General features: G+C 48.4%; 55 protein-coding genes, 1 riboswitch and 1 other annotated feature (2 of these 57 cut by a window edge). Of the genes, 1 reads left to right on the top strand and 54 read right to left on the bottom strand.

What is annotated here, in order from left to right; translation table 11 throughout:
* The 7 genes from priA to M1D59_RS08625 all read right to left on the bottom strand — a co-directional run.
* On the bottom strand, window positions 1-196 hold the beginning of the coding sequence (gene priA, locus M1D59_RS08655) for a primosomal protein N' (protein WP_309539930.1). Its footprint begins 2,222 nt before the window's first position; 196 of the gene's 2,418 nt are visible here — the first part of the coding sequence; the start codon lies at window positions 194-196; its stop codon lies beyond the left edge, outside the window.
* A complete protein-coding gene (gene coaBC, locus M1D59_RS08650) occupies window positions 193-1,410 on the bottom strand; it encodes a bifunctional phosphopantothenoylcysteine decarboxylase/phosphopantothenate--cysteine ligase CoaBC (RefSeq protein ID WP_095290454.1) in 1,218 nt (405 codons plus the stop codon). The genes priA and coaBC overlap by 4 nt, the downstream gene beginning before the upstream one ends.
* 81 nt (window positions 1,411-1,491) lie before the next feature.
* Window positions 1,492-1,692, bottom strand: coding sequence for a DNA-directed RNA polymerase subunit omega (rpoZ, locus tag M1D59_RS08645; RefSeq protein ID WP_020451344.1), 201 nt, complete (start codon window positions 1,690-1,692; stop codon window positions 1,492-1,494).
* 2 nt (window positions 1,693-1,694) lie between these two features.
* Window positions 1,695-2,309, bottom strand: a complete 615-nt coding sequence (gene gmk, locus M1D59_RS08640) for a guanylate kinase (protein ID WP_003181659.1) — start codon at window positions 2,307-2,309, stop codon at window positions 1,695-1,697.
* A 7-nt stretch (window positions 2,310-2,316) separates the two neighbouring features.
* A complete protein-coding gene (gene remA, locus M1D59_RS08635; protein WP_003181657.1) occupies window positions 2,317-2,586 on the bottom strand; it encodes an extracellular matrix/biofilm regulator RemA in 270 nt (89 codons plus the stop codon).
* A gap of 75 nt (window positions 2,587-2,661) precedes the next feature.
* Window positions 2,662-3,537 (bottom strand): YicC/YloC family endoribonuclease, encoded by an 876-nt coding sequence (locus tag M1D59_RS08630; RefSeq protein WP_020451343.1) that lies wholly within the window; start codon window positions 3,535-3,537, stop codon window positions 2,662-2,664.
* A 109-nt stretch (window positions 3,538-3,646) separates the two neighbouring features.
* Complete coding sequence (locus tag M1D59_RS08625) at window positions 3,647-6,319, bottom strand: calcium-translocating P-type ATPase, SERCA-type (protein WP_020451342.1); 2,673 nt, start codon at window positions 6,317-6,319, stop codon at window positions 3,647-3,649.
* A gap of 146 nt (window positions 6,320-6,465) precedes the next feature.
* Here M1D59_RS08625 and M1D59_RS08620 point away from each other — a divergent pair, with 146 nt between their 5' ends.
* Window positions 6,466-8,178 (top strand): Rqc2 family fibronectin-binding protein, encoded by a 1,713-nt coding sequence (locus M1D59_RS08620; RefSeq protein WP_020451341.1) that lies wholly within the window; start codon window positions 6,466-6,468, stop codon window positions 8,176-8,178.
* A gap of 18 nt (window positions 8,179-8,196) precedes the next feature.
* Here the strand turns inward: M1D59_RS08620 and M1D59_RS08615 are convergent, their stop codons facing one another.
* From M1D59_RS08615 to mraY, 47 genes are all read right to left on the bottom strand, one after another.
* Window positions 8,197-8,691, bottom strand: a complete 495-nt coding sequence (locus M1D59_RS08615) for a precorrin-2 dehydrogenase/sirohydrochlorin ferrochelatase family protein (protein ID WP_020451340.1) — start codon at window positions 8,689-8,691, stop codon at window positions 8,197-8,199.
* Window positions 8,672-9,457, bottom strand: coding sequence for a sirohydrochlorin chelatase (locus M1D59_RS08610; RefSeq protein ID WP_020451339.1), 786 nt, complete (start codon window positions 9,455-9,457; stop codon window positions 8,672-8,674). Before M1D59_RS08610 ends, M1D59_RS08615 begins: the two co-directional genes overlap by 20 nt.
* A 1-nt stretch (window position 9,458) precedes the next feature.
* Window positions 9,459-10,232 carry a uroporphyrinogen-III C-methyltransferase gene (gene cobA, locus M1D59_RS08605; RefSeq protein WP_020451338.1) on the bottom strand — a complete coding sequence of 258 codons (774 nt, stop codon included), beginning with the start codon at window positions 10,230-10,232 and terminating at the stop codon, window positions 9,459-9,461.
* Between the two features lie 151 nt (window positions 10,233-10,383).
* A complete protein-coding gene (cysC, locus tag M1D59_RS08600) occupies window positions 10,384-10,977 on the bottom strand; it encodes an adenylyl-sulfate kinase (protein ID WP_020451337.1) in 594 nt (197 codons plus the stop codon).
* Between the two features lie 13 nt (window positions 10,978-10,990).
* Window positions 10,991-12,127: a sulfate adenylyltransferase gene (gene sat / locus M1D59_RS08595; protein WP_020451336.1), complete on the bottom strand. Its 1,137-nt coding sequence runs from the start codon at window positions 12,125-12,127 to the stop codon at window positions 10,991-10,993.
* Window positions 12,128-12,152: 25 nt separating this feature from the next.
* Window positions 12,153-13,217 (bottom strand): inorganic phosphate transporter, encoded by a 1,065-nt coding sequence (locus M1D59_RS08590; protein ID WP_020451335.1) that lies wholly within the window; start codon window positions 13,215-13,217, stop codon window positions 12,153-12,155.
* An 11-nt stretch (window positions 13,218-13,228) separates the two neighbouring features.
* The gene (locus tag M1D59_RS08585) at window positions 13,229-13,930 is read right to left on the bottom strand and encodes a phosphoadenylyl-sulfate reductase (protein ID WP_023857233.1); all 702 of its coding nucleotides are present in this window, start codon (window positions 13,928-13,930) and stop codon (window positions 13,229-13,231) included.
* An 85-nt stretch (window positions 13,931-14,015) separates the two neighbouring features.
* Window positions 14,016-14,132 (bottom strand): YezD family protein, encoded by a 117-nt coding sequence (locus M1D59_RS08580; protein WP_369878884.1) that lies wholly within the window; start codon window positions 14,130-14,132, stop codon window positions 14,016-14,018.
* Window positions 14,133-14,234: 102 nt separating this feature from the next.
* A riboswitch (SAM riboswitch) is annotated at window positions 14,235-14,341 on the bottom strand.
* 163 nt (window positions 14,342-14,504) lie between these two features.
* Window positions 14,505-15,134 (bottom strand): orotate phosphoribosyltransferase, encoded by a 630-nt coding sequence (gene pyrE, locus M1D59_RS08575; RefSeq protein ID WP_020451333.1) that lies wholly within the window; start codon window positions 15,132-15,134, stop codon window positions 14,505-14,507.
* A complete protein-coding gene (gene pyrF, locus M1D59_RS08570; protein WP_020451332.1) occupies window positions 15,131-15,850 on the bottom strand; it encodes an orotidine-5'-phosphate decarboxylase in 720 nt (239 codons plus the stop codon). Before pyrF ends, pyrE begins: the two co-directional genes overlap by 4 nt.
* Window positions 15,819-16,754, bottom strand: coding sequence for a dihydroorotate dehydrogenase (locus M1D59_RS08565; RefSeq protein WP_023857235.1), 936 nt, complete (start codon window positions 16,752-16,754; stop codon window positions 15,819-15,821). Before M1D59_RS08565 ends, pyrF begins: the two co-directional genes overlap by 32 nt.
* Window positions 16,754-17,524, bottom strand: coding sequence for a dihydroorotate dehydrogenase electron transfer subunit (locus M1D59_RS08560; protein WP_023857236.1), 771 nt, complete (start codon window positions 17,522-17,524; stop codon window positions 16,754-16,756). Before M1D59_RS08560 ends, M1D59_RS08565 begins: the two co-directional genes overlap by 1 nt.
* Window positions 17,521-20,733 (bottom strand): carbamoyl-phosphate synthase large subunit, encoded by a 3,213-nt coding sequence (gene carB / locus M1D59_RS08555; RefSeq protein ID WP_020451329.1) that lies wholly within the window; start codon window positions 20,731-20,733, stop codon window positions 17,521-17,523. Before carB ends, M1D59_RS08560 begins: the two co-directional genes overlap by 4 nt.
* Complete coding sequence (locus M1D59_RS08550; protein ID WP_023857237.1) at window positions 20,718-21,812, bottom strand: carbamoyl phosphate synthase small subunit; 1,095 nt, start codon at window positions 21,810-21,812, stop codon at window positions 20,718-20,720. Before M1D59_RS08550 ends, carB begins: the two co-directional genes overlap by 16 nt.
* Complete coding sequence (locus M1D59_RS08545) at window positions 21,809-23,095, bottom strand: dihydroorotase (protein ID WP_020451327.1); 1,287 nt, start codon at window positions 23,093-23,095, stop codon at window positions 21,809-21,811. Before M1D59_RS08545 ends, M1D59_RS08550 begins: the two co-directional genes overlap by 4 nt.
* Window positions 23,079-23,999 (bottom strand): aspartate carbamoyltransferase catalytic subunit, encoded by a 921-nt coding sequence (locus tag M1D59_RS08540; protein ID WP_458117939.1) that lies wholly within the window; start codon window positions 23,997-23,999, stop codon window positions 23,079-23,081. Before M1D59_RS08540 ends, M1D59_RS08545 begins: the two co-directional genes overlap by 17 nt.
* Window positions 24,000-24,143: 144 nt before the next feature.
* Window positions 24,144-25,448, bottom strand: a complete 1,305-nt coding sequence (pyrP, locus tag M1D59_RS08535) for a uracil permease PyrP (RefSeq protein ID WP_035338811.1) — start codon at window positions 25,446-25,448, stop codon at window positions 24,144-24,146.
* Between the two features lie 193 nt (window positions 25,449-25,641).
* Complete coding sequence (gene pyrR / locus M1D59_RS08530) at window positions 25,642-26,190, bottom strand: bifunctional pyr operon transcriptional regulator/uracil phosphoribosyltransferase PyrR (protein ID WP_458117938.1); 549 nt, start codon at window positions 26,188-26,190, stop codon at window positions 25,642-25,644.
* Between the two features lie 176 nt (window positions 26,191-26,366).
* Complete coding sequence (locus tag M1D59_RS08525) at window positions 26,367-27,281, bottom strand: RluA family pseudouridine synthase (protein ID WP_020451323.1); 915 nt, start codon at window positions 27,279-27,281, stop codon at window positions 26,367-26,369.
* Window position 27,282: 1 nt separating this feature from the next.
* Window positions 27,283-27,822 (bottom strand): signal peptidase II, encoded by a 540-nt coding sequence (gene lspA, locus M1D59_RS08520; RefSeq protein ID WP_020451322.1) that lies wholly within the window; start codon window positions 27,820-27,822, stop codon window positions 27,283-27,285.
* Between the two features lie 44 nt (window positions 27,823-27,866).
* Window positions 27,867-28,232 carry a TraR/DksA family transcriptional regulator gene (locus M1D59_RS08515; protein ID WP_023857244.1) on the bottom strand — a complete coding sequence of 122 codons (366 nt, stop codon included), beginning with the start codon at window positions 28,230-28,232 and terminating at the stop codon, window positions 27,867-27,869.
* Between the two features lie 223 nt (window positions 28,233-28,455).
* Window positions 28,456-31,224: an isoleucine--tRNA ligase gene (gene ileS / locus M1D59_RS08510; RefSeq protein WP_458117937.1), complete on the bottom strand. Its 2,769-nt coding sequence runs from the start codon at window positions 31,222-31,224 to the stop codon at window positions 28,456-28,458.
* A gap of 51 nt (window positions 31,225-31,275) precedes the next feature.
* Window positions 31,276-31,505: a binding site (T-box leader), on the bottom strand.
* Window positions 31,506-31,567: 62 nt separating this feature from the next.
* Window positions 31,568-32,062, bottom strand: coding sequence for a DivIVA domain-containing protein (locus M1D59_RS08505; protein WP_020451319.1), 495 nt, complete (start codon window positions 32,060-32,062; stop codon window positions 31,568-31,570).
* Window positions 32,063-32,158: 96 nt separating this feature from the next.
* The gene (locus M1D59_RS08500) at window positions 32,159-32,935 is read right to left on the bottom strand and encodes a YlmH family RNA-binding protein (RefSeq protein ID WP_023857245.1); all 777 of its coding nucleotides are present in this window, start codon (window positions 32,933-32,935) and stop codon (window positions 32,159-32,161) included.
* A 134-nt stretch (window positions 32,936-33,069) separates the two neighbouring features.
* Window positions 33,070-33,336, bottom strand: a complete 267-nt coding sequence (locus M1D59_RS08495; protein ID WP_025811370.1) for a YggT family protein — start codon at window positions 33,334-33,336, stop codon at window positions 33,070-33,072.
* Between the two features lie 10 nt (window positions 33,337-33,346).
* Window positions 33,347-33,799 (bottom strand): cell division protein SepF, encoded by a 453-nt coding sequence (sepF, locus tag M1D59_RS08490; protein WP_003181594.1) that lies wholly within the window; start codon window positions 33,797-33,799, stop codon window positions 33,347-33,349.
* Window positions 33,796-34,491: a YggS family pyridoxal phosphate-dependent enzyme gene (locus M1D59_RS08485; RefSeq protein ID WP_020451316.1), complete on the bottom strand. Its 696-nt coding sequence runs from the start codon at window positions 34,489-34,491 to the stop codon at window positions 33,796-33,798. Before M1D59_RS08485 ends, sepF begins: the two co-directional genes overlap by 4 nt.
* A gap of 7 nt (window positions 34,492-34,498) precedes the next feature.
* On the bottom strand, window positions 34,499-35,338 hold the full coding sequence (gene pgeF / locus M1D59_RS08480; RefSeq protein WP_020451315.1) for a peptidoglycan editing factor PgeF: 840 nt from the start codon (window positions 35,336-35,338) through the stop codon (window positions 34,499-34,501).
* A 222-nt stretch (window positions 35,339-35,560) separates the two neighbouring features.
* Entirely contained in the window at window positions 35,561-35,794 is a 234-nt protein-coding gene (locus M1D59_RS08475; protein ID WP_011197962.1) for a YlmC/YmxH family sporulation protein, read from the bottom strand.
* Window positions 35,795-35,878: 84 nt separating this feature from the next.
* The gene (locus M1D59_RS08470) at window positions 35,879-36,766 is read right to left on the bottom strand and encodes a putative RNA methyltransferase (RefSeq protein ID WP_020451314.1); all 888 of its coding nucleotides are present in this window, start codon (window positions 36,764-36,766) and stop codon (window positions 35,879-35,881) included.
* A gap of 264 nt (window positions 36,767-37,030) precedes the next feature.
* Window positions 37,031-37,828, bottom strand: coding sequence for an ABC transporter ATP-binding protein (locus tag M1D59_RS08465; RefSeq protein ID WP_020451313.1), 798 nt, complete (start codon window positions 37,826-37,828; stop codon window positions 37,031-37,033).
* A gap of 133 nt (window positions 37,829-37,961) precedes the next feature.
* Window positions 37,962-38,741, bottom strand: a complete 780-nt coding sequence (sigG, locus tag M1D59_RS08460; RefSeq protein WP_003181576.1) for an RNA polymerase sporulation sigma factor SigG — start codon at window positions 38,739-38,741, stop codon at window positions 37,962-37,964.
* Window positions 38,742-38,880: 139 nt separating this feature from the next.
* Window positions 38,881-39,600 carry an RNA polymerase sporulation sigma factor SigE gene (sigE, locus tag M1D59_RS08455; protein WP_003181573.1) on the bottom strand — a complete coding sequence of 240 codons (720 nt, stop codon included), beginning with the start codon at window positions 39,598-39,600 and terminating at the stop codon, window positions 38,881-38,883.
* Window positions 39,601-39,659: 59 nt separating this feature from the next.
* Window positions 39,660-40,589 carry a sigma-E processing peptidase SpoIIGA gene (gene spoIIGA / locus M1D59_RS08450; RefSeq protein WP_020451312.1) on the bottom strand — a complete coding sequence of 310 codons (930 nt, stop codon included), beginning with the start codon at window positions 40,587-40,589 and terminating at the stop codon, window positions 39,660-39,662.
* Window positions 40,590-40,773: 184 nt separating this feature from the next.
* Window positions 40,774-45,072, bottom strand: coding sequence for a S8 family peptidase (locus M1D59_RS08445; protein WP_050820749.1), 4,299 nt, complete (start codon window positions 45,070-45,072; stop codon window positions 40,774-40,776).
* Between the two features lie 191 nt (window positions 45,073-45,263).
* The gene (locus M1D59_RS08440; protein ID WP_212110520.1) at window positions 45,264-46,772 is read right to left on the bottom strand and encodes a S8 family serine peptidase; all 1,509 of its coding nucleotides are present in this window, start codon (window positions 46,770-46,772) and stop codon (window positions 45,264-45,266) included.
* A gap of 370 nt (window positions 46,773-47,142) precedes the next feature.
* A complete protein-coding gene (gene ftsZ, locus M1D59_RS08435) occupies window positions 47,143-48,276 on the bottom strand; it encodes a cell division protein FtsZ (protein ID WP_458117936.1) in 1,134 nt (377 codons plus the stop codon).
* A gap of 34 nt (window positions 48,277-48,310) precedes the next feature.
* Window positions 48,311-49,609 carry a cell division protein FtsA gene (gene ftsA / locus M1D59_RS08430; RefSeq protein ID WP_020451307.1) on the bottom strand — a complete coding sequence of 433 codons (1,299 nt, stop codon included), beginning with the start codon at window positions 49,607-49,609 and terminating at the stop codon, window positions 48,311-48,313.
* A gap of 183 nt (window positions 49,610-49,792) precedes the next feature.
* Window positions 49,793-50,146, bottom strand: coding sequence for a small basic family protein (locus M1D59_RS08425; RefSeq protein ID WP_003181559.1), 354 nt, complete (start codon window positions 50,144-50,146; stop codon window positions 49,793-49,795).
* Window positions 50,146-50,871: a DUF881 domain-containing protein gene (locus tag M1D59_RS08420; protein WP_075213231.1), complete on the bottom strand. Its 726-nt coding sequence runs from the start codon at window positions 50,869-50,871 to the stop codon at window positions 50,146-50,148. The genes M1D59_RS08425 and M1D59_RS08420 overlap by 1 nt, the downstream gene beginning before the upstream one ends.
* Before the next feature lie 25 nt (window positions 50,872-50,896).
* Window positions 50,897-51,556, bottom strand: a complete 660-nt coding sequence (locus M1D59_RS08415) for a DUF881 domain-containing protein (protein WP_371268716.1) — start codon at window positions 51,554-51,556, stop codon at window positions 50,897-50,899.
* Between the two features lie 54 nt (window positions 51,557-51,610).
* Window positions 51,611-52,375 (bottom strand): cell division protein FtsQ/DivIB, encoded by a 765-nt coding sequence (locus M1D59_RS08410; RefSeq protein WP_458117935.1) that lies wholly within the window; start codon window positions 52,373-52,375, stop codon window positions 51,611-51,613.
* A gap of 205 nt (window positions 52,376-52,580) precedes the next feature.
* On the bottom strand, window positions 52,581-53,492 hold the full coding sequence (murB, locus tag M1D59_RS08405) for a UDP-N-acetylmuramate dehydrogenase (RefSeq protein WP_023857251.1): 912 nt from the start codon (window positions 53,490-53,492) through the stop codon (window positions 52,581-52,583).
* A 28-nt stretch (window positions 53,493-53,520) separates the two neighbouring features.
* The gene (gene murG / locus M1D59_RS08400; protein ID WP_020451302.1) at window positions 53,521-54,621 is read right to left on the bottom strand and encodes an undecaprenyldiphospho-muramoylpentapeptide beta-N-acetylglucosaminyltransferase; all 1,101 of its coding nucleotides are present in this window, start codon (window positions 54,619-54,621) and stop codon (window positions 53,521-53,523) included.
* A 71-nt stretch (window positions 54,622-54,692) separates the two neighbouring features.
* Window positions 54,693-55,793 (bottom strand): stage V sporulation protein E, encoded by a 1,101-nt coding sequence (gene spoVE / locus M1D59_RS08395; RefSeq protein WP_020451301.1) that lies wholly within the window; start codon window positions 55,791-55,793, stop codon window positions 54,693-54,695.
* 52 nt (window positions 55,794-55,845) lie between these two features.
* Window positions 55,846-57,201, bottom strand: coding sequence for a UDP-N-acetylmuramoyl-L-alanine--D-glutamate ligase (gene murD, locus M1D59_RS08390; RefSeq protein ID WP_256163760.1), 1,356 nt, complete (start codon window positions 57,199-57,201; stop codon window positions 55,846-55,848).
* Window positions 57,202-57,671: the 3' portion of a phospho-N-acetylmuramoyl-pentapeptide-transferase gene (mraY, locus tag M1D59_RS08385; protein ID WP_020451299.1), read on the bottom strand. It continues 505 nt past the right edge of the window; the window shows 470 of its 975 coding nt (coding positions 506-975); the start codon falls outside the window, past its right edge — the gene reads right to left on this strand; the stop codon is at window positions 57,202-57,204. It lies immediately after the preceding gene.

The following is a 57,671-nucleotide window of genomic DNA, read 5'->3' as shown; positions in this document are numbered from 1 at the left end:
CCTTAACCGAACGGCCGGCGAGCTCAGACGATTCTTTCACGCCGGTGACAAATCCCTGAATTTTGCGGGCGCCGAACGGAACAATCACGCGCATCCCTTTTTTAATCATCCCTTTGAATTTGTCAGGAATGCGGTAGTCAAACGGTCTGTCGATATTTTTGGTTGTAACATCGACGATCACTTCAGCGAAATTCATGAGGACGTTCCGCTCCGGCCGGCAAGCTCAGCGGCTTCCTTCAAGACTTCGGCGGCAACCTCCCGTTTTGACATCAGAGGGTGCGCCGTCTTTTTACCGTCTCGGTGAAACACCGTCACGATGTTGGTTTCCGTTCCAAAACCGGCGCCTTCGGCCGTGATATTGTTGGCGACAATCAGATCGAGATTTTTTTTCTCCAGCTTTTGTTTGGCATAGTCTTCGACGTGCTGCGTTTCAGCTGCAAAGCCGACCAAGACTTGCTTTGTTTTCCGTTCTCCCAGCGCTTTTAAAATATCCTTCGTCCGCTCAAGCTCAATGACGAGACCGCCGTCCTTTTTCTTCATTTTTTGATCGTGAATATGCTTTGGCCTGTAATCAGCGACAGCTGCCGTTTTGATGACGATGTCGCTCTCATCGAAAACAGATAAAGCCGCTTGATACATATCTTCTGCAGACTGAACATGAATAACGTCAACTCCTGCGGGATCATCAAGCGATGTCGGGCCGGCAATCAGCGTTACGCACGCTCCCATTTTCGCCGCTTCCTCAGCGAAAGCATAGCCCATTTTCCCTGTCGAACGGTTGGAGAAAAAGCGGACGGGATCGATTTGTTCTCTTGTCGGGCCCGCTGTAATTAAGACACGCTTTCCTTCAAGCAAACCGCTGTTTTCGTTTGAAAAATACGACTCGGCCAACTGGACGATCCGTTCGGGCTCTTCAAGTCTGCCTTTGCCGATATAGCCGCACGCAAGGTAGCCTTCACTCGGCTCGATAAACCGGCAGCCGTCTTTGTAAAGAACGCTGATGTTCCGCTGAACGGCCGGGTGGTCGTACATATGGACGTTCATGGCCGGAGCGATCCAAACCGGCGCAGTCGTCGCTAAAAGCGTCGTCGTCAGCATGTCATCGGCAATGCCTGAAGCGAGTTTTCCGATCACATTGGCCGTTGCCGGAGCAACGATCACAAGATCCGCCCAATCCGCGGCATCGATATGGGCGATGACACGGGGATTCGGTTCTTCGAACGTGTTGGTATATACTTCATTGCGCGAAAGCGCTTGAAAGGTGAGCGGAGACACAAATTCACAGGCGGATTTTGTCATGATGACTTTCACATTGGCTCCTGCCTGTACGAGCTTGCTCGTCAAGGCGGCCGCTTTGTATACTGCGATTCCTCCGCTTACTCCCAGCAGGATGTTGCGATTTTTCAGCATCGTTTTTTCTCCCCCTTATGTTCTGTTCGCCGGCCTGAAAAAAATAACAACCTAGTGTATAGGTTGCTATTTTTAAGGCTATTAGCGATTTTCCTTTTCGAATGTAAGCAGTCCGGCATCAATTTCTTCCAGCGCTTTGCCTACAAATTTATGCGACTTCGGATTTTCGATCTGCGCGTCTTTGTTGATCTGCATTTCGCGGGCGCGTCGGGCCGATACGGTAACGAGCGTGTATTTTGAATCCAGTTTATTCATTAAAGAGTCAATTGACGGATCTAGCATAATTATTCAACCTCCAGCATTTTCTTATATCTTGGAGCAACGCGGTCGCGCCGTAAATGTTCGGCGAGAACGATTGCTTTGATTCTTTCGCACGCAAGCTCAATGCTGTCATTTTCGACAACATAATCGTAGGCGTCCATCAGTTCGATTTCTTCCTTCGCCGCTTTCATCCGGTTTTCGATCAGGGCTTCTGTTTCTGTCCCTCTTGTGACAATCCGGTTTTTCAATTCGGCGAGACTCGGAGGCGCCAAAAAGATAAACAGGCCTTCAGGAAATGCCTTTCTGACTTGCAGCGCACCTTGGACTTCAATTTCGAGAAAAACGTCCCTGCCGCTTTCAAGGGTCTGTTCGACGTAGTCAACGGGTGTTCCGTAATAGTTGCCGACATATTCGGCCCATTCGAGCAGCTTGTTGTTCTCGATCATCTCTTCGAACTCTTCGCGCGTCTTAAAAAAGTAGTCGACACCGTCTCTTTCGCCTTGCCGCGGTTTTCTTGTCGTCACCGAAATCGAATATTCAAATTTTGTGTCCTCCTGAGCAAACAGCGCCTGCCTGACTGTTCCTTTTCCGACGCCGGAAGGGCCGGAGAGAACGATTAATAAACCTCTTTCTTTCATAAAGCTCTTATCCCTGCCCTTCATCCATAATTTCTTCTTTAACGGAAAGCCTTTGTGCTACTGTCTCAGGCTGGACGGCAGATAAGATGATATGGTCACTGTCCATAATGACAACCGCACGGGTTCTTCTTCCATATGTAGCATCTATAAGCATGCCGCGGTCTCTGGCATCCTGGATCATCCGCTTAATAGGCGCGGACTCCGGACTCACAATCGAGATCAGCCGATTCGCGGATATGATATTACCAAAGCCGATATTGATCAGTTTAATCGTCATCCTATACGTTCCCCCTGTACTTGGACGTCTCTAGTTTAACCTGCAGAGAACATCCGTAAACAATACGCACAATCGCTATTCTATATTTTGCACTTGTTCTTTTATTTTTTCAATAGAGCTTTTCATTTCGACCACATGTTTTGTGATCTGGTGATCATTCGCTTTTGAACCGATCGTGTTCGCTTCACGGTTCAGCTCCTGGACGAGGAAGTCGAGCTTTCTCCCCGCGGCCCCACCCGCTTCGCAAATATCGCGGAACTGGCGGAAATGGCTTTTCAGCCTCGTCACTTCTTCCGTGATATCCGATCGGTCTGCAAACAGTGCGACTTCCGTCAGCAGACGGCTTTCATCGAGACCGTCTGTTGACCATTCTTCAAGGCGCGCCTCAAGGCGTTCCCGATAGTGGCCGACGACCTTGGGAGCAAGCTCTGCAATGTCGTCTGTCAGCTTTTCAAGCCTTTCAATATGCTGAAGGCAGTCATCCTTCAGCCTCAGCCCTTCTGCTTCGCGCATGCTGCATAATTCAAGAACGGCAGCCTCGACCGCTTCAAGAAGGACTTCTTCAAGCTTGTCGTTTTGGATCGTCTCTTCTTCAACTTGGATGACATGGTCAAACTGAAAGGCGTCTTGAAGCGTGATCTCTCCAGAAAGCCGGCAGCGCTCTTTCATTTCGCGCGCGGCTTTCTGGTACTCCTCAAGCAGCGGCCAGTCAACCTGGATTTTCCGGGTGACCAGAGCCTCGTCGTCAACGGACACGAACAGCTCCAGCCGCCCCCTTTGTATATGTTTAAAAATCGTTTGCTTTATTTTGTCTTCTAAATAGAGCAAAGGTCTTGGCATGCGTGCGTTTACTTCTTTAAACCGATAGTTGACAGATTTCAGCTCAACAGCTGCTGTCAGCCCATCCTTCGTTTTGCTCGCGCTGCCGAAACCGGTCATACTCCGTATCATAAAACACACCCAATTCCGTATAAGTGAAAAAGACTTCTTTGATTTAAATTTACGCAAGATGAAAAGGCAATAGAAACCTCTATTACCTTTAAGATTATATCATACAAGCCTATTTTTTTCTTGTCAAAAGTGACCCGGCCAATAAAAAAGTTGGAATCGCCGACATTCCGACAATCAGGAGCCAGTCTGCCATTAAAATCGGAACCGTATGGAAAATCGGCTGCAGCGGCGGATAATAAATAACGACAAGCATTAAAAGAATCGAAGACAATACTGCGCCGAGCAAATAAATGTTTTCAAACGGATTGCGGTCAAAGATAGACCGCTCGCTCCGGCAGTCGAACACATGGATCAGCTGTGCAAGGACGAGCGTTGCAAAAGCGACCGTCTGAGCATACTCAAGCGCTTCCGGGTTGCGATTGTAAATGAACATAAACGCCCCGAGTGTGGCAATTCCGATTAAAAAGCCGCGCGATACGACCTTCCAGCCGAGCCCCCTTGCAAACACGCCTTCTTTCGGACTTCGCGGCTTCCTCTGCATCACATCGTCTTCAGGCTGATCCATGCCGAGCGCCATGGCAGGCAGGCCGTCCGTCACAAGGTTGACCCATAGAATCTGTATCGGAACAAGCGGCAGCGGCAGAGCGAGCAGCATCGCAAACAGCATGACCAAAATTTCGCCGACATTGGATGCGAGCAAATATCTGATGAACTTTCTAATATTTTCATAGATATTGCGTCCTTCCTTGATGGCCGATTTAATCGTCGCAAAATTATCATCGACAAGAATGAGCGATGATGCCTCCTTGGCAACATCCGTTCCCGTAATCCCCATCGAAATGCCGATATCCGCCTGTTTAATCGCAGGGGCATCATTGACTCCGTCTCCAGTCATGGCGACGATGTGGCCGTTTTCCTGGTAGGCGGTCACGATCTTCAGCTTATGTTCGGGCGACACCCTTGCAAACACGTAAACATCGTCAACAATTTCCGCCAATTCTTCCTGCGAGAGCTCGTTCAGCATCTGGCCGTCCACGACCTTTCCGCGCGGCGGCAATAACCCGAGATCTTTTGCGATGGCTGTTGCCGTTATCACATGATCGCCGGTGATCATCACTGTTTTGATCCCCGCTTCCCGGCACTCTTTAATCGCTGTTTTCACTTCGGGCCGCGGCGGATCGATCATCCCTAACAGCCCGATGAAAGTTAAGCCTGACTCCGCTTTTTCGAGCGAGAGATTTTCTGTTTCTTTGATCGGTTTATACGCGACAGCAATCGTCCTCAGCGCTTGGGACGCAAGCGTTTCCAGCGCCGCGCTTGTTTCGGCGAGTCTTGCCTTTGTGAAGATTTCGCGCTTTTCGTCCGTCAGCGTATGCGACGAACGCTTCATCAATACATCAGGCGCGCCCTTTGTGATGACAAAGCGCTTGCCGCTCTTATCTTCCGCAATGACAGACATCATTTTCCGCGTCGAATCAAACGGAAACTCCTCGATGATTTTAAAATGTTCGTCAACATATCTGTCCGTAAAACCCGCTTTTCGTGCTGCCGTCAGCAAAGCGCCTTCGGTGGGATCGCCGTCAAGACGAAACTCCCCGTCTTTTTCGATAATCGAAGATGAATTGCATAATGCGCCGAACAGAAGGACCTGTTGGAGCGGTTTATGATGCCTGGCTTGCACGTCGCGCCCGTTCATGGTGAAGGAGCCTTCGGGTTCGTAGCCGATCCCTGACACGTTCCACGTTTTCCCGCCTGACCAGACATGGGTGACCGTCATTTTGTTCTGCGTCATCGTCCCGGTTTTATCGGAGCAAATTATGGACGCGCAGCCGAGCGTCTCAACCGCGGGGAGCTTTCTGACGATCGACTTTTGCCTGATCATCCGCTGTACGCCGAGAGACAGAGCGACCGTGACAATGGCCGGCAGCCCTTCAGGTATGGCAGCGACGGCAAGGGAAACGCCCGCTAAAAACATGCTGTATAGGTCATGCCCCTGGATGACTCCGGCAGCAACGACAAGCAGCGTCAGGAACAAAGCGGCGACAATCAAAATTTTGCCGAGCTCTTCAAGCCTTCTTTGCAGCGGGGTCGCCGTATTCCCGGCAGATTCGAGCATATCGGCGATTTTTCCCATCGCAGAGTTCATTCCCGTGCCGATAACGACGCCGGTGCCGCTCCCCCTTGTGACCAACGTTCCCATGAAAGCCATATTCTTCAGATCGCCCAGCGATACGTCGGACGCCTGAAAAGCTTCTGCCTGTTTAGACACGGGAAGCGATTCACCCGTAAGAGCCGATTCTTCTATTTCAAGGCTCTTTGTCTCGACAAGCCTGAGATCGGCGCCGATTCTGTCTCCGCTTGCAAAACGGACAACATCTCCCGGAACGAGCTCTTTGGAAGGGATCTTTACCCATTCCCCCTCCCGGAGCACAGCCACTTGAGGAGCCGACAGTTCCTTCAAAGCCTCGAGCGATCTTTCCGCCCGTCTCTCCTGAAAGAAGCCGAGAATGCCGTTTACAAAGATGATCGCAATGATCGCGATGGCGTCAATATACTCCCCGAGGAAACCAGAGATCAACGTGGCCGCAAGCAAAACAAGAACCATGAAGTCCTTGAATTGAGAAAAAAACAGTGCGATCGCCGATGTTTTTTCCCCTTCCTGAAGTTCGTTTGTTCCGTGTCTTTCCAGCCGCTTTTCGGCCTCTTTTTCTGTTAAACCTTTGCCGATGGACGTTTTTGTTATGTTTAACAATTCGGTTTGTCCCATCTCGTGCCATTTCATTGAATCGTCCACTCCTCCTGCCCTAAAGGTTGCTCTTGGTATATCCATCTCTATAAGTCAATTTATTCAGACTCGTCCCAAATCATGCTATAATTATTGAATAGACGCTTTACGAAGAGGATTAACGAGAAAAGGGAGTTTTTCATATGTCTTTTGACGGCATTTTTACATACGGAATGATCGAAGAATTAAATGAAACGATTCGAGGCGGACGAATTGCAAAAATCCACCAGCCGTTTAAGCACGAGCTGGTGTTTCATATCAGAGCGAACGGGCAGAACCGCAAATTGCTGCTCTCCGCCCACCCGAGTTATGCGCGGGTTCACCTGACAAACGAAACCTATGACAACCCGAGCACCCCTCCGATGTTCTGCATGCTCCTCCGGAAGCATCTGGAAGGCGGCTTTATCGACCGAGTCGAGCAAGTCGGCATGGACAGAATGATGGTCTTTCATATCAGGAGCCGGAACGAAATCGGCGACACGCTGACAAGAAAGCTGATGGTTGAAATCATGGGAAGGCACAGCAACATCGTGTTAACCGACGGAGAAAAAGATGTCATCATCGACAGTTTGAAGCACCTGTCACCTTCGGTGAACAGCTACCGCACCGTGCTTCCGGGATACGATTACATTCTCCCTCCCGCCCAGAACAAATTGTCACCGCTGGAAGCGGAAACTGAAGATATTCTCCGCCATTTGAATTTCCAGGAAGGCAAACTGGACAGGCAGATCGTCGATACCTTTTCCGGCGTCTCGCCTCTGTTTGCGAAAGAAGCCGTCTTTCGCGCGGGCCTTGCCAACAGGGCGACACTGCCAAACGTCTTGACAGAGATGTTCAGCGAAATCAAAAACCGGCGTTTTCAGCCCCAGCTTATCACGACAGAAGATGGAAAAGAATATTTTTACCTTCTTGAGCTGACCCATATAAAAGGCGATAACAAACCCTTTCATACGCTGAGCGAACTTCTTGACCGCTACTATTTCGGAAAAGCGGAGCGAGACCGCGTCAAACAGCAGGCTCATGATTTAGAGCGTTTCGCGGCAAACGAAAAGAAAAAGAACGAAAACAAAATCAAAAAGCTGAAAAAAACGCTTGAGCAGTCCGAACACGCGAAGGATTTTCAGCTGTACGGAGAGCTGTTGACAGCGAACCTGTACCAGCTGAAAAAAGGAGACAAAGCGGCGAGAGTCATCAACTACTATGATGAAAACGGCGGAGAAATCACGATACCGCTCAATCCGAATAAAACGCCTTCCGAAAACGCGCAAAGCTATTTTACAAAATATCAAAAAGCGAAAAATTCGGTGGAAGTCGTGAAGGAGCAGATCAGATTAGCAGAAGAGGAAATCGCTTATTTCGACCAGCTGATTCAGCAGCTTTCGTCTGCCTCTCCGAAAGATATAACCGAAATCCGCGAAGAGCTCGCCGAAGGAAAGTATTTGCGGGCCAAACAGCAAGGAGGCCAGAAAAAACAGAAGAAACAGGCGCCGACGCTCGAAACATACGAATCCAGCGCAGGAGAAACGATTCTCGTCGGCAAAAACAACAAGCAGAACGAATATTTGACGATGAAACTTGCCGCCCGCGACCACATCTGGCTTCACACGAAAGATATTCCGGGGTCGCACGTCGTCATCCAATCGAGCGATCCGGACGAGCAAACCATCCTTGAAGCAGCGCAGATCGCTGCCTATTACAGCAAAGCGAAAAACTCGGCTTCGGTTCCTGTCGACTATACAAAAATACGCCATGTCAAAAAGCCGAATGGCGCAAAGCCCGGTTTTGTCACCTACGACAGCCAGCAAACCGTTTTTGTAACACCTGACGAAGACTTGATCATCAAGCTGAAAAAATAATGCTAAAAGGCCTGAACCTCACTGGTTCAGGCCTCTTCTTTTACGGAGAAGCTCGTCGATCTCTTGGACAAGCTCATCATCGATCAAATCATCAATCTGTCCGGCCAGTTTGATCGTGTGACGCGGGCTGGCTCCGTTTGTCGAGACGGATATGGTGATGTTTCCTCTGTTGATTATTTTCGGAACATATACATTTCCAAGCTCCGCTTCACTCGCAACATTGACAAGCTGATCAGGAGCAGCTGATGCGGCGATCCGCTTGTTCACCTCGTGATCATCGGTCGCGAGAATGATCAGAAATGCATCCTTGAAATCGCCGGGTTCCGCTTTTTTCTTCTTCCATTCGATGCCGTGCTCTTCGATCAATCCGAGCATCTCTTCTGATACTTCGGGGCTGATGACGGTTGCAGACGCACCTTCTGCCAGCACCGTTTTCAGACGCCGCGCCGCGATCTCCCCTCCGCCTGCAATGACTGCGGATTTGCCTTTGATGTTAATGTGAAGCGGCAGCATCTGATGCTCCTGTAAAATCAAAGCGGCCGGCTTTGTTGATAACCGCTTCCTCAACGCGGTGCAAAAAGGCATTTTTCACATGAGGGTGGAAGCCGAGGTAATCCGTCAGCACGACGTCCGGATTGGTTTCTTTCAGCTTGGCGGTTTCCCTTTCAATCTCGTTCATCAGCATACCGGTAAACAGCAAATACGGTACGATAAATGTCGTTTTTCCGTCCCGTTCTTTAAGCTGTTTAAACACATCCTGATAGTGCGGTTCACAGGCTGTCATAAAGCAGGGAATGACCTCGTCAACGGGCGCGAGGTCTCTCAGCCGCTCGCAAATGTCATTGACATCCCGTTTGACATCCGGATCAGAGCTCCCCCTTCCGATCACCACGACTCTTGCATGTTCATATGGCGTCCCCGTTTCTTCGATCCTTGTAAAAACCGCTTTGACGACTTCCTGATCGACGCCGATCGGCTTTCCGTAAGCGACGCTGACGGAAGGATACTGCGAAGAAACGCGGGCAAGCTCCTCAGGGATGTCCCTTTTGGCATGCGCGGCTGTCAAGAGGAGAAGCGGCACAGCCGCGATATGCGTCGCGCCCTTTTCCACACACGCTTTAAAACCGGTTTCGATATCCGGTGCCGCCAGTTCCAAAAAAGAAATTTCCTGAATGGGGGCGGACATGGTTTCTTTGCAGCTCTCCAAAAAAGCGGCTGCCTCTGTTTGAGCTCTTTTCAGACGGCTCCCGTGGCCGATATATAAAATCGCTTGTTTCATATTAAAGCGCCTCGCTTAATGCCGGATCTTTCAGCTCGGGTTCAAACCAGCTTAACTGTGAGCTGAATTGAACGACATCCCCGATGACAATCAGGCTCGGGTTTTCAATTTTTTCGCTTTCGACTGTACCTGCAAGCGTTTCAACCGTGCAAAGCACCGTTTTTTGTTTGTCCGTCGTTCCCCAATGAATGAAAGCGGCAGGGGTAGACGGATCTCTGCCGTTTTCGATCAGAAGCCTTTCAATTTGCTTCACGTTTTTAATCCCCATATAAATGACAAGCGTATCGATCCCTGTGGCTAGCGCTTTCCACTTCTCTTCAAAATGTTCATCTTTTTGATAATGTCCTGTCACGAAAGCGACGTTTGAACTCGCTTCCCGGTGTGTCACTGGAATGCCCGCATAAGCAGCGGCGGCAATCCCCGAGGTGATTCCCGGCACGATTTCATAAGCAACTCCGTGTTCAGCGAGGGTTTGCGCTTCCTCGCCGCCTCTGCCGAATACGAAAGGATCGCCGCCTTTCAGCCTGACAACGATTTTCCCTTTTTTCGCATACTTGACGAGAAAATGATTGATCGTTTCCTGCTTCATCATGTGGTAGTCCGGAAGCTTTCCGCAGTAGATGAGATCCGCTCCCTCCTTGGCGTGCTGTAAAATCTGTTTATTCACAAGCCTGTCATACAAAATGACATCGGCTGTCTGGATGGCTTTTAAAGCTTTGATCGTCAGTAAATCGGGGTCTCCAGGACCTGCCCCAACGATATATACTTTCCCCATCTTAGATCTCCCCCCGATCTGATCAACGTCTTCTTCAATCATTATAAATCATAAAGAAAGCGTTTGGTGCCTGAAAATATCACAAAAACCAAACGTTTTCTTTATGAAATAGGAAAGTGCATGTGCAGCACTTTCCTATTTCACCCGCATTTTATTTCGTTTGATCTTTCACGTATTGGACGAGCTGATTTTTGCACTCTTCCCGATTATGTGCGCCTGTATCAAGGACTAGCTCAGGCGTTTCAGGCTCTTCATAAGGCGAATCGATCCCCGTGAAAAATGGAATTTCTCCGTTTCTCGCTTTTTTATACAAGCCTTTCGGGTCGCGCTCCTCGCACGTCGCCAAATCGCATTTCACATAGACTTCATGAAACTCATCTTCCTCGACGAGCTGTCTGACAAGCCCGCGGTCTTCTTTAAAAGGGGAAATGAACGCCGTAATGACGATCGTCCCCTGTTCGACAAAGAGCTTCGCGACCTCGCCGATCCGGCGGATGTTTTCCTTCCGGTCTTCATCGGAAAACCCGAGGTCCTTGTTCAGTCCGTGCCTGACGTTGTCGCCGTCGAGCACCGTGACCTGGTAGCCTTGTTCAAACAACTCACGCGCTGCGGCATTGGCAATTGTTGATTTTCCTGAACCGCTCAAGCCCGTCAGCCAAACGATCGAGCTTTTATGTTTATTTTTCTCATGATATTCCCGTTTTGTAATGGACGCTTCATGCCAAACAATATCTTTATTTACCAAGAGATGCTCCCCCTTAAGAAACCCCGGCCGTTAAGCCTTTGATTAATGTTTGAATGACTTCTGGACGGCTGAATGTGCTCGGCGGGAACTCGCCGTTTCTCAGCATGCCCCTCACCTTTGTACCGGACAAAATGACATGATGTTCTTTGCTGTGAGGGCACGTTTTCGCCGTAGCCATTGAACCGCAGACATTGCAGTAGAAGCTGTGTTCGAATTTCAGCGGCGTAATGCCGATCTCTTCCGGCGCGAACTGATCGAACAGTTCCTGCGCTTCATATGTGCCGTAGTAATCGCCGACTCCGGCATGGTCTCTTCCGACGATAAAATGCGTACATCCGTAGTTCTTTCTGACAAGCGCATGGAAGATTGCTTCCTTCGGCCCCGCATAGCGCATCGCCGCCGGAAAAACGCCGAGAAAGACGCGGTCTTTTGGATAGTAGCCGTCAAGCAGCACCTGATAGCTTTCCATGCGGACATCAGCCGGAATATCGTCTGATTTTGTTTCCCCGACGAGCGGATTGAGGAAAAGACCGTCTACTGTCTCGAGCGCCGTTTTTTGAATGTATTCGTGCGCTCTGTGAACCGGATTTCTCGTCTGGAATCCGACGATCGTTTTCCAGCCGAGTTCTGCGAATTTTTTTCTTGTTTCCAAAGGTTCGAATGTGTGGGCCGGGAATTGCTTTACGCTCCGTTTAATGAGAGTGATCGGCCCGCCCACATAAACGCTGCCGCGGTCAAACAATTTTTTGACGCCCGGATGCTCGAGTTCGTCGGTTTTATAGATATTGACGGCTTCCGTTTTCTTGTCCGGCGTATAGATGTCTTCGATCTCGATGACGCCGTATGTTTCCCCATTATAGGTGAGGCGGACGGTGTCCCCCGCTTTTAAGCTTGAAGCTTTTTGCTCGTCAACAGGCAGAGCGATCGGAAGCGTCCATACTTCGCCGCTTGACAGTCTCATATTTTCGACAACGGACAGATAGTCTTTCTCTGTCATAAAGCCTTGGATCGGGCTGTACGCACCGATTCCGATCAGCTCCAAATCTGAAAAAGCCATTAAATCCAATTCTATTTCCTGTGCGATATGTTGAAAATCGTATGCTTCATTGACGCGGTTAACCAATACACCGCCGTGTGGTGCTAAACTCATAAACTTGTTTCCCCCTACTTTGTGTTTAAATTCCTCCGCCTTGTTCATGGACGGAGCTGTGCTCTTTTTTGACTGCTCTCATCAGGCTGATCGTCCCGACAGATGCCAGAAGGACGCTTGTGACGACGATGAGAGCATAATAGTCTCCTTTTAATAAAAGGCTGACCAGCATATAAGACAGGCTTAATGAAAGGAACGGCGAGACGACCCATACTTTCAGCATCGTTTTGACCACTTGTTTATGAAAGACATTGCCGCCGTTTTTTGCCATTCCCATCCCTATAATAGAAGATGATGTGACTTGCGCAAGCGGAACCGGCAAACCGAAAATCGAACTGATGATGACAAGCCCGGCTCCTGTTCCGGAAAGGATGATCCCCTCTCCTTTTGAAAATTTCGTTATTTTTTTGCCGTTTGTTTCAAGAACGCGCCTGCCCAGTAAAAGGGCGCCCAGCGCGACAAACAGTCCGCCGTAGAGCGTTCCTTCCCCGACTGTCAAAACATGCGCCGCCACCAGAGGTCCGACAGCATTTGCGACATTGTTCATGCCTGCTGAGAAGGCTTCAAAAAACCCGGTGATCAACAGAATGACCGCCAAAACCTTTGCTTTCTTTCCCGAGGCTGGACGTTTGATCGTTTTTTTCATGATGTTTGCCATCGCAAATGTAAAGGTAAAAGCGACGATTGGTACAACGACCCAAAATGAGACGATGACAAGCAAAGATTTCACATATAAAACCTGGTAAGCGACACCTACTCCGACAACAGATCCGACCGTCACTTCACTTGTCGAAAGCGGGATGCCGAGTACATTTGCGATAAAGAGCGACAGTGCCGCCGAGCCGATAATAATGCAGACGATTTCAAGCGAAATCACCCGTTCGGGAATGATGCCTGAGCTGATCGTTTTCACGACGTTTCCTCCGCCGATGACGGCGCCCGAGAGAACGCCTGCTGCACAGATTATTAGTGCGTGAAACTTCTTTTTGACGGCTTCAGATCCATAGGCGATTCCCATTGAAGCAGCTGCACCGCTCGCTCCGATATTCATCGCAAAAAACATGCTAAATAAAATGGCGGCAAGTTCCATGACTCATCTCCTTACTCGTGTAATCCGCATTCTGTTTTAGCCGATCCGTTCCAGCGGCCTGATCGAAGATCATCCATTGTAAAGGCCGGAGAGGTGCACGGAGCGCAGCCGATGCTCGGGTAGCCTTGATCATGAAGCGGATTGTACGGGAGATCGTGCTTTGTCACATATCTCCAAATATCCTTCCACGTCCAATGAATGAGCGGACAAACTTTGATAGACTTGAATTTTTCATCTTTGTTCAAAAAATTCGTTTTGCTCCGCCCGGGCGATTGCTCGCGGCGCAGGCCCGACAGCCACGCCGGGTAGCCTGAAAGCGTCTCGCGGAGAGGAATGACCTTCCTCATTTCACAGCAGGAATTCGGAGCGGTCTTCCATAGTTCGTCCCCATATTCTTTCGCCTGCTCTTCGACGGTAAGCTCCGGTGTTTTCATGATAATCTGAAGGCCTGGATATCGTTCTTTGACAGCGTCGATCGTTTCATACGTTTCTTTAAAATGAAATCCCGTATCAAGGAAAACGATGACCGCATCTTTTTTCACCTTATAAATCAAATCGATCAGGACGATTCCCTCAATTCCGAAGCTGCACGCATATACAAGCTGATTTCCGTAATGTCCGTATGCCCATTTCAAGACGGACAGCGCTCCTTTATAAGAGTCATCTTCCTGAAAAGAGATATTTGGTTCTTCCCATGTGCTGTAAGTAAAAATTTTCGGTTCCCCCTTTTTTCGCCAACAAAAAAACGGCTTCCAGCAGAAAAAAACTGTGAAAACCGCCTCTAGTTTGTCTAGTCAGCTATTTCAATCTTATTTTTTCATTTTTTTCGATTTGAATGACTTTGCCGTCCTGAACAACGAATGTGATCGATCCGTAATTCATGTCTTTCAGCATGTCTTTCATTTTGATGATCACCTTTTCAAGCTGTTCATCTGTCTTCACTTCTAGCTCCTCCTCTGCCCCTAAAAATTAAAATCTTTCTTCCAAATTTGAAAGAAAGACGAGGAACTCCGCTATTCCTTATCTCTCAAAATGAGGGCATTTTGCTGGAAGTAGCACCTTACGCTTCACACGCAGGTTGCCGGGTTTCATCGGACCAGTCCCTCCACCGCTCTTGATAAGTTTGCTTTTGTTATTTTAAAATTTTAGCACAATTCGAACAAAAGTCAACCCGACTTTTTTTATAGGATTAATAAAAAATAAAAATAATCCGATTTTACTATTTTTAAATCTGTAAAAAGACGCAAAAAAAGCCGTTCTCCCATTAGGAGAATACGGCTTTTATCATTAATCCATCCAAGACTTGCTTTCAGGATCCGCCTTCCATTCTTTCAGTTTGGCGGCATCCTGTTCGCTGATATATCCGCCGGCAAGCGCAGCCTCTGTCAATGTATCGTAATCAGTCAGCGTACGGTATTCAACGCCCGCTTCGCTGAAGGCGGCGGCAGCTTTAGGAAGCCCGTAAGTGAAAATGGCGGCGACACCGAGCACTTCACATCCCGCCTCTGTGAGAGCGGCTGCCGCTTCAAGGACGCTTCCTCCCGTTGAAATTAAATCTTCAATTACAACGACTTTTTGTCCTTTTACAACAGCGCCTTCAATTTGGTTTCCTTTGCCGTGCGCCTTCGGTTTGCTTCTGACGTAGCACATCGGCAGGCTCAGCCTGTCGGCGGCAAGCGCGGCATGGGGGATTCCTGCAGTTGCCGTACCGGCGATCATTTCGGCTCCGGGAAACTTGTCTTGAATCAGTCCGGCAAGCCCTGAAGCTATATCATCCCTTACTTCCGGATATGAAAGCGTCAAACGATTGTCGCAGTAGATGGGCGACAAGATGCCGCTCGCCCATGTAAACGGCTCGTTCGGGCGCAGGAAAACCGCTTTGATTCTTAATAAATGGTTTGCAATGTCTGTTTTCATGCCTTGGTTCCCTCCCACTCATGTCCTATTCTTCTGTAGGCTGACACAGGATCTTCTGCCTGTGTAATCGAACGGCCGACAACGATCGCCGACACGCCTTTTTCCCTTGCGTAGCCAGGCGTCGCCACCCGGACCTGGTCGTTGTTTTTGTCATCCGCCATGCGAATTCCGGGTGTCACGGTCAGAAAATCTAAAGACGCGGCCCGGTAAATGTGTTCGGCTTCATGGACGGAGCAGACGACACCGTCAAGTCCGCTTTCTTTAGCCAACTTGCTGTAGTGAACAACTGTATCGAGAAGCGGCGTTTCAATCAGCAGCTCTTGCTGAAGCATTTCTGAAGACGTGCTTGTCAGCTGGGTCACAGCAATTAATGAAGGGCGTTTTCGGCCTGCCGGAGTCCCCGCTTCAAGGCCTTCAAGCGCCGACTCCATCATTTGCTTTCCGCCTGCTGCGTGCACATTGACAAGGCTGACGCCAAACCCCGCCAGCCTTTTCATCGCCTTGTATACGGTCGTTGGAATGTCGTGGCATTTTAGATCAAGGAAAATGCGGCAGCCGCGCTCCTGTAACTTTTCAAGGATGGCCGGCCCTTCCTGATAAAAAAGCTCCATGCCCACCTTCACGAAAAGCTCTTCTCCATGAAACCGGTCCAAAAACGCATATGTTTCCTGTGCTGATGCAAAATCAAGCGCGATGATGGGCGGCGTATGTTTCATCCTTCCAGCTCCTTCCGATACACTCGTTCAACGAACGGTATCCGTATTTTTCTAAAACGCGCGGCAAATCGGCGATGATTTCGGGACAAACAAACGGATTAACAAAGTTTGCGGTGCCGACGGCGACTGCGCTCGCACCCGCCAGCAAAAACTCAAGCACATCTTCCGCTGACTGGACACCGCCCATGCCGATGATCGGAATGCTGACTTTTTGGCTGACTTCATGCACCATTCTGATGGCCACCGGTTTAACAGCAGGGCCTGATAATCCGCCGGTTTTGTTCGCCAAGATCGGCTTTCCCGTTTTTAAGTCGAGCCGCATCCCGATCAGGGTGTTGATCATCGTCAAACCGTCCGCTCCCGCTTCTTCTATGGCAAGAGCGATGTCGGTAATATTCGCGACATTCGGCGACAGCTTCACATAGACGGGAACGCTCGCAACCTCTTTCACCGCTTTCGTCAGCTCACTGGCCATTTCCGGCTGCGTACCGAAGGCGATCCCTCCCGTTTTCACGTTAGGACAGGAAATATTCAGCTCGAGCGCATGAACATTCGGCGCTTTGCTGATTTCTTCAGCCACTTCAACATAATCGTCGATCTGCGAGCCGGCGACATTGGCGATAATCGGTGTATCGAACTGTTCGAGCCACGGCAATTCGTGTTCCATGACAGCCTCTAAACCCGGATTTTGCAGACCGATGGCATTAAGCATGCCGGCTTGCGTCTCGGCGACGCGCGGCGTCGGGTTCCCGAAGCGCGGTTCGCTCGTCGTCGCTTTAATCATGATCGCACCGAGACGTGAAAGATCGTAAAAGTTCGCAAATTCTCTCCCGAATCCGAAGCAGCCTGAAGCCGGCATGATCGGATTTTTCAATTGAAGGCCCGGCAAATTGACTTCGAGCATCATAACAGCACCTCCTGGGCTTTGAAAACAGGACCATCAAGGCATACCTTCACATAAGATGTTTCGCTTTCTTCCGTATGGCAGACACAGGCAAAGCAAGCGCCGATCCCGCATCCCATGCGCTCTTCCATTGACAGATAAACCTCTTTATCCGGATAGCGCTGTTTTAAAGCTTTCAGCATCGGCGTCGGTCCGCAGGCCATTATGCAGTCAAACTGAAGCCCCTCGTTTTCAATGACATCTGTAACAAATCCCTTTGAACCGCGGGTGCCGTCTGCGGTTGCCACATACACACGCCCGAAACGGCTGAATTCCTGTTCGTAAAAGACGTCTTTTGCAGAAGCAAATCCTAACACATGGATCGCGTGCACCCCTCTATTTGTCAGCTGTTTGCTCAGCTCGTAAAGCGGCGGAACACCGATCCCCCCTCCGACAAGAAGAGCCGTTTTCCCCGGTTCAAGCGATTCAGCCGGAAAACCGTTGCCGAGCGGACCAAGGACATCGATCTGATCTCCTTCCTGTTTTAAAGACAGGAGACTCGTGCCTTCCCCATCCTTGCGAAAGATGATGGTCACCTGCCGGGCAGCTCTGTTGATGTCGGCGATGCTGATCGGCCGCCTCAAAAGCGGCGTGAGGGAATCTGAGACCTTGATGTGAAGAAACTGGCCGGGAGCGCCGCAAACTTCGGCAATCTCCCCTTCCAGTACCATTTGATAAATATGATCCGCGATACACTTGTTTGAACGGACTGTCATATACCCTTTTCTCATCTGACGGCCGCCTTTTGCTCAATTCTAATCGCCGGCATATGATCGGCGCGGAAGCTCATGCTTTCAAGCACCCGCAAAATCGCTTCCGCCGTATCAAGGGATGTCAGGCAGGCAACGCCGTTTTCAACGGATTCGCGTCTGATTCTGAAGCCGTCCCTTGCCGGCTGCTTCCCTTTTGTCAGCGTATTGACGACGAACTGCGCTTCCCCGTTTCGAATGACATCAAGGAGATTTGTGCCTTCTTCGCCGATTTTCCCGACGGTTTTAACAGGTACGGATGCGTCTCTTAAATAGCCGGCCGTTCCTTCCGTAGCCAATATTTTATAGCCGATCGCATGGAACCGCTTGGCGATCAATAGACCTTCCTCTTTATCTTTATCAGCAACTGTCAGGAGAACAGAGCCGTAATTCGGAATTTGGATGCCTGAAGCGATCAGTCCTTTGTACAGCGCTTTTTCCAAAGTACTGTCTTTGCCCATGACTTCCCCGGTCGATTTCATTTCCGGTCCGAGCGTGATATCCACTCTCCTCAGCTTTGCAAACGAGAAGACCGGCACTTTCACATATACGCCTTCCTGCTCTTTTTGAAGGCCTTCAGTATAGCCCATATCGGCAAGCTTCCCGCCGAGAATCACTTTTGTTGCGAGATTGGCCATCGGAATGCCGGTGATTTTGCTGAGAAACGGCACCGTGCGGCTCGATCTCGGGTTGACTTCAAGGACGTAAACCTCATCTTTTGAAAGGACAAACTGAATGTTGAGCAGGCCGACGATGTTTAAGCCTTTTGCAAGCTTAATCGTGTATGCTTCAATCTTTTTCTTGATGTCCTCTGAAAGGGATTGCGGCGGGTAAACGGCAATCGAATCCCCTGAGTGGACGCCGGCCCGTTCAATGTGCTCCATAATCCCCGGAATGACGACCGTTTCACCGTCAGAAATCGCATCCACTTCAATTTCCTTTCCGGTCAAATATTTATCGATCAAGACAGGGTGCTGCGGATTGATTTTCACTGCATTCTTCATATAATGGAGAAGCTCTGTTTCATGGTAGACGATCTCCATCGCACGCCCCCCAAGTACATACGATGGGCGGACAAGCACCGGATAGCCGATGTTGGCTGCGATTTCAACAGCGCCTTCCACAGATGTCGCCGTTTTTCCGAGCGGCTGAGGCACATGCAGCGTTTCAAGCGTCTGTTCGAACTTGTCGCGGTCCTCGGCGCGGTCCAAATCCTCAAGGGATGTTCCAAGAATGGCGACGCCCCGCTCCGCGAGCTCGTCGGCAAGGTTGATCGCAGTCTGTCCGCCAAACTGAACGACGACGCCTTTCGGCTGCTCCAAATCGATGATATGCATGACATCTTCAACAGTAAGCGGCTCAAAGTAGAGCTTGTCGGAGATGCTGAAGTCTGTTGAAACCGTCTCAGGATTGTTGTTAATAATGATTGCTTCATAGCCGGCTTCTTTGATCGCCCAAACCGAATGCACAGTCGCATAATCGAATTCGACCCCCTGGCCGATCCGGATCGGGCCGGAGCCAAGAACGATAACGCTGTTTTTGTCTGTTCTGACCGATTCGTTTTCCTCTTCATATGTGCTGTAGAAATAAGGTGTCTCCGATTCAAATTCGGCCGCACATGTATCAACCATTTTATAAACAGGCGTGATGCCTGTTTCTTTTCTAAGATCATAAAGCTTTCTTTCAGGCATCTCCCAGAGAAGGCTGATGAAGCGGTCTGAAAAACCGAGCTCTTTCGCTTCTTTCAAAAGACCCAGGTCGCCGCGCCCGGCTTTCAGCTTTTCTTCAAAGCGAATGATTCCCTCAAGCTTGTGCAGGAAGAACAGGTCAATTGCCGAAAATTCGTGGAGATCGCTGACCGTGTATCCTCTTCTAAACGCTTCGGCCAAGTAAAAGAGACGTTCGTCTCCCGCTTTTTTAATCCGTTTTTCAAGCACTTCATTCGAGATCTCACCGGCATCTTTCAGCTCCAGGTGATAGACATCCGCTTCAAGAGAACGGACCGCTTTCAGGAGAGATTCCTCCCACGTTCTTCCGATCGCCATCACTTCGCCTGTCGCTTTCATCTGCGTGCCGAGCTTGCGGTTTGCCGATTCGAATTTATCAAACGGCCAGCGCGGTATTTTTGAAACGACATAGTCGAGTGCAGGTTCGAAAGACGCGTACGTTTTTCCTGTCACAGGATTCATCATTTCGTCAAGAGACAAACCGACGGCAATTTTAGCGGCAAGCTTTGCGATCGGATAGCCCGTCGCTTTTGAGGCAAGCGCTGATGAACGGCTGACCCGCGGGTTTACCTCGATGATGTAGTACTGAAAGCTGTCCGGGTCAAGCGCCAGCTGAACATTACAGCCGCCTTCGATTTCAAGCGCGCGGATGATTTTCAGCGATACATTGCGAAGCATTTGGTATTCGCGGTCGCTCAACGTCTGGCTCGGCGCTACAACGATGCTGTCCCCGGTATGAATCCCGACCGGATCGATGTTTTCCATATTGCAGACGACGATCGCGTGATCGCTCGAGTCTCTCATGACTTCATACTCGATTTCTTTGTAGCCGGCGATGCTTTTTTCAAGCAGACATTGGTGAACCGGGCTCATTTTTAAGCCGTTTTCAACAATTTCCTTCAGCTCGTCTTCGTTTGAGCAGATGCCTCCGCCTGTTCCGCCGAGCGTGTATGCCGGCCGGACGATGACGGGGAAGCCGATGCGCTCGACGAACTCGCGCGCTTCCTCGAGCGAGTGGATGATCTCGCTTTCCGGAACCGGTTCATTCAACTCATTCATCAGGCTTCTGAACAAGTCGCGGTCCTCCGCTTGTTGGATCGCAGCCAATTTCGTGCCGAGCACTTCAACACCGCACTCAGCCAGGATGCCGTGCTCGGACAGTTCGACCGCCAAGTTGAGGCCCGTCTGCCCGCCCAATGTCGGCAAAATGGCGTCCGGCCGCTCTTTGCGGATGATACGTGTTAAGAATTCAAGCGTCAGCGGTTCGATATATACGCGGTCGGCCATTTCCGTATCCGTCATGATCGTCGCCGGATTCGAGTTGACGAGAATGACTTCATAGCCTTCTTCTTTTAAAGCGAGGCAGGCCTGTGTACCCGCATAATCAAATTCCGCCGCCTGCCCGATAATAATCGGCCCTGATCCGATCACCAAAATCTTTTTGATATCTACGCGTTTAGGCATACCGCTTCCCCTTCTTTCTCTGTGGTTTCAATCATGTGTAAAAATTGATCAAATAAATGGTTGGCGTCTTCCGGTCCCGGTGAAGCTTCCGGATGGTATTGAACCGTGAAAGCCGGTTCGTGTTTATGTTTAAGCCCTTCGATTGTGTCGTCATTAATCGCGACATGCGTCACTTCAAGCGGCGTGTTTTCAACGGTCGATACGGTATAGCCGTGGTTTTGAGCCGTAATTGATACTCTCCCGGTTGCAAGCTCTTTAACCGGATGGTTGGAACCGCGGTGTCCGAATTTCATTTTCGCCGTCTTTGCTCCGCAGGCGAGGGCAAACAGCTGATGGCCGAGACAGATGCCGAACAATGGAACCTTGCCGAGAATGTTTTGAATCATGGCAATTGCTTCGGGTACGTCCGTTGGATCTCCAGGTCCGTTTGACAGCATTACGCCGTCAGGCTTCAGCTGCATCACTTCTTCTGCTGTTACATTGTGAGGAACGACGATCACATCGCATTTGCGCTTGTTCAGCTCTCTTAAGATGCCGTGCTTCATTCCGAAATCGACAAGCACGATTCGCTTCCCCCTCCCAGGGCTCGGATATGCCGTTTTTGTTGAAACTTGGCTGACCTGGTCGGTCGGAAGGTTCGTTTCTTTCAGCTTTTGAACCAAAGCCTCAGCATCTTCTTCCGGGCCGGCAAAAACCCCTTTCAGCGTACCTGCCGTTCTGATCATTCTTGTCAGCTTTCTCGTGTCAATCCCCGAGAGTCCCGGGATGTTCTTCATTTTTAAATATTCATCAAGGGTATAAGCAGAGCGCCAGTTTGACGGAAGTTGACATAACTCTTTTACGATAAACCCTTTCACATAAGGGGTGATAGATTCAAAGTCGTCTCTGTTGATCCCGTAGTTCCCGATCAGCGGGTAGGTCAGTGTGACAATTTGTCCGCAGTATGACGGGTCTGAGAGGATTTCTTGATAGCCTGTCATCCCCGTGTTGAAGACGACTTCTCCCATGGTGTTTTCCAGGCTGCCGAAAGCTTCCCCTTCAAAAATTGTTCCGTTTTCTAGTACAAGACGTCTTTTCATTTTACAAGTCTCCCCTCTTGGTAAACGAGTTTTCCCTTTGCCATTGTCATAACCGGCCAGCCGAAGCAGCTGATGCCGTCAAACGGCGTGTTTTTCCCTTTAGAAAGAAAGGTGTTTTTATCAATTTTTTCTTCGCGTTCAAGATCTATCAGCGTAATATCCGCGGACCGCCCGGCTTCAAGCTTACCGTAAGGAAGTCCGAACGCCTCGCAAGGTTTGACCGTCATATAATCGAGGAGCTGTTTCAGCGTCCAGTTTCCCGTTTTGACAAAGTGCGTATAAAGAAGCGGAAAAGCCGTCTCCAAGCCGACAATCCCAAATGGCGCCAGGCTCATTGTCTGTTGTTTTTCATCTTCTGTATGAGGGGCATGATCCGTAGCGATAAAATCGATTGTTCCGTCTGTAAGCCCCTCAAGGAGCGCTTCTCTGTCTTCCGGACTTCTGAGCGGCGGATTCATTTTATAATTTGTATCAAGACCGGGAATGTCGCTGTCTGAAAGGAGCAGATGGTGAGGCGTCACTTCCGCTGTCACACGGATTCCCGCTTTTTTGGCGTCGCGGACGACCCTGACCGATTCCTTCGTGCTGATATGACAGACATGGTAATGGCAGCCTGCCGCTTCGGCCAGAAGAACGTCCCTTGCGATGTGAACGGCTTCGCATATCGAAGGAATCCCGTTTAAACCGTTGGCTTTGGCAAATTTCCCATCGTGGACACTGCCGCCGTAGATCAGTGAATTGTCTTCACAGTGGGCAACAATTGCTTTATCGATCGAAGCCGCTTTTTTCATCGCTTCATACATCATCCCCGCCGTTTGAACGCCGACGCCGTCATCAGTAAACGCAAACGCACCTGCGTCTTTCAGCCCTTCGAAGTCGGTCATTTCCTGACCTGTTTGTCTGATGGTGATGGAAGCGTACGGCAGCACTCTGACAGATGCCGTTTCGTCAATGCGGTTGACGAGCCACTCCATCTGCTCTTTCGTATCGGGGACAGGCCGCGTATTCGGCATTGCGGCGACAGTTGTAAACCCGCCTCTTGCCGCGGCTTTTGCACCTGTTTCGATCGTTTCTTTCTTCTCGCCGCCCGGCTCTCTGAAGTGAACGTGAAGGTCAACAAGCCCCGGCGAGACGAAAAGCCCATCCGCATTGATGACCGTTTCTCCCAAAGCGGCCTCTAGGCTTCCGATTTCGCTGATTGCATCGCCTTCAACCCTGATGTCGCACTGTACTTTTTCACCTTTTTCGTCGAGTATGAAGCCGTTTTTAATTAAATAAGACATAAGCCTGATCTCCCCTTTTTTTGTTTTCGCCGTTTAGAAGCGCTCTTTTTAAAACCGCCATTCTGATATATACACCGTTTTCCATTTGTTTGAAAATTCTCGACTGAGTGGATTCGACCAGCGCACTGTCAATCTCGACGCCTCTGTTAACAGGCGCAGGATGCATGATGACCGCGTCTTTTTTCAGGAGCTCCGCCCGCTTCAGCGACAGTCCGAAAGTTTCAAGATAATCGCGTTCTGCCGCCTTTTTCTCATGACGTTCGTGCTGAATTCGGAGAAGCATCACGACATCCGAATTTGCGACCGCTTCATCAGGCGACACATATGTCCCGTAAGGATTGTTGTTATCCCGCCATTCTTCCGGACCTGAGAAAAGAACCTTTGCTCCGAGCCTTGTCAGCACTTCGGCATTCGATCTTGCCACTCTGCTGTGTTTGATATCTCCGTGTATGGATACCGTCAGTCCGGCAAATCCGCCCCATTCCTCGTAAATCGTCAGCAAATCGAGCAAAGATTGAGTGGGATGCTGACCGCAGCCGTCTCCGGCATTGATCACCGGAATGCCGACATGTCCGATAAGTTCATCGTAATAATGATCCTGAGAGTGTCTGATCACACATACATCAGCGCCGATGGATTCGAGTGTCTTGACGGTATCGTACAACGATTCTCCTTTTTGTACGCTTGTTGAAACACCGTCCAGGTTCAGCACATTCATGCCGAGTTTCTTTTCAGCCACTTCAAAGCTGAAGCGCGTTCTTGTGCTCGGTTCAAAAAACAGATTGGCAGCAAACTTTCCGGAGAGGACGGAATCGAATTTCCTTTTTTTCAGCTCTCTCGCCTCTTCAATCAGCTCGTGAATATCCTCAAGACTAAGCTCATTCATTGCGGTCAAGTGTTTCATTTTTTCTCCCCCTCAGGCTTTAATTTCCTGTAAAAAAACCCCAAGCCACAACGGCTTGGGGTACAGTGAACCAGAGAATGCGCTTTTTTGCACTTCTCTCTCCGTAACCCTTTCAAGCCTCTCTGGACTTCATTTAAAAGGTTTTTAAATATGCTCTTCTATTTCAATCCCGTCCTGATCTCCCTTTGATTCAGGCAGGACAAGGTTTAAAACCACTCCGACGATCGCTGCAAGCGCCATGCTTGACAGCTCGAACCCTGAGATTTTGATAAATGCGCCGCCCACTCCGATGACGAGAATGACGGATGAGATGATCAGGTTTCGCTTATTTTCCAAGTCAATTTTGTTATCAATCAGCATGCGCAGTCCGCTTGATGCGATGATACCGAACAGCAGGAAGGAAACGCCTCCCATGACTGCAGAAGGGACAGAGCTGATCAGGGCCGAAATTTTGCCGATAAACCCGAAGCACAGTGCAATAACAGCCGCTCCGCCGATGACAAATACGCTGAATACTCTTGTGATGGCGAGTACGCCGATGTTTTCTCCGTAGGTCGTTGTCGGCGGTCCGCCGATGCATGATGCCAGCATCGTTGCGACACTGTCGCCGAAAATCGAGCGGTGAAGCCCGGGCTTCTTAATGAAATCCTGACCGACGACTTTGCTTAATACCATTTGGTGGCCGATATGTTCTGACATTGTCACGAAAGCAACGGGCACCATGGCGATTCCAATTCCGACAGCCGCCGCGCTCGGCGTATAGTCGACAAACGGAATGACGAAATCTGGAACAGCAAACCATTTGGCGTCAAGGACCATCTGGAAGTCGACGATGCCTTGGGTCAGGGCGAACAAGTATCCGCCGATAATTCCGATCAAGACAGGAATCAGGCTGAAAAATCCTCTTAAGAAAATCGCGCAGATTATGGTGAGCGCGAGTGTGAATCCTGCGACGCCAAAATGTTTGGCGCTGTAGACGAGCACTTTTGCTCCCGAATCTTCATACATGGCCATATTGACAGCCGTGCTTGCCAGCCCGAGTCCGATGACGATAATGACCGGACCGACGACAACAGGCGGCAGGAGCCTCATCAGCCAGTCCGTTCCAAGTTGCTGGATGAGCAGGGCGATCAGCCCGTAGGCGATGCCTGCCATAAATGCGCCGATCATGGCCGCCCCAGGGCCTCCGGCGGCTTTTGCTGCGATAATCGGGGCAATAAATGCAAAGGATGAACCTAAGTAAGCCGGGATCTGTCCTTTTGTAATCAAGAGATATGCAAGCGTTCCTAGCCCGCTCGTTATAAGGGCCACGCCTGGGCTTAAGCCTACAAGCTTTGGCACGAGGATCGTCGCTCCGAACATGGCAAACAGATGCTGCAGGCTGAAAGTTATCCAATTCAAAGGTTTTGGTACTTCTCTGACACCAAGGTTCACTTTTTTCTGACTCATATTTTTTCCTCCTGATGGTTGACTCACTGTCTTTGATGTCTTTATATCCTGAAAAGATTGTGCCCATTAAAAAAGCCTCTTTGCTTAAATTGCGCAAAGAGGCAGACAAAGATCCGCCGCATGGTGAGGCGGCATCTTTCGTTCTATCCCTCTTTGCAAACTCACTGGAATGCATTTAAAAAAGGATTGTCATTCACTTTTTATAAATCGCCGCAAGGTCGCGTCCGTCAACTTCTTCCAATTGAACCATGACCTTTTCGGTTTTCGATGTCGGGATGTTTTTCCCGATATAGTCGGCTCTGATCGGCAGCTCTCTGTGGCCGCGGTCGACAAGCACCGCGAGCTGGATGGATGAAGGCCGCCCGACATCGACGAGCGCATCCATGGCCGCTCTGACTGTCCGTCCCGTGTAAAGCACATCATCGACGACGATCACCTTTTGATCGGTGATGTCCGCCGGAATGTCCGCTCCGTTGACAAGCGGCTCTTCATTAGACGTTTTTTTGGAGAGATCATCCCTGTAAAGGGTAATGTCGAGCTCTCCTACGGTGACTTTGTTTCCTTCGATTTGCTCAATCCGTTCGGCAAGCCGTTTGGCCAGATAGATGCCTCTCGTTTTGATTCCGACAAGGATACAGTTGTTCATTCCTTTGTTTCGTTCAATCATTTCGTGGGCGATTCTTGTCAGCGCCCTTCTGATCGCCTGTTCGTCAAGCACAACAGCCTTTTCTTGTTCCTGCATGGCCAGCACCCCGCATCTTTTAAAGGATAAAACAAAAACCCCTTCTGCATAAAGGCAGAGAGGGGTCTTGAAACGAATTCATTGATTCGCTTGTCCGGTATCCTTCTCAGCCTCTCTGGACTGTGTTAAAGAATCTGATTTAACTGCATTTATTATTTCAAAAAAGAAAACGTCTGTCAACGTTTATTTCGAATTTTGTCGAGGAGATTTTTCATGTCATCAGGCAGAGGCGCCTCAAATTCAACATATTCTCCGGTACGCGGATGGTCAAATCCCAATACGCCCGCATGCAGCACCTGGCCGTTGAAATCGACCGTCTTTTTCGGGCCGTATTTCGGATCTCCCGCCAGAGGAAAACCGATATATTTCATATGCACGCGAATTTGATGGGTTCGCCCCGTTTCAAGCTGGCATTCAACAACAGTGAAATCGTCGAACCGTTCGATCACTTCAAAATGAGTGACGGCATGCTTTCCATTTTCCCTTGTGACCGTCATACTCTGCCTGTCTTTTTTATCCCTGCCGATCGGCGCGTCGATCGTCCCGTGGTCATGCGGGATGACGCCGTGGACAAGCGCGGTGTATTTTCTCGTCACCGTTTTGTTGACAAGCTGATTCACGAGCGATTCATGCGCCATGTCGTTTTTGGCAACCATCAACAGACCTGAAGTGTCCTTATCAATCCGGTGGACGATGCCCGGCCTCATCACGCCGTTGATGCCTGACAGATCGTCACAATGCGCCATCAAACCGTTGACAAGCGTCCCCGTCAGATGGCCGGGAGCCGGATGAACCACCATTCCGCGCGGCTTGTTGACGACAAGAACGTCCTGATCCTCATAATAAATATCAAGATCCATCGGTTCAGCCATGACATCAAGCGGTTCCGGTTCTGGAACATGGACTGACACCGCATCCCCATCCTGAACTTTATAATTGGCTTTGACCGCATTTCCGTTAACCAGCACGCGGTCTTCTTTAATCCACTGCTGCACCTGAGTCCGCGACCAATCCGCTTCAACTGCGGTCAAGTACTTGTCAATCCGTTCACCTTTATGTTCTTCATGAACGGTCATATCATAATGCTCCATGTTACAGCTCCTTCTTCTTCTTTCCGTCTAACAGCATTTGTATAAATAAGAGCAGGACACCGACGCATAAAGATGAATCGGCAATGTTGAAAATCGGATAATGATAATTGACGATCGTCACGTGTATAAAATCGACAACTTCTTGCCTGAACACGCGGTCGATAAAATTGCCGACAGCACCGCCAAGCATCAATCCGAGAGCGGTTCCGAGCAGGATTTGTCCTTTGGCATGTTTTTGAATGTAGTAAACAATGCCGATGATAACCGCCGTGGTAATGATGTAAAAAAACCACATCTGTCCGGCCAAAATGCCCCATGCTGCGCCTGTATTTCTGTGCGACGTAATTTGAAAGAAACCGTCGATGACGAGAATGCTTTCACCGTACTCCATTTTGCTGACGACCAGCCATTTTGTAAATTGATCGATACCGATAATGAGCACTGCAATTATGTAATAAGGCACAAACCGTTCCTCCAGTTTCTGTTTCTCTTCATTTAAGCATTTTAACAAGAAAAAGAAAAGGAGTAAAGGAATATTCATTGACATCCTGCAAGAGGGCAAAAGCCCTCCCCTCTTGCAGAATGTTATGAGTAGAGCGCCCGGTTGAACGTCTCATCCGTCTCAGCCCAAATAGGAAGCGTCTTTTTTTCAAACTGGGCATGATATAAAAAATCGTTCGCGGTGCGCGCCGTCGGCAGAATAGCCATTTTTTCCAGCGGAATTGCCTGATTCGTTTCTTCGCAAATGCCGTATGTTCCGTTTTCGATTTTTGAAAGGGCCAAAAGCACGTCCTGAAGCTCTTCTTTGACATGATACATAAGTGTAACCTGCTGATACGAATTGATGCCTTGAGAATCCTGCTGAAAAAAGGAGTATTCAAAAAGCCTTGCTTCCAGTTCTTCCTTCATTTGAAGAAGTTCGGTATGAATTGCCGCCAGCTGATCGTTCACGCCTACATCAACTCCTGCTCTTATCGTTTGTGACCTTAGTGTTACCGACAAAGCCGGTATCCAAGCCCAAAAGATTTTTCCTGACGTACAAAACGATGTCAGCAATGGCATCCTTTCTCCGGACTTTCCCAGGATGTGCGTTCAGACAGGACGCCTGGGCAGGCCTGATAAGGTTTGGCGGCATATTAAAAGCGGTTCGGAAAAACTCCGAACCGCTTCGTGGTTAATTTTGATAATACGTCTTCACAATTCCGGCACAGCGAGGGCAAAGCTCCGGATGATCGGCATCCTGGCCGATTTCTTTGGAAACCATGCGACACCGCTCACAAGTTTCGCCTTCTGCCTGAGCAACGACGATTTTTCCTGTGTCAAACGTCTGCGCACCTTCAGGCGCTTCGGCTTCCGTTCCGCCGATGAGAAGCTCTGACACGATGAACAGCTGTTTGACGTCTTCCTTGATCGAAGAAAGCAGCGCTTTTGCTTCTTCATTTGGATACAGCGTCAAGCTCGCAACCGAAGATTTTCCGATGATCTTTTCATTACGCGCTGTTTCAAGCGCTTTAAGAACATCGCCGCGAAGCTTCATGAAGCTGTCGAACTTCTCTTCCGTCTCTTTTGCATTTGGAATGTCTCTTGTTTCCGGCATATCGGTAAGCTGCACGCTTTTTTCCGATACGAATGTGAAGTGGCTCCACATTTCGTCAGCAGTATGCGGCAGGATCGGCGCGATCAGCTTGACAAGCCCGAGCAACGTTTCGTAAAAAACGGTCTGCATGCTGCGGCGGTCTTTATGATCGGCGTGTTCAATATAAACGACGTCTTTGGCAAAATCCATATAGAATGAGCTGAGCTCGATCGCGCAGAAGTTGTGGACAGCATGGTAAATGACCGCAAAATCATATTCTTCATATGCTTTTTTGACTTTTTCAATAAGGCTGTTCAGCTTGATCAAAATGTACTGATCGACTTCGCGAAGTTCTTCCACAGCGATTGCATCTTTCGCCGGGTCAAAATCAGCAATGTTTCCGTGAAGAAAACGGAACGTGTTGCGGATCTTCCGGTACACTTCTGCGACTTGCTTTAAGATCGCGTCAGATACGCGGACATCTGCTTGATAGTCGACAGATGCGACCCACAGTCTTAAAATATCGGCCCCGAACTGATTCATGATTTTTGCCGGAACAACGACATTGCCGAGTGATTTGCTCATCTTGCGGCCTTCTCCGTCAAGGGCAAAACCGTGTGACAGCACGCCTTTATATGGTGCTTTACCCGTTACGGCAACGGCTGTCGAAATCGATGAGTTAAACCAGCCGCGGTATTGGTCAGATCCTTCCAGATACAAGTCCGCAGGTCTTACAAGATCATCGCGCTCTTCCAGTACGGCCTGATGTGACGAACCTGAATCAAACCAGACATCCATGATGTCCTGTTCCTTTGTGAACTTGCCGTTCGGACTTCCCGGATGCGTAAAGCCTTCCGGAAGCAGTTCATTCGCTTCTTTTTCAAACCAAATGTTCGAACCGTGCTCCCTGAATAGTTCAGAAACGTGGTCGATCGTTTCATCCGTGATGATCGGCTCCCCATTTTCGGCATAAAATACCGGAATCGGCACGCCCCATGCGCGCTGTCTTGAGATACACCAGTCGCCGCGGTCGCGGATCATATTGTAGAGGCGCGTTTCGCCCCATTCAGGCACCCATTTTGTTTCTTTCACCGCGTCAAGAAGCTCGTCTCTAAAGTCTTTGATAGAAGCGAACCATTGGGAGGTCGCGCGGAAAATGGTCGGTTTTTTCGTTCTCCAGTCGTGCGGATAGGAGTGGGTGATGAAATCGAGCTTCAGCAAAGCGCTTTTTTCTTCGAGCTGTTCTGTAATCGGTTTGTTGGCCTGATCATAAAACAGTCCTTCAAAACCAGGGGCTTCGCTCGTCATATGTCCTTTTTCATCAACCGGGCAAAGCACGTCAAGTCCGTATTTCTGACCGATGATAAAGTCGTCTTCACCGTGTCCCGGAGCAGTATGAACACAGCCTGTACCGGCATCTGTAGTTACGTGTTCACCGAGCATAACAAGAGAATCTCTGCTGTATAAAGGATGAACCGCGACGATATGTTCCAGGTCTTTTCCTTTAACAGTTTGAACGACTTCATGATCTTCAAAGCCGATCGCTTTTGCCACGCTTTCAATCAATGCGCTTGCCATCACATAGCGCGCGCCTCCGGCAGCAACGACGCTGTACTCCAATTCAGGGTGTACGGCGATGCCGAGATTGGCCGGGATCGTCCACGGCGTTGTCGTCCAAATGACGATTTTTTCGCCGTTTGTTAATACACCTTTTCCATCTTTCACATCGAATGCAACATAGATAGACGGCGAGCGTTTATCATGGTATTCGATTTCAGCTTCAGCCAGAGCGGATTCGCTTGAAGGGGACCAGTAAACCGGCTTCTTCCCTTTGTAAATATAGCCTTTTTTCGCCATTTCGCCGAATACTTTAATTTGCTGCGCTTCAAACTCCGGCTTAAGGGTCACGTATGGGTTTTCCCAATCTCCTCTGACACCGAGGCGCTTAAATTGCGTTTTTTGTCCTTCGATTTGCTGCCATGCGTATTCTTCGCAAAGCTTGCGGAATTCGGCTACCGTCATTTCTTTGCGCTTCACTTTTTTGTTTTTCGTGAGCGCTGTTTCAATCGGCAGGCCGTGTGTATCCCAGCCCGGAACATACGGTGCATGATAGCCGCTCATCGATCTCGAACGGACGATGAAGTCCTTCAGTACTTTGTTGAGCGCATGGCCCATATGAATATCGCCGTTCGCATACGGAGGTCCGTCATGAAGCACGAACATCGGCCGGCCTTCGGTTCGTTTCTGAACGAGGCTGTAAATGTCCATATCTTCCCATTTTCCCTGGATTTCAGGTTCACGGTTCGGCAGGTTTCCTCTCATCGGAAAATCTGTTTTCGGCATTAAGAGCGTATCTTTATAATCCATTACCATTCCTCCAAAACATCTTTTCTAAAACAAAAAAAGCCTTTTCATCCCATAAGGGACGAGAAGGCTTTGATCTCGCGGTACCACCCTTTTAGACAAGCCGATTCGGCTTATCCGCTCAAACATCGTAACGTGATGGGACGTCCTTTCCTACTGGACGGTTCAGAAAGGAAACTTGAGGGCTGATTCACAACGATTCCAACAATCCCGGGCTTACACCGCCCCCGGGTCGCTTTCATTGTTTACAGAAATCAATGTCTGTCCCTCTCAAACGTTTTTCACTCAATTTATGAACGTATTATATGCGAACGGATGACGATATGTCAAGAACGCAAATGAAATTCTATTCTTTTTCATCCATGACGGCGTCTACTTCGTATTCAAGCAAATGATCCCAGTCGTCGTTTTTCAACAGGTCAAGCTGCGCTTCGATCAACATTTGGAAACGGGTTCTGAACACTTTTGACTGCTTTTTCAGCTCTTCGATTTCCATCGCGATCTTTCTCGATTTTGAAAGAGACTCATTAATGATCCGGTCAGCGTTTTTCTCAGCTTCACGAATGATGAGCTTCGCTTCTTTCTCGGAATTGCGCTTTACGTCTTCTGCTGCTTCCTGTGCGACAAGGATCGATTTATTCAACGTCTCTTCGATCGTCGAAAAATGGCCGAGACGCTCGTCAAGCTCGTTCACCTTTGATTCAAGCTCATTTTTTTTGCGCAGAATGATCTCATAATCCTTTCTCACCTGGGCCAGGAACTCGTTCACTTCATCTTCGTCATAGCCGCGGAACGCTTTTGTAAATGTTTTATTATGAATGTCATTTGGCGTCAAAGGCATGCTGCCCACCTCCATTATTTTTCTTTATGTACACTTGTCCTAGTCAACATTATAAAGCAAAATTCGACCGGGCGGAGAAAAAACTGTTAAAACGCGTCATTTTTGTTTTTCAAACGTCAATCTCCATTTGCCCTTCTTCGTTTTGCCGTCAATGTTTTTCATCCTGAACCGGCCAAACCCCCGGATCGAAACCATATCCCCTTCCGCCAGTGCATATGAAGGGTCTTCAATGACTTTCCAGTTCACTTTCACGAGGCCATTTTTCACGAGAACCTGTGCTTTTTGCCGGGATTGCCTGCTCATTGCCGAGCAAATCGCATCAAGCCTCAAAGATGAAACCGTATCATCCCTTATTTCGACATCCTGCTCCGGTACTTTAAGCTTAGAAAGCGGAATTTTTTCAAGGGAAACTTTCACCTTGCCGATTTGTGTCAGCTGGGTGAAAACAAAATCAGCGACTTCTTCCGAACAGATAAACTGCCATGTCCCGTCCGAAAAGATCAGGTCGCCGAACTTTTGGCGCCTCAATCCGATGCCCATCAATGAGCCGAGAAGCTCGCGATGCTCGATGGAGGCGAATTTTTGCGGATAGATGACTTCCCAGCCCTGAAGCTGAAAATCTTCGGCAGACGGCTCGGCATATTCAGGGAATAGTAAAGCCCTCTTTCGTTCGGCCTCAGGGAAGCCCCCGAAAAATTCAAGCCTCACTTCGTCCGACTGACCGATGACAGATTGCAGGATCACCTGTTCCCGCGGGTCCAAAAAATCGGTCAGCTTCATCCGGTACTGTTCCGCCACGATTCTTTTCCACTCAAGAGCCTGGTCGATAAACGGCTCTTCGTCTTTTCTGAAATGCTGGTAAATATCGCTCATTGTCTTTCCTTTCTATGTAAAGAGGCCTGGCCTACAGCCAAGCCCGATACTCGGCCCGCAAAGATTGAAGGCACGCTCCTGAACCACGGCGCCGCTGCCTGCGGTAAGTCTTACGGGAGATCGGCATAATGTCTTTAAAAAGCGCCGAGCATTCTGAAAACCGCAAGAAGCCCTGCATCTGCGAACCGCAGGATGAAAATCGCCACGAGCGGAGAAATATCAATCATCCCGAGCGGAGGAATAATCCTTCTGAACGGTTCGAGATAAGGCTCGCAAAGTGAAGCAAGCACCCGGCCGAATGAAGACTCCCTTGCATTAGGCACCCAAGACATAAAAATGTAAATAATGAGCGCAAACGAATAGACGGTTATAAGCGTGCTTAAAATTTGATAAAGTAGGATCATCTGCGATTTACCACCTCTGATGTTCTTCTTCTATGAGCTCGGAAATCGTGCCGGAGACATCGACGTTTTCAGGCGTGCATAAAAAGATGTCCGCTCCGATCCGCTGAATATCGCCGCCGAGAGCATATACAGTTCCGCTCAAGAAATCAACGATTCTTTTCGCCTGATCGTGCTGAATGCGCTGCAGGTTCACGACGACGGCGCGCCGGTTTTTGATATGGTCTGCGATTTCCTGGGCTTCCGCGTACACCCGAGGCTCACTTAACACTACTTTAGAAGATTTCTGAACGCTTTGCAAACTTACGACATTCTGCTTCCCAGCCGCTTTAGACTGGTAGGCGGTTCTGTCTTTCGATTCATGCTCTTCAGGGATTTCCTCCCTGTCTGTTTCAATGTACTCGTATTCGTATTCCTCATCATCCAAGGAAAAAAAGTTTTTAAATTTGTTTTTCAAACTCATGATTGTCCACCTCCAGTTTCATTTCCGACTAAGGAAGATCCGATTCTGACGAATGTCGCGCCTTCCTCGACTGCGATCGTATAGTCGTTAGACATCCCCATCGAAAGCTCGCTGCACGGGGCGTTCCATTGACCGAGCCCGCGAACCTCGTCGCGCAGCTCTCTCAGCAAGCGAAAACAGCTTCTGATTGCCGTCTCGTCATCCGTAAAAGGAGCCATCGTCATTAATCCCGCAATCCGGATGTTTTCATATGCAGACAGTTTTTTTACAAAAGAAAGAACCTCTTCTTTTGCCATACCGTGTTTTGAAGATTCAAGAGATGTGTTGACCTGAACAAAACAGTCAATCGGTTTTTTTGCCCTCTTCTGAATCTCGTCGGCCAATGAAAGCCTGTCTAAAGAATGGATATATGAGACATGATCGATGATTGCTTTTACCTTTCTCGTCTGCAGGGTTCCGATAAAATGCCATACCGGTTCGCTGTCTTTCAGAGCGTCGAGCTTGTGAAGCAGTCCGGTATCGCGGTTTTCTCCCAAATGTCTGATTCCTGCATCAAGCGCTGCCTGCGCCCGTTCCGGGGAAACATATTTCGTGACAGCGATGACGGATATTTCGTCGGGCGTTCTTCCCGCTTTGATACACGCTTCGTTGATCCTGTCATTTATATGTCGTAAATTGCTTTTCACATCCACCTGTAAGCTATACCTCCTTTAATCCGATGAAGGACATCATCCGTCCGGTTTTTCCCCGGTCTCTCCGATGGGAGAAAAACAGTGAATGCTCGCAGCTCGTACAAAGGGAACTCACCTTGATCTGGCCGTTTGGAATTCCGGCGTGTACAAGCAGCTGCCTGTTCACTTCTTTTAATTCGAGACGGTACTCCCCTTCTTTTATCGTCAAAAAGGCTTTGTCTTCTTGCTGAAGAGGAAGATTCCTGATTTTGTCTATTACATGATCGTCGACAGTGTAGCAGCACGAGCCGATCGCAGGCCCGATCACGGCGTGGATGTCTGCGGGATTTGATCCTTCCCGGCTGACCCACGTGTCAACCATGCTGGCTGCGATCCCGAGCGCGGTGCCTTTCCAGCCCGCGTGAGCGATTCCGGCCAGCGAGCGGACCGGATCGTAAAAATAAACAGGAACGCAGTCGGCAAAGCAAAGCGCCAAAAACAGGTTTGGCCTGTCTGTATAAAGTCCGTCCGTAGCCTTCAGCGCCGTATCGTATCGGAAAGCGCCGCTGGCGCGATCGCTATCCGTCACTTTTTGAATCCGGTCTTCATGCGTCTGATCGGCAAATACCCAGTCGTGCAGATCGGTTTTTAAGTTGTCGGCAATCTGTTTTCTGTTATTGATGACATGCTGTTCATGATCCTGAACGTGCAGCCCTGTATTCAGTGAGTGAAAAGGCGGTTCGCTTTCTCCGCCGTTTTTTGTCGTAAATCCGGCTGTGACGGCTCCGCCGGTTTCCGCCGTCTGATTCCATTCCTCAATCAAAAGCATTGACGGAGCATCAAGACGAAAGGGGTTATATGTATTCATGGTGATCAGCCTTTCGACAAACATCGTAGTCTTTCATCATATCGCTCCTATTTTAACACATCTTGATGCATTCGTTTAGTTTCGTTTCAAAAAACTAAACGAAATGTATTGTTTGCAACATTTATCGCCGTTTTTGCAGACGGTCTCACCGTATACAATAATGTTGAAAAAGCAGGCGGATAAGGGCCCGCCGATTGATCAGGCATCATCTCATATGCTTGATCAGCTTAAACGCACAAGAATCACATCTTCTCCAATTTTAACAATATTTCGCCACGGAATGACGATTTCCTCTTCTTTTCCGAAAAATCCGAAAACTTTCCCCGTTCCTCCGATGACAATCGCCTGTATTTTGCCTGTCGTTACATTAATATCGATATCGCCGATGCTGCCGAGCTTTTTCCCGTTTGATACGTTAACGACATCTTTTATCTGGAAATCAGAAATGTTCATCATGTCCACCGCACGCCTCCTCTGATCAAATGTCCTTTTAAGATTATATGAAAGGCAGTCCTTTATTTAGACTGCCTTTTCAGTGGTTTATTTCGTTTTTTTCCTGCCGGCTAAAATGTCGAGATGGACGGTCGTAACAGCGGATTCTTTCTTTAAAAAGGCATTGATCCGCTCCTTTTCTGCGCGCCATGATAATGGCGTCATCTTGATGAGCGGCGCGAGAAGGCTTTGGTCTAAACGTTTGCTGTAGGCGATCTCCGTTCTGTCGATCAGATCGAAATGAGACGAGAACCGCTCAGCCGCATCCTCGCTCGTATAGGCTTGTTTGTCCAAGCCGTCATACAAAAATCCCCGCAGTTCTTTCAGATAGCCGCTTTTCGGAATCACTTTCAAAACGATGCCGTCATCCGATAACAGCCGCTCGAATTCCGCGTAATTAGAAGGCGACAATATATTGAGGATCGCGTCGAATGAACGATTCCGAAACGGCGCGGCAGCCAGATCGGCGACACACCAGATCGCCTCTCTTTCTTGCTTAGTCGCAGACACAATCCCGGCTTTCGCCAAATCAAGCCCGACGCCAAGGACAGGCGATCCGGAACGCATTTGAAGCTTTTCAACGATCCGCGCCAAATGCGAACCTTCCCCGCAGCCGGCATCGAGGATGCTGACAAAGTTGCAAAACGGGAGGCCTGCTTGTTCGAGACGATCTGTCAAAGCGCCGCTAAGCGGTTCAAAAAAGCCGCGGGCGGCTAACATTCTTCTCGCTTCAAATAATTCTTTATCATATTTAACAGAAGGAGCATGCGTTGTGACATTGACATATCCCCCTCTTGCGATATCAAACGTATGTCCGTTTTTACAGATCAGGCTTTTTAAATCGGTGACCGCCATATTCGTTGCGCATATCGGGCACTGAAACATCGTTTCATGCCTTTTCATGAGCGATGCTCTTTTTAATTTTTTATTCATCATTGTTACACCTCATTCATTCACATTTAGATCAATGAAAAAGGCATAGACAAATAAACCCGCACCTTCGGCATTTTTTAAAGACGAAGGTGTGGATGGTTTAAGCGTTTGTCTATACCTTTCATTATCTGTAGCGAATGAATTGAATGATCATAATGATGAACCCCTCTTTAACATGACGTTCTCTATTATCTTACCAGCTTTTTCAAGAGGATGAAAGCTGAAAAAGAGCCTCCAAACAAGGAGGCTGCCAAAGAACCAGCCGTTTTAAATGCTGAGGTTTAGAGGCTTTTTCTTGGACAAATACGGTCTGCCGTCCGTCCATACCGCCTGGACGGGCATATCGAAAAATTCGGACAAAACCTCGCCGGACATCATCTCTCTTGTCTTCCCCAATGCAAACACTTCACCTTTTTTCAACAGCAGCGTTTGGCTGAAAGCGGGGAGAATTTCTTCCGCATGGTGAGTAACATAAAGCATGGACGGTGCACTGTCTTTTTTGGCAATTTGTTCAACCGTCTCCAGCACCTGCTCCCTCGCGATGAAATCAAGACCGGTTACAGGCTCGTCGAGAATGAGCAGCTCTGGATCGGCCATCAAGGCCCTTGAGATCAGCACCTTTTGTTTTTCTCCCTGAGAGAGCGTTTCATATCTCCTGTCCGCATAACGGATGGAGCCGAATTCCTCCAGGAGGGCGATCGCTTTCTCCCTGACAGACTGTGAAGGCGATTCATAAAGGCCGATCGAAGCGAAAGCGCCGCTTAAGACAATTTCAAATGCACTGTCTTCAGGATACAGCTTCTGCTGCAGGGCCGCTGACACAAGGCCGATTTTTTGGCGAAGCTTTTCGTTCAGCTCCGTTTTTCCAAATTCGCGCCCTAACACGGTGACTTTTCCTGTTGTCGGAAAATAATAAGCGCACAGCATGTTCAACAGAGCGGTTTTGCCGGCCCCGTTCAATCCGTATAGCGCCCAGTGCTCCCCCTTTTCCACCGTCCAATCAATATCCTTTAATATCCACTCTCCGTTTCGTTTTAGTGAAGCATTCTCAAGCTGCAAAACCATTTGAAGTCCTCCTTTTATGTAAATATTCTGATAAATTAAAATATAATTCTTTTATTATAGCTTATTTATATAACAAAGTGAATGAGAGATTTTCCATTTTTAGCATGTGAAAAGCCGCAGATTGACTGCGGCTTTAGTGAATGTTCTTATTCATTTGTTTAATGGCGGCTTTTTCCAGCCTTGAGACCTGGGCTTGGGAGATTCCGATCTCATCAGCGACTTCCATTTGCGTCTTGCCTTGGAAGAAGCGTTTTCTGAGGATCATTTTTTCCCGTTCATTCAGCCGTCTCATGCCTTCTTTTAAGGCGAGCTCTTCGATCCATTGCGAATCCTTGTTGCGCTCATCGCTGATTTGATCCATGACATAAATCGGATCTCCTCCGTCATTGTAAATCGGCTCAAACAAAGATACGGGATCTTGAATAGCGTCAAGCGCAAAAACGATTTCTTCATGGGACACTTCAAGCTCTTTCGCGATCTCCTGAGCCGTCGGCTCCCTGCTTGTCTCACTGATCAGCCGTTCTCTCACTTGCAGCGCCTTGTACGCGATATCCCTGAGTGACCGTGAGACGCGGATCGGGTTGTTATCGCGCAAATATCTGCGGATTTCTCCGATGATCATTGGTACAGCATATGTTGAAAACTTAACATTGTGGCTCAGATCAAAATTATCAATTGATTTCATTAGTCCGATGCAGCCGACTTGGAATAAGTCATCAACATACTCTCCTCTGTTGTTAAACCTTTGAATGACGCTTAAGACAAGGCGCAAATTACCGTTAACAAGCTTTTCTCTTGCTGTCGTGTCTCCTTCATCCTGCATTTGCTTGAACAACTTTCTCATCTCTTCGTTCTTCAGTACGGGCAGTTTTGATGTATCAACCCCGCAGATTTCAACTTTATTTCTCGACACTTTTTTCCCTCCCTACAGGAGCTGCTGTACAAAGTTCAGTATCTCCTCGGGTGGGAAAAATATGCATCGTTAATTTCCAAAAATAAGAAGATCAAGTCGAAAACCCTTGGCTGTCAACACTTCAAATTTCATAAAAAAATTAAACCATTTTGTTGAATTCTTTTCGCAGCCTTTTAATAATTCTTTTTTCAAGCCGGGAAATATATGACTGGGAGATGCCGAGCATATCGGCAACGTCTTTTTGCGTTTTTTCTTCTCCTCCGACAAGCCCGAAGCGGAGCTCCATGATCTGTTTTTCTCTGTCATTGAGCTGTTCAAGCGCTTTTTTCAGCAGCTTCTTATCAACGTTTGCTTCGATATCTTTTGTAATAATATCGTTTTCTGTTCCGAGCACATCTGAGAGAAGAAGTTCATTTCCGTCCCAATCGATGTTCAACGGTTCATCGAATGATACCTCTGAGCGAATTTTATTGTTTCTTCTTAAATACATCAAAATTTCATTTTCAATACATCTGGAAGCATATGTAGCCAGTTTGATTTTTTTCTCGGGATTAAAGGTATTCACCGCTTTGATAAGGCCGATCGTGCCGATGGAGATTAAATCCTCGATATTGATGCCGGTATTTTCAAATTTTCTCGCGATGTAGACGACCAGCCTGAGATTTCGTTCAATCAAAATCGCCCGTGCCGCCTGATCACCGTCAGGCAGCTTATGGAGAAGCACCTGCTCTTCATCTTTTGACAATGGCGGGGGCAGCGCTTCGCTTCCGCCGATATAATAAATTTCGTCGCTTTTCAGCCCCAGTTTCATTAAAAGTTTGTACCACAGATAGGTTAACCTTAATTTTAGTTTTTTCATCTTCCTCCCCCTTCTAAATAAACGTCTTCAGGAGTATGATAATGTAACAGACTTCGAGTTTAAGAAACGTGTTTGACCGGGTTTCCGGCGAGCATTTTCGGATGGACGATGGCGTCAAATTCGCCGTCCGCGGAAAGCGGTGAGGTGCTGATTCCAATCAGGCATTTCGGCGCTTCAATCACCTCCCTTTCCGAAAAAATGAGCACATGATCCGGCTTTAGGCAGAGCAGAAACTGATGCTGATGGCCGACCCCGCGGTAGGGAATCAGGCGGATCCGCCCGATATACGGGAGTGTTTCATCAAGTTTGCCGACGGCATCAAGCGGGCTCATTTCCTTGATGATCACACTCGCTTCTTCTCCCAATACACTTTTCAATTTTTCAATATTGACGATCATGACGGGCGTTTTTGTGATCGGGTCGTAGAGTTGGTTTCCGGAGTCAATCAATCCGGTGAAATGAAGCGTATGTTCATCAATGCCGGTCTCTAGGCGGACGCGTTCTTCATATTGAATTTTCTTCGCTTCAGCATCTTCAAAACGCTTTTTTGAAAACAGCCATACAGCCGGAAAACCTGCACCGACAAACAGCCAGCTGACCGGGTCTCCAAAACCGGACCAATTCGTCATAAAGACGCCGTTTTCCATGATCGAATCCGTTTCAAGTAAAGAATGCGCTCCAATAATCCCTCCTCCCATTAAAAAAGTAGCAAAATAAAAAGAAAACAAATTTTGCAAAAAAAACCGGAACCGCTTAAAACCAAATGTCAAAAGAACGATCACAACCGAAAACGACAGTTTGCCTGCAGGATGAAGGACGTACGGCGAAAAAGGTGTAAACATAAACAGAACGATGCTTGACGCGACAAACGCCCCTAAGATCAGCCTCCGCTTTTTAACCCTTCGCTTTAAAATAAATGCGGTCATCATTAAAAGCAGCAAGTCAAAACAAAAGTTTAACAGCCATATCGCATCTAAATAGATTTCCACATCCTTCCCCTTTCTTTGGACTCGGTGACCATATTGTTTGTTTTCCTAAGTATAAATCAAGCCCAAAGGTAAAGTCTGTCAATTAATGTTGCGCAAATCGTACATTTTTTGAAGTTTTCGTACTGAATTTGTCGATCATAAAACGAAAAAAAACGCTGCCATTAAAGACAGCGTCTTTTCACCTTTATTTCAGCTTTTCATTGATGTACAGTTTGCCTTTTGCCGTTTGTCTCGTTTCATTGCCGTAATCATCCCGGACGATGACCTCGATTTCCGCTCCTTTTGCTTTTGCGGTTGAAGTCGCGGTCCAATATCCTTCATACTTGCCTTTTGAGACTTCTCTGATCGGCAGCTCTGTTACGTTTTGGGCAGCCGTTTTGAAATTGGTAAGTGGCATTCTGATCACAAAGACAGCATCCAAATCAGCGGCGCTTTCAAACTCGATTTTCACGGTTTCTCCCGTTTTGAGCTCGAGGTCTTCAGCCGGTTTCAAGCCGGTGATTTGCGGCGCTTCAAAGTTGACATCCACCGTGACTTTTTTGGTCGTTTTGTTGCCTGCCGCATCCGCTGCCGTTACTTTGATTTCATTTTGGCCGTTGTCAAGCATAATCCTTGCAGAATACTCGCCATTGTCAACAGCCGCTTTTTTGCCGTTTACATGAACAGATTCTAAGTGGTCGTCTGATACTGTTCCTTTCACAGTGACAGTCTCTTTATTGAGTTTTGATCCGCTTTTCGGCGTGTCAATCGTAAGCTTCGGCTTTTTCTGGTCAAGGACGATCCGGACCGGGTCTGAAGCATCCGTCGTTCCGGAAGCCGATGACGATTTGGCGGTGATCACATTTTCGCCTTTATTCAGCGGAATCTCTTTTGAGAAAGTGCCGTCTCCCGCCGTTTTCGCCGTTCCGGCTTCTTCATCTCCGTTAAAGAGCTGAACGGTCGTGTTCGGAGACGATGTCCCTTCGATGACAGCATTCTTTTTGTTGGTAATGAATCCGTCTTTAGGCGACGTAATCACAGGCATCGCCAATTCATAGTCGACCAAAGCGCGGATCATGAAGTTGCCTTGGTCTGATGGCGCTTTCGACCATGAGCCGTCCGTATACTGCCAGTTGCGGCCTGAATATTCCCCGTCTTCATCTGTAGCAAGTCCAGGTGAGTTGGCCAGGTCCTCTGTCTGGACGTACACGAGGTAAAAGTCTTTTCCGACGAGGATGCCTTCATCGCCCAAATCAACGGTCGTCCATTCACCTGTGCGGAGCGCTTCAGCTTTGAACGGGCCGGCGAGTTTTTTGCCCGGAGAGCCTTTTTCACCCGACGCATCGTAGACCTCGACTGCAAAATCAGTTCCGCCCGGATCCGGGAATTCTGTATCCCAGAATTTGAACAAGCCGCCTTTCAGCATGGCTTTTTCCTGCCCGTTTTCGAGCGTCATTTTAACGGCCAGCCCGTTGCCGGATTCATAGAAAGCCCAGGCGTTTTCCCCGGTTCCGTCATCATAGCCGATTTCCCCAGGATAGCCGATGAAAGGATCGAGCTCGATATCTTTCGAGACATCTCCTTTTAAATCAACGGAAAACTCGCTGCTGTAATATCCGTTTGCAGAGACCTTTACCGTATACGAGCCTTCATAGGCCGTTAATGAATAACTTCCGTCGCCGTCCGTCTGAACCGGTTTTACGGATGCATCTTCAACGATATACAGCTTTGCATGTCGGACGGGTTCGCCCGTTTTTTTGTTTTTTATCGTTCCGGTGAGCGTCCCTTTCTTCAGTTCCTTTAAGACAAAGTCTGCCGTCGTCGTCTTGTCGGCCTCGATTTTTACGGTTTGCGCATTTGATTCATATCCGTACGCTTCCGCTTTCAGCGTATACGTTCCAGGTGCATGAGCCAAACTGTATGCGCCTGTTGCTTGGTTGGAATATGTCGATTTGCCCGTCTCCAGCACGCTGACCTGAGCCCGCACCGGAAGAACTGCAGGAGCTGCTTTTTTCGTCTCAGAATGTTCTTGAACGGTTTCTGCCGGTTTTGCTTTTTTCGGATCAATCGTTTGTTTCTTCGTTTTCTTATCCTTCATTTTAGCCGGCTGTTTTTCAACGCCCAGTCGTTTTTTCGTGCCTGCGCTCTTCACTTCCTTCACAAGCGCTACATCATCGATATAAAGCCCGTCACCTTCAATGCTGTCGTCAGATTGTAGGTTGAACATGATCTTAATCGTCTGTCCCCCGTATTCCGACAAATCGATCTGTCCGTCTTTCCATTCTGACGTCCTGCCGCTGTACTCAGCAGCCGGGATCCATTCATCTTTCCCTTCAGGCTGTACGTAAACGAAACCGTAATCGAAGTCCTCTTCAATATCGTGCCAATATTTGTATGTGAGATAAAGTTTTTGATTTTTTGGAACGCTGACAGGAGGCATAAGAAGATTCATATTGGCCGAACTTTGATACGGCCCTGTCAGATTTGTTGCGAATACGTTTTTTCCCGATGCTGCGGCATTCGGGCCTGACTGAGGAATACCGCGCTCCCATGAATTCTTCACACCTGATGTGATCCAGCCGTTGGCAGCATTCTCGAAATCTTGTTTATACCCTGTGGTCACAGCCGGAGAAATCGGGATTTCGTACACTTTGGATTCCGTTTTGTTTCCTCCGAAATCGGTGACAATCCATTTGTAGGAAAGCGTTTTCCCTTCAGAAACGGATACGGCCGCCTCGTACGTTCCTTTTTTATAGTCGCCGGAAGTTTGTTTGGCAGCGATCGTCACCCAATCGGAATCATCGGTTTTATAGCTTAATTTGACCGATATGATGCTGACATCGTCTTCCACATCAACTGAAAGAGGCGTTTCTGAGCCTGAGTAAATTTCCTTGATCTCTTGATGGTTTAAGACCGGCGGATTTTTGTCTTCGCCTTCTTTTCCGACTTGCCCTTCCGCTTTGCCCAACCCTTCTGTGACGGCGGACACCGCGTCAAACACGTTCACGAGCCCGTGGCCGTATCCGTTGTTCGGCGATTCGGTAAATTTGCTGTCTGTGAGCGGTGTTGCGGTTTCCATCAAAATCTTTTCGATCCCATCAACGGTGATCGACGAATCGGCCTGCTTGATAAGTGCGGCCGCGGCTGCGACATGCGGTCCTGCCATTGAAGTGCCGTCCCAGCCGTCTTGATAGCCGCTTCCAGGGACAGAAGAGCGAATGTTGACCCCAGGTGCTGTTACTTCAGGCTTGGTCTCATCATACGGGGAAGGACCTTGAAGTGAAAAATCGGCTAAGCGATTATCGATGTCTGTCGCACCGGTCGCGAACGCTTCGGGGTAGTTTGCCGGATTGGCAATCGAAGCAGGTCCTCCCGGATTGGTGAAATCAGCGTTCCCCGCAGAGAACTCAGGGAAGATGCCGGCAGCTCGCCACGCTTTTACGATATCCCTGTAAAACTCATCAATCCCGGCTCCCCCTGACCACGAGTTATTGACAACATCCGGAGCCATTTCAGGGTGCGGGTTGCCATCTTTATCTTTCGGCGCCAAAATCCATTCACCCGCTGCAAGGAGGTCTTCGTCCGTTCCGCCGTCATCCGAAAAAGCTTTCACGGCAATCCACTTTGCACCCGGCGCCACACCGATTTGGTTTTGGCCGTCAGGCTCTGATCCGACCATCGTCCCGGTTACATGCGTGCCGTGCTCCAGGTCGTCAAAAGGTTCAGAAGCGCCAGAAACCGCATCATACCAGCTGAATTCGTGATCAGGCTGATCGGGATGCTGCGGGTCATATCCGCGGTATTTTTCTTTCAATGCCGGATGATCCCATTGCACGCCCGTATCAATTGACGCGACAACCGTGCCCGTTCCGTCATATCCCAATTTCCAGGCTTTTGGCGCGTCGACTCGATTGATATTCCATTCGATTTCTTTTTCATCCTTAGCTGCCGATTTTTTCACAGACTGTTTAGCCGGTTTGATCAGCTGCCTTTTTTCGTTCGGGAGCACTTTCTCTACTTCCGGAAAAGCCGCTACTTGTTCCATGACCTCTTTCGTCGCATGGACGGCCATCCCGTTGACAATATAATAGGAGCGGATTTTTTTTACTTTCCCTTGTTTTTCCTGCTTTTTCAAATAACGTTTCAAATCGCTTTGCGTCTCATCCGCTTTGACTCTTAAAGCGGAGACGACAGCCGAGCGCTTTTGATATTCTGTTTTAGCCGCGCTCAGCGACTTTTTCTTCGCATTCTTTTCCGCCTGCTTGGCCACCTTTGGAGTATCGACTTGATCTTTCAGTTTGATCAAGAATGTGACTTGATCTTCTTTTTTGAACTGTTTGACAAGAGATTTCGAAATTTTTCCCTTCCCTGCAACTGCTTGTTCTTTCATCGAAGTGAGCGCAGGCTTTGCCGCGGCATCTGAAACGGCGGGCATGAACAGCGAGCCGATTAACAAACCGCTTAAAATGGTGGAAAACGCCTTTTTTCTCAGCTTTCTTTTCAAATGAACATCCCCCTTTTTGATGAAATTGGCTGGACTTGTCCGTCCTCCTCTCCTTGTGGATGCCTTGTCTGACCTTGATGTAACTTAAATATAGTAAAAACTGGTTAATTTTTTTGTCGGTATTTGTCAAGATCATGTTTAAAATTAGATAAAAAAGGACAAAACCGTTAAAGCGGTTTTGTCCTTTTTTATCATTTTGTTTTTTTAGCCGCGTCAAAAGCTTTTACAGCGTTGACCAAGCCGTATCCGTAGCCGTTGTTCGGCGATTTTTTAAACGTTTTGTCAGTCAGAGGCGTCGCCGTATTCAGCAGGATGCGCTCGATTTCATCGACTGTGAGGTCCGGATTGGCTTCCCTCATTAAAGCGACGATCCCTGATACATGCGGGGTCGCCATCGATGTTCCGCTCATCGCAGCATACTTGTGTCCCGGATAAGCAGAGCGGATGCTGACGCCCGGTGCCGAAATATCGGGCTTGATTTCGTCATATGGCGAAGGTCCTTGCAATGAAAAATCGGCTAACGCGTTTGCGCTGTCAACTGCGCCTATCGCGAAAGATTGCGGATAGTTGGACGGATTCTCAACTGAACCCGGTCCGCCCGGTTCCAATTCGCTGACATTACCTGCTGCGAATGCAGGAAAGATATCAGCTGACCGCCAAGCTTTGACAATATCCAAATACCATTCATTGAGTCCGCGTTCACCCGCCCAAGAATTGTTGACGACATCGGGAGCCTTTTCGGGGTGCCCTTTTCCTTTCGCATCTTTCGGAGCCAAAATCCATTCTCCTGCAGCCAAAAGGGATTTTTCGTCTCCACCGTCCTCTGAAAAGGCTTTGACAGCGATCCATTTCGCAGTCGGTGCGACACCGATCTGGTTTTTGCCGCCGGCTTCTGAGCCGACCATCGTGCCTGTCACATGTGTGCCGTGGCCCAAGTCGTCATATGGCGTTTTCTTATTGCTTGTCGCATCAAACCAGTTGAACTCATTGTCTGGACTGTTCGGTTTAGAAGGGTTGTAGCCCCTGTACTTTGTCTTCAACGCCGGATGATCCCACTCAACGCCGGTGTCAATCGAAGCGACAACGGCTCCTTTGCCTTTATAGCGCTTTTTCCAGACATCAGGCGCATGAACCTGCTGAATGTTGGAAGCGGGGGAACGATCCGCAGACGTTTTCGATTCTACCGTGGGTTTTTCAGTGTTGCCGAGCTTAATTTTTTGATTTGGCAGCACTTTTTCAACCTCCGGAAATGAAGCCGCTTTTTCCATAACATCCTTTGTCGCTGTCACGGCAATGCCATTTACAATATAAAAAGATTCCACTTGCTTTGCTGTTCCTTTTTTCTCTTCTTTTTCTAAAAACGATTTTAAGTCTTTTTGCGTTCTCTCAGCTTTTGTACGCAGGGACGTCAGCACGGCTGAACGTTTGATTTCTTTTACTTTTTTCACGGTCATCACGCTTGCTTTCGCCCGGTTTTCAGCCGCTGTCGCCGCTTGCTGAAGATTCGCCTGGTTTTTCATTTTGATTAAAAAAGTCACTTTATCTTCTTTCTCAAAACGTTTGTAAAGAGCGCTTGATATTTTGTTTTGTTCCTTGGCCTTCGCTGTCGTGCCTGTTTCAGCCTGCACAGCGGCCGGAGCGAGAAGTGAACCGATGAGTGCAGCGCACATGAATGTGCTGAATAATGGCTTTTTCTTCACATGACATCCTCCTTTAAGCAATAGCAAATATAGTCGTTTCTTGCGTTTCTTTGTCTAGAAACAGAAACTATTAATAATGGTAAAAGAAAAGACTTATAGACATTGTCGTATTTTGTCATTTTTCCTTTGTCGGTTTGTAAATTCGTTCTTTTTACATATGACTTGTTCACTGTTCATAGTTCGGCCAGATGACAAGCTGAAAGGAAAATCCGTGCATCCGGGAGAAAAGAGAGAGGTTAGATGCAAGGCTTTTGAGGGAGGCGCTTCGATCAGAATGACAATTGATGCTTTTGGAGGGGAGAATCCGTTCCAGCGCATAAAAAAAGCCGCCGACTTCTTGTCGGCAGCTTTCCAATGTATTATAGACGTTTTAGCGTTTATTGCGGTTTCTTAAGAAAGTCGGGATGTCAAGCGTATCCTCGGCAGGCTGTGATTGGCTGCGATGCGGCATGCTAGGCTCCTCGCGCTTCGCCTCCCGTTTCGGAGCAGGCTGATGATGCTGTTTTAAACCTTGGTTTAAAGGTCTCTGCGGCTTAGATGCATCTTGATCCTGTTCGATAAAGCCGGTCGCGATGACCGTAACGACGATTTCGTCTTTCAAGTTTTCATTGATGACAGATCCGAAGATCATGTTAACGTCCTGGTCAGATGCAGCTGCCACAATGTCCGCTGCTTCCTGAACTTCGTAAAGGCTTAAGTTGGTTCCGCCTGTGATGTTCATCAGCACGCCTTGGGCACCGTCAATCGCCGTTTCAAGCAACGGGCTGGAAACAGCTTTTTTAGCGGCTTCTGCAGCGCGGTTCTCACCTGTCGCTACACCGATACCCATCAGTGCAGAACCTTTGTTGGACATGATCGTTTTGACATCGGCAAAGTCAAGGTTGATCAGTCCAGGTGTTGCAATCAAGTCTGAAATGCCTTGAACACCTTGGCGGAGAACGTTGTCCGCTTCGCGGAAGGCTTCAAGCATCGGTGTGTTTTTATCGACGATTTCAAGAAGACGGTCATTCGGAATGACGATCAGGGTGTCGACGGCTTCCTTCATTGCTGTAATGCCGCCTGCCGCCTGAAGCTGTCTTTTTCTGCCTTCAAAAGTAAACGGTCTTGTCACAACACCGACCGTCAATGCGCCTAATTCCTTTGCGATTTGTGCGATGACAGGTGCCGCGCCCGTTCCTGTTCCGCCACCCATTCCGGCTGTGACGAACACCATGTCTGCACCTTTCAGCGCTTCTTCAATTTGTTCTTTGCTTTCCTCTGCGGCTTTTTTGCCGACTTCCGGATTGGCTCCGGCGCCGAGCCCGCGTGTCAGCTTCGCACCAATCTGCATTTTCGTTTCCGCTTTTGACAGGTTGAGAGCCTGGGCATCCGTGTTGACTGCGATAAACTCGACTCCCTGAACGTCATTTTCGATCATCCGATTGACGGCATTGTTACCGCCGCCACCTACTCCTATTACTTTAATCGATGCTAAGCCGTCTATATTTGTTTCAAACTCTAACATGCTAAATCCTCCTAATCCGTCGAATGACTAATCTCTATTCCCAAAAGAAGTTAAATATTTTCTTCATTTTGCTCGGCTTTTTCTCAGCTTGAGCGTGCTGCTTGGATTTTGGCTTCGGTCGCTGCTGCACTTCTTTTTGATGTGTTGCCGCGACTTCTTGAACCGCTTGTTCCGGCATCTTAAACCCTACTTTTCTGCCTTGGATTTTTGCGTTGCGGTAAGCGAATTGGATGAGGCCGACTCCTGTCATGTATTGAGGTTCTCTTACACCGATATAATTCGGGCTAGCCACTCTGACGTTATTTTGAAGAACATCCTGTGCGAGGCTGAGGACACCCGGCATTCCAGCCTGTCCCCCTGTAAGCACAAACCCTCCCGGCAATTCTTTTATTCCCATGTTCCGCAGTTCCTCTGCCACGAATAAAAAGATTTCTTCGAGCCTGGCTTCTATAATGTCTGCCACTTCCCGCTGAGAAAAGGTTTGCTTTTGGTCTGTCCCGATCACGGCGACTTCAAATGTTTCCTCTTCCGACGCTTCTTCATAGAAAGCATGTCCAAACTGCTTCTTCACCCGCTCAGCTTCGTCTGTGGAAGTGCGCAATCCGATTGAAATATCCTTGGTGATGTTTTCTCCTCCCAGGGGTATGACGCGGGTCGCAAGAAGATGTCCGTCCTCAAATACGGCAACCGTTGTCGATCCTCCCCCGATGTCGATTAAAGCCACTCCGAGGTTTTTTTCGTCCTTTGATAAAGCGACAGATCCGGCGGCCAGCGGCTGAAGGCAAATATCCGTTATTTCAATTCCCGCTCTTTCCACACAGCGCAGCAGGTTATGTAAGATCGTTTTAGAGCCCGTGATCAGCGATCCTTCCACTTCAAGGCGGACGCCGAGCATCTTTTTCGGATCTGTAATATCGCCTCTGCCGTCAACGATAAACTGTCTCGGAATCACATCGACGATCAGCTGTTCAGGCGGGATGGAAACGACTTGAGCGGCCTCCATCACCCGGCGCACGTCTTCAACGTGGATCTCTTTATTCTCGCTTGAGACAGCCACAACACCGTTCGTATCTTGAATATGGATGTAGTTCCCATTAACCCCGACGATCGCGTGGGTCAGCGGAAAACCTATCATTCTTTCTGCTTGTTCAAACGCTTTTTTTATAGAATGAACCGTTTCATCTATATCAACGATTGATCCTTTTTTCAGCCCCTCTGAGGGAACATTTCCGACTCCGATAATGTTAAGAGAATCGTCTGACATTTCACCGACGATCACTTTAATATTGGACGTACCGATGTCTAGACTGACGTAAAGTTCATTGTTGTTCATTCTATGGCACCTCCTCACATTTCAGTCAATTCTATTCTATTATTTGCCGAACAACAATACAATGAATCTGGTTTTACAAGTGTGTAACAATCAATACAAACCAATACGCTTCGTTTTTAGTTTTAGGATTACTGTGAATATTCGTGATATCCTATGTATATCCTCTTTTAAATCCGATTTTTTTTAATTTTTTCTCCTCGAGGCCGTCCATTTGGCGAGCAGTATTCTTCTGATGACCGCGATGTTTTGAAAAAGCCTCACGCCAAATGCAAACATACCGACTAAATACAAGTCTACACCAAGATGAACGCCCAGAAAAGCCAAACTTATGGCGAGAATAATATTGAAGAAAAAGCCCGTCACAAAAACTAGTTCATCGTATACACTTTCCAAATGGGCCCTTATTCCCCCGATCAAAGTATCAAGGGATGCAAGAATCGCCAGGGACAAATAATTTGAGTATTCATCCGGAATGGTGAAGTTCGTGCTGAACCCGATTGTAATTCCGAGCAAAAGCCCTAAAACCGGAAGCCACATTAGGAATTCTCTCCTTTTGATTTCTCGAGCGGTTTCAATGGCGCAACTTGCATTGAACCTTCGTAAGCTTTGATTTTGATTTGTTTTTCAGGCCTTTTGATTTGCAAATCCAGATTTTCTCCCGCGAACAGATCCTGCAGGGATGAAGCATTCATTCGGCTATATAGTTTATCGGCGTTTTTGCCGATGACTTTTACCGTTATCGGATAGTTGTCCAAAGGATATCCGTCGATTTTGGTTGTTCCGTTGATATCCCTGATCACCGTCGTGTTGACAACCCTTCTGTTATTGATCGATATTTCTTCCGCTTCATACATATTCAGTTCATTAATCAGCTTTTTCAGAAGGTCTGGCGGCGGATTTTGAATGGATTCTCCCGTGAGTTCTTCCGAGAAGAGCTGAGAAATGGTGATGATGATTCCGTTCCCTGTAACATCTGTGAAGCCGGCCTGTTTTTTTAAGTTTTGAAGCGTTTCATTCAACGCTTTTGTCCGCGAGGTTTCTTCTTGATGACTGTATGTGTTCAGCATTTTTTCATATTTGTCAATTTCGCTGATCAGCTCAAGCTGTTTTTTCTGTTCTTTCTTCAGATCCTCCCTGAGGTCCCAAATGTCCCGCGTATCGCGGACTTTCGGCGCTTTCAGCGAATTAAACTGTACGGACAGCATAATTCCGAAAATGAGCATCAGGATGCTCAAACTGATGAAACGATTATTTTTCTTCAACGTCCGCCCACCAACTTTTCAACGTTCATTCCCCCTGCTTTAAAAGGGGCTCCATCTCGATTTGGTCTTGTTTTTCGATGCTGACTGAAATATGATCGCGGCTCAGCTGGTCCACAAGTCCTCCTGCAATGTTCAGCGCCGGCATCAGCACATCCGGATCCCCGATGGCCGAAATGACAAACGGCGCGGGATACTGGTTGCCGTCAACCGTGATGACAGGACCGTTGCACGATATGTAAGAATGATGTGTCACACGCTGTCCGTTGATCGACACCGCGGCCGCCCCGGAAATCCACAGCTCATTGAGCAGGCGGAATATGTGGCTTTCATGGACGATATAGTTGTTGACATTCTCACCTTCCGGTATGTAAGAAGCGTCTTTCAGCGTCACCTTGATTCCTTCGCCCTGAACGCCGATTTCCCCGACGAACATTCTGTACCTTTCAACATCTTCGACAATATTGTAATACTCTTTTTTTTCCTTTTTCAAAGCCGTCTCTGTTTTCTGTACTTCCTGCTGTTTTTTGTAAAGCTCCTGTTCCAGCTTCTTATTTTGCTTTTCCTGGGAAATCAGCCGGTCGCGCAAGGAATACTCCTCTTTCCAATTTTCAGCTGTTTCTTCATGGTCTTTGTTTTCCCTGGCGAATTGATAGGAGAAAGACAGCAGGAATCCGAGGACAAGCATGGCGAGTGAAAGATTGACTGTGTGCCTCTTCAATTTCCGTCTCCCTTTTTGCTTTCATCCGTTTTTTTTCAGAGGTTCAAAATAGGTCGCGACTTCCATATGGATAATGCCTTTTTCCCCTTTCGGCAGCTCTTTTACGATCGCCGGATAGCTGTTCATTTTCTGTCCGAACGTTTTCAGCGAAGCCGTCACGATATAGCCGTCGTTCATATACAGTCTGATCAGCCAAGGATTTGATTTTTGAGGCGTATAGTTAATCTCGGAAATCGATTTTTTCACGGAATCGGAAAGCTTGTTCAGCTGTTTTGCCATTTGAACGAGCTTTTCGTCTTCCTCCCAGTTATTAAGGGTCGGTCCGATGTCAGTCGGCGTCACCTCTTCAGGAAGCACCGTGCCGTTTTCAAGCACGGAGTAGTACACATTGTGTTTTTGCAAAAACGCAATGCTTTTATACTCTTCGATGGAGATGGCGATTTTGTTGGGCAGCTGTTTAGAGATTTCGGCTTTTTTGATCAATTTATTCTGCTCGATCTTTTCTGCGGCTTTTTGCTTGCTCAGACTCCAGAATTCCGTCTGTCCTTTATGGATCGAAGACAGGGAAATGATCTGGTCTTTTGAAACGTTTTTGTTTCCTTTGATCTCTACCGTCGAAACTTTGCTGATCGGCGTCTGCAGGTAAATGATGATCAGCATCATCGTGAAAAAGAGCAGAATAAAGGTGATCAGCCGGCGGTTTGCCTTTTGCTTTCGCTGTTCTTTGATTTTGGGAATCCGTTCTTCTATATTCACTACTTTTTCTTTATCAATACCGGGTTTCACGTAGGCTCACCTCAGGTTAATAAAGCAGACAAAAAGACTTTTATTTGCTTATTTTTGTTCGGAAAAATGACGCGCTTTTCGACATATGAAAGCACGGGGCAAGCTAAAAAGCTTCCATTTAGCGAAACAAACGACATACTAGGATGCCGTTTGCTTGTTTGTTTCATACATTATATCATAAGGCGATCTGAAGTAGAGAGGCCGTTTACCGTTTTTCTCCGATAATTTCGACCTCAGTGTGCATGTCGATATCGTATTTTTCTTTAATCGTTTTTTGAATGAATGCAATCAAATCCAGGACGTCTTGTGCTGTTGCGCCGCCTGCGTTGACGATAAAATTGCCGTGCATCTCTGAAACCTTTGCCCCGCCGATCTGATGGCCTTTCAAACCAGCCTCTTCTACTAGCCGGCCCGCATGTTCAGGCAGCGGGTTTCTGAAGATGCTGCCTGCGCAAGGGTTGGACACCGGCTGCGTTTCTTTTCGGTAGTCTTTGTTTTTCTGCATCTGCGCAACGATCTCATCGCGTTCTTTTTGCTCCAGCTGGAGAACGGCTTCAAGACATATGCCCGGCCGCTCGTTTTGCAGGATGGACGTGCGGTAGCTGAACGCCATCTCTTCATTCGTCAGCCAATCGATCGTTCCGTCTTCAAACAGGATCAATGCTTTCACCAATACCCTGCTGATATCAGAACCGTGGGCTCCGGCATTCATGTAAACCGCTCCGCCGACCGAACCCGGAATGCCTGCGGCAAATTCAAGGCCGGAAAGCCCTTTTTTGCTGATGCCTGTCGCAAGCCTTACGACAGAGTAGCCGCCGCCGACCGTTACTTGCTCGCCGTCGATTTCCATATGGTCAAGCCCCTGTCCGAGCTTGATGACAACGCCTCTTATCCCTTCATCAAGGACAAGAAGATTCGAGCCTCTGCCGATGGCCGTCCACTTGACGCCGTGCTTCTTGATCACCTTCATCGTATCTTTGACAGCTTGAATGTTTTTCGGAACCACCAGCACGTCAGCCGGTCCTCCGATTTTAATCGTAGTATGGTTGCTGAGCGGCTCGTTTTCCAGAACTTTGCCGACTTCAAGTTCTTTTAATTCTTGTATCACCTTATCCATCGAAAACCTCCAAAATCCTTCTGTCTTATCATTTTGCATGATGTTTCAGTTCTTTCAGCACATTGTACAAGCGTTCGGCCGCGTCCGGCACGCCAAGCGACTTCGCGCGGCTCTTCATCTCTTGCAGCGTTTTTTCGTCTTGTAAAATATGATCGATCGCCTGAATTAAGCGGTCTCCATTAAGCTCTGATTCTTTTAAAACGACAGCGGCGTTCTGCTCCCCTAGTGAGCGTGCGTTCACTTCCTGGTGGTTGGCCGTAACGTACGGACTCGGAATCAAAACGCTTGGAATGCCGAGCGCGGTGATTTCCGCTATTGTCGTTGCTCCCGCACGTGCCACGACGACTTCGAACTCTTTTAAGTACTCGGGCATTTGATGGAGAAATGGCTGAACGACCATATTCGGAGCGGGGCCTTCTTTTTTAAGCGCAGCTGTTACTTTATCATAGTGAACTTCCCCTGTGACATAAAGAACCTGGTAATCCCGCTTTTTTAATTCGTTTTGCATCGCGATAACCGCTTCATTGATCGGAGTGGCACCGCGGCTGCCTCCGAAAATAAGGACCGTTTTTTTGCCTTCTGAAAGGCCCAAAGTGGTCATGGAACGGCCCCCTTTTATAGAGACGACTTCAGACGCCCTCGGGTTTCCTGTAAAAACAACTTTTTCTGCAGGAAAATGCGGTTTCGCTTCATCAAAACAAATGGCTACCTTATCAACATATTTGGATAAAAACTTATTGGTGAGTCCGGGAAGGCTGTTTTGTTCGTGGATAATCGTCGGAATCCCCAGTTTTGAAGCGGCGTATACCACGGGTCCGCACACGTAGCCGCCCGTGCCGATCACCGCGTCGGGCTTAAACCGTTTTAATTCTTTTTTGCATTCTTTTACACCCTTTAAAAAGCGCATGACGGTTTTGACGTTTTCAAATGACAGCTTTCTTTTAAAACCCGTAATTTCAATCGCCTTGAAAGGGATCCCTTCCCGCTCGACGATATTTTTCTCCAGGCCTTTTTCGGTTCCGATATATAAAAACTCAACATCTTCATGATGCCGTTTCACTTCTTTAATAAACGCAAGGGCGGGGTAAATATGGCCGCCCGTTCCGCCTCCGCTAACAACAATCCGCATCTGTTCTCCCCCTTATTCCTTATGTACACGCCGATAACCCTGCTATCTCGCAACAGGGTTATCGCCAAAATCTAGTATCTAGAATACCTGCTGACATTCAGCAGCACGCCGACCGCCATAAGCATCAAGGTCAGTGATGAACCGCCATAACTTAAAAACGGAAGCGTGATGCCTGTAACAGGAATCAGGCCGGTCACGACGCCAATATTGATCATAACCTGAATCGCTATCATCGAAATGACGCCGACGGCGACAAAACTGCCGTATAAATCGGGCGCACCGAGCGCGATTCTGATGCCTCTCCATAATAGAACGCTGAAGAGCAAAAGAATCAGCGATCCGCCGATAAAGCCGAGCTCCTCTGATAAAATCGCGAAAATAAAATCTGTCTGCGGCTCAGGCAGATAAAAAAACTTTTGCCTGCTCTGGCCGAGGCCGAGGCCGAACAGCCCGCCGGGCCCCACCGCATAAAGAGACTGAATGATTTGAAAGCCGCTCCCCAAAGGGTCCTCCCAAGGGTTCAAGTATGAAGTGATCCTTTTGATCCGGTACGGCGCCGACAGCACAAGGCCGACAAAGCCGCTCAGACCCAGAAGACCGAGAAAAACGAAGTGTGAAATTCTCGCACCCGCGACGAAGATCATAATGATGCATGTGCCGACCATTACGGTTCCTGTTCCAAGGTCAGGCTGCATCATGATGATCAAAAAAGCTGAAAAGACAATACCCAGCGCCGGCACAAAGCCTTTTCTAAACGATGTAATATTCTTTTGCTTTTCAGATAAAAACTTGGCCAAAAATGCGATCATCGCGAGCTTCATAAACTCGGACGGCTGAATGCTGAAAGCGCCGACTCCGATCCAGCTCCTCGACCCGTTCCGTTCCATGCCGATCCCGGGAACAAGGACGATGATGAGCAGAAAGAAACATACTATGATCAGTATTTTCGCATAAGTTCTCCACGTCCAGTAGTCGACATTCATGATGAAAAACATGGCGATGACTCCGATGCCGGCAAATAAAAGCTGCCGTTTCGCAAAGAAAAAGGAGTCGTCGTATTTGTAAGTCGCCCATACTGCACTGGCGCTGTATACCATAATCAGTCCAATTGTTAAAAGCAATAGCGTAATGATAACCAGCAAAAAATCCGGTGACGTTTTTTTTGTTTGCAAAGCCGAACACCCCAAGCTCTAATTCTTAGGGCTATCTTTACGAGACAAGCCCTTATTTAAGCATATGCACGGCGTTTACAAACATGTCACCACGTTCTTCAAATGTTTTGTACTGATCCCAGCTTGCACAGGCCGGGGACAGAAGAATGACATCTCCTTCGTCTGACAGGCTGAACGCCGCAGTTGCTGCTTGTTCAACATTATCGACACGTTTAACCTGTTGTATTCCCATTTCTTCGGCCAGCTTCTCAAACTTCGGTGCGGTCTCGCCGAATGTGATCACCGCTTTGACAAAAGACATATGCGGCTTTAGTTCATCGAATTCATTTCCGCGGTCAAGCCCCCCTGCCAGCAAAATGACCGGCTTTTGAAAGGCGGACAGCGCTTTTTTGGTCGCAAGAATGTTTGTCGCTTTGCTGTCATTGTAAAACAGTCTGTTTTTGATCGTCGCGACGTATTGCATCCTGTGCTTTACACCGGTAAAGCTCGTCAGCACCTTGCGGACGGCCTCATCGGAGACGCCTGCGGTTTTAACAATGCAAAGGGCGGCCAAAATGTTCTCCAAATTGTGCTCTCCCGGCAAAACGACGTCTTCAAGCGGCATGACCGGTTCACAGTTAAACATGATCACGCCGTCTTTCACGCACGCTCCGCGCTCAAGTGTCCGGCGGACCGAAAAATACACCTTCTCCGCTTTTGAACACTCGGCAAGCCGTACGACTGTCTCATCGTCCAAATTGACAACGGCAACGTCTGTTTCCGATTGATTTCGATAGACCTGCTGTTTGGCAAGCTCATAATTTTGGCGCGAATGGTGATAATCGAGATGGGCATCAAATACGTTTAATAACAATCCGATTTTCGGTCTGAATTGATAAGTCCCCATGAGCTGAAAACTCGACAGCTCTGTCACGATCCATTCGTCTCCGCCGGCCTGATTGGCCACTTCGCTTGCCGCCGTGCCGATATTACCAGCAACGAGCGCTTTTTTCGAATCGGCTTTCAGCATTTCATAAACAAGCGTTGTCGTTGTCGTCTTTCCGTTTGAACCGGTAATGCCGATGAACGGAGCATCTGTCAGATGATAGGCAAGTTCAACCTCCGTCCAGACCGGTATGCCCCGCTTCAGCGCTTCTTCGACCATCACGTTTTCATAGCGGATGCCCGGATTTTTAATCAGAATGTCGATCGAATGAAGATCAAACAGTTCCGTCGGATGAGAGCCGCAGACGACTTCCACCCCTTTTTCCGCGAGAATCCGCGCAGGTTCATTCTCCTCAAAAGGCAGCTGGTCATTCACGACAACCTTTACGCCTTTTTCATGAAGGATCGAAGCGGCAGCATATCCGCTTTTCGCCAGCCCCAGTACGAGCACATTTTGATTTTGCAATAAATCTTGAGTATCCACTTATAACCACACCTCGATGTAAATTCCTAAGACGGCAAGCAGAAGTCCCGCTGTCCAAAAAGTGACGACAACTCTCCACTCAGACCATCCGACAAGTTCGTAATGATGGTGAAGAGGGCTCATTTTGAAAATTCGTTTGCCGGTCGTTTTAAATGAAATGACCTGCAAAATGACGGACAGCGTTTCAATGACGAATACGCCGCCGATGATGACAAGCAGGATTTCCAGTTTCGTTAAAATCGCGATCGTCACAATCGCCCCTCCGAGGGCAAGCGATCCTGTATCTCCCATAAAGACTTTCGCGGGGTGCGCGTTAAACACGAGAAATCCTAACACCGCTCCGACAACAGCAACCGCGAAAATGGCGACATCGTATTGCGACTGGTTCCATGCCAAAATTGCAAACGCACCGAACGCGATGGCAGCAGTACCCGACAACAGCCCGTCAAGCCCGTCAGTCAGGTTGACAG

It is taken from the genome of Bacillus sp. PK6-026 (genome assembly GCF_054161455.1).
The sequence above is the reverse complement of the archived record's forward strand: the minus strand, read 5'-3'. Positions and strand labels throughout refer to the sequence as shown.

What these genes read in the sequence shown, in the direction of transcription:
- sat (WP_020451336.1), bottom strand. Translation starts at nt 12,127, where the DNA reads ATGAGTTTAGCACCACACGGCGGTGTATTGGTTAACCGCGTCAATGAA.
- M1D59_RS08620 (WP_020451341.1), top strand. Translation starts at nt 6,466, where the DNA reads ATGTCTTTTGACGGCATTTTTACATACGGAATGATCGAAGAATTAAAT.
- ftsA (WP_020451307.1), bottom strand. Translation starts at nt 49,609, where the DNA reads ATGAACAACAATGAACTTTACGTCAGTCTAGACATCGGTACGTCCAAT.
- M1D59_RS08550 (WP_023857237.1), bottom strand. Translation starts at nt 21,812, where the DNA reads ATGAAAAGACGTCTTGTACTAGAAAACGGAACAATTTTTGAAGGGGAA.
- M1D59_RS08470 (WP_020451314.1), bottom strand. Translation starts at nt 36,766, where the DNA reads ATGATGAATAAAAAATTAAAAAGAGCATCGCTCATGAAAAGGCATGAA.
- murB (WP_023857251.1), bottom strand. Translation starts at nt 53,492, where the DNA reads ATGGATAAGGTGATACAAGAATTAAAAGAACTTGAAGTCGGCAAAGTT.
- gmk (WP_003181659.1), bottom strand. Translation starts at nt 2,309, where the DNA reads ATGAAAGAAAGAGGTTTATTAATCGTTCTCTCCGGCCCTTCCGGCGTC.
- M1D59_RS08540 (WP_458117939.1), bottom strand. Translation starts at nt 23,999, where the DNA reads ATGAAACACTTGACCGCAATGAATGAGCTTAGTCTTGAGGATATTCAC.
- M1D59_RS08615 (WP_020451340.1), bottom strand. Translation starts at nt 8,691, where the DNA reads ATGCTGCCGCTTCACATTAACATCAAAGGCAAATCCGCAGTCATTGCA.
- M1D59_RS08625 (WP_020451342.1), bottom strand. Translation starts at nt 6,319, where the DNA reads ATGAAATGGCACGAGATGGGACAAACCGAATTGTTAAACATAACAAAA.
- M1D59_RS08475 (WP_011197962.1), bottom strand. Translation starts at nt 35,794, where the DNA reads ATGATGAACATTTCTGATTTCCAGATAAAAGATGTCGTTAACGTATCA.
- M1D59_RS08545 (WP_020451327.1), bottom strand. Translation starts at nt 23,095, where the DNA reads ATGTCTTATTTAATTAAAAACGGCTTCATACTCGACGAAAAAGGTGAA.
- ileS (WP_458117937.1), bottom strand. Translation starts at nt 31,224, where the DNA reads ATGGATTATAAAGATACGCTCTTAATGCCGAAAACAGATTTTCCGATG.
- pyrE (WP_020451333.1), bottom strand. Translation starts at nt 15,134, where the DNA reads ATGAAAACAGACATTGCAAACCATTTATTAAGAATCAAAGCGGTTTTC.
- pgeF (WP_020451315.1), bottom strand. Translation starts at nt 35,338, where the DNA reads ATGAATACATATAACCCCTTTCGTCTTGATGCTCCGTCAATGCTTTTG.
- M1D59_RS08565 (WP_023857235.1), bottom strand. Translation starts at nt 16,754, where the DNA reads ATGCTCGAAGTCAATTTGCCGGGCCTTCAATTGAAAAATCCGATCATG.
- sigE (WP_003181573.1), bottom strand. Translation starts at nt 39,600, where the DNA reads ATGAAAAAACTAAAATTAAGGTTAACCTATCTGTGGTACAAACTTTTA.
- M1D59_RS08610 (WP_020451339.1), bottom strand. Translation starts at nt 9,457, where the DNA reads ATGAAACAAGCGATTTTATATATCGGCCACGGGAGCCGTCTGAAAAGA.
- M1D59_RS08425 (WP_003181559.1), bottom strand. Translation starts at nt 50,146, where the DNA reads ATGTGGCTTCCGGTTTTAGGGCTTTTGCTCGGAATTACAATCGGGTTC.
- murG (WP_020451302.1), bottom strand. Translation starts at nt 54,621, where the DNA reads ATGCGGATTGTTGTTAGCGGAGGCGGAACGGGCGGCCATATTTACCCC.
- coaBC (WP_095290454.1), bottom strand. Translation starts at nt 1,410, where the DNA reads ATGCTGAAAAATCGCAACATCCTGCTGGGAGTAAGCGGAGGAATCGCA.
- pyrR (WP_458117938.1), bottom strand. Translation starts at nt 26,190, where the DNA reads ATGCAGGAACAAGAAAAGGCTGTTGTGCTTGACGAACAGGCGATCAGA.
- pyrF (WP_020451332.1), bottom strand. Translation starts at nt 15,850, where the DNA reads ATGAAACATACGCCGCCCATCATCGCGCTTGATTTTGCATCAGCACAG.
- M1D59_RS08500 (WP_023857245.1), bottom strand. Translation starts at nt 32,935, where the DNA reads ATGAGCGATATTTACCAGCATTTCAGAAAAGACGAAGAGCCGTTTATC.
- M1D59_RS08465 (WP_020451313.1), bottom strand. Translation starts at nt 37,828, where the DNA reads ATGGTTTTGCAGCTTGAGAATGCTTCACTAAAACGAAACGGAGAGTGG.
- M1D59_RS08505 (WP_020451319.1), bottom strand. Translation starts at nt 32,062, where the DNA reads ATGCCTTTGACGCCAAATGACATTCATAATAAAACATTTACAAAAGCG.
- M1D59_RS08560 (WP_023857236.1), bottom strand. Translation starts at nt 17,524, where the DNA reads ATGAGAAAAGGGTATATGACAGTCCGTTCAAACAAGTGTATCGCGGAT.
- pyrP (WP_035338811.1), bottom strand. Translation starts at nt 25,448, where the DNA reads ATGAGTCAGAAAAAAGTGAACCTTGGTGTCAGAGAAGTACCAAAACCT.
- cobA (WP_020451338.1), bottom strand. Translation starts at nt 10,232, where the DNA reads ATGGGGAAAGTATATATCGTTGGGGCAGGTCCTGGAGACCCCGATTTA.
- carB (WP_020451329.1), bottom strand. Translation starts at nt 20,733, where the DNA reads ATGCCTAAACGCGTAGATATCAAAAAGATTTTGGTGATCGGATCAGGG.
- M1D59_RS08525 (WP_020451323.1), bottom strand. Translation starts at nt 27,281, where the DNA reads ATGGAGCATTATGATATGACCGTTCATGAAGAACATAAAGGTGAACGG.
- ftsZ (WP_458117936.1), bottom strand. Translation starts at nt 48,276, where the DNA reads ATGTTAGAGTTTGAAACAAATATAGACGGCTTAGCATCGATTAAAGTA.
- M1D59_RS08415 (WP_371268716.1), bottom strand. Translation starts at nt 51,556, where the DNA reads ATGCTTGTCCTCGGATTCCTGCTGTCTTTCTCCTATCAATTCGCCAGG.
- M1D59_RS08630 (WP_020451343.1), bottom strand. Translation starts at nt 3,537, where the DNA reads ATGATACGGAGTATGACCGGTTTCGGCAGCGCGAGCAAAACGAAGGAT.
- rpoZ (WP_020451344.1), bottom strand. Translation starts at nt 1,692, where the DNA reads ATGCTAGATCCGTCAATTGACTCTTTAATGAATAAACTGGATTCAAAA.
- sepF (WP_003181594.1), bottom strand. Translation starts at nt 33,799, where the DNA reads ATGAGTTTGAAAAACAAATTTAAAAACTTTTTTTCCTTGGATGATGAG.
- remA (WP_003181657.1), bottom strand. Translation starts at nt 2,586, where the DNA reads ATGACGATTAAACTGATCAATATCGGCTTTGGTAATATCATATCCGCG.
- lspA (WP_020451322.1), bottom strand. Translation starts at nt 27,822, where the DNA reads ATGAATATTCCTTTACTCCTTTTCTTTTTCTTGTTAAAATGCTTAAAT.
- M1D59_RS08590 (WP_020451335.1), bottom strand. Translation starts at nt 13,217, where the DNA reads ATGGAACTTGCCGCCATTTTATTTAGCATGTTTTTTGCGATGAATATC.